We start from the raw sequence: 57,671 nt of genomic DNA, 5'->3' as shown, positions 1-57,671 counted from the left end.
CAGATAAAGTATGTTTTACGGCAAAATTTCGTTTTCAGGGATGACAACGCAAAACGCATAGATTCGGGTTATTCAGTCTGATCAATTCAGCCCGGTTAATTCGGGCTGAATTAACAGCACAACAGTTAGCGGATTTTAAATTGGCTGATGTTGGTCGCAAGTCGTTGACCTAACTCACTAAGCAGTTCAGCAGAGTGAGCCGTTTCTTCTGCCTGACTATGAGTACGGCCTGATATTTCAGATACCGAATTCACATTTTGGCTAATTTCATCAGACACCGTCGCTTGCTGACCCGCCGCATCTGAAATGTGTTCAATCGCACTGTTGATATCTGACATAAAATCAACAATGGATAATAGTGACTGCTCTGCTGATTGTACTAAATTAACGGTATCTTCAGCACTTTCACAACTCTCTTGCATTGCTTTAAACGCTTTTTCAGAGCCTTGTTGCAAGGTTTGGATAATGCTTTGTATTTCTTTAGTTGATTCCTGAGTTCGGGATGCTAACGAGCGCACTTCATCAGCTACGACAGCAAATCCGCGCCCCTGCTCACCTGCTCGCGCCGCTTCAATCGCAGCATTTAAAGCAAGCAAGTTGGTTTGTTCAGCAATACTGCGAATCACTTCCAACACGGTGCCAATTTGGTCGCTATTTTTTTGCAATTCAGACACGATATTAGATGAGTCTATAATCTGTTTTGATAATCCTGACATGCTAGACACCGAATTAACCACCACATTGCGACCTTCACTGGCACTTTGCATCGCACTGCCAGATAACTCTGCAGCTTTACTCGCACTCACACTCACCTCGCTAGCACTGGCTGACATTTCTGTCATCGCTGACGCTGCTAAATGCGCTTGAGATTGTTGCTCACGAATATCGTCTTGGGTGCCTTTGGCTTTTATCGTTAACTCATCAGCCGCACTCAGTAATTGTTCAGTCGACTCACTGACTTGCATCACCGCATGCTGAATTTTTTCGGCAAACTGGTTAAAACTCATCGCCAATTGTGACAGTTCATCTTTACCGGTAACCGGAATTCGCTTGGTTAAGTCTCCTTCTCCTTGGGCAATATCCGCAAAAACAGCATTCATGGTATTTAAGCTACCCGTTACAGCTCTAGAGATAATAAAAGCCAATAACAAACCAATCACAATAGCACTTCCCGCCACGGTCAAAAGTAGCGAAACGGATGCTGCTTGCGTTTGATCGGCTTTTTGCGATGCCTGCCCCATGGCACTACTGACAGAGCTTCGTAGCTCGCCTAGCATATCCGTCACTTTAGAACCTGTAGAATCTAAAATTTCAATCCCCTTATTACGAGCAAATATATGTTTAGCAACCTCATCCGCAGCCTTTACATATAATTCGATATCAGCTTTGGCTTGCTGACTTAAAGTACGGCGGGTGGGATTTTCAAGTTTGGTTAACAAGGCATCAATACTCGTTTGTGCGCTGTTAAACTCTTGATCAAATCGACTAACTTGCTCCGGCTTATTCTCAACTAAAAACTTCGTGACATACAAGCGACCCAATAACAAGTTTCTCACCGCGGCTCCTGCTGCCGCGGCCGCTTCTATATCCCCATCAGCTTGAGCAGACAGCATCACCTTAGTTAGCGCTTGCTCTATTAATGGACCTTTTACATTTAAAGTTTCATCTACTACCTTGTTACGCTTTTGTTGGTTTACCACCACTTGCTCATTAAACGTACGAAGATAAATATCTTTATCTTTTTTTATGTTGTCCAGCAGTGCAACACGAGCCGGATTTTGAATATGCTTATAAGCCTCTTTAAGGGATGACTGCCATTTCGCTGCGTCTTCATTAAATTTGCCAATCAAAGCATCATCACCGCTTGTCACGTAGTTTTTAACCGTGATCCGTAAGCGAAATAAATTTCCGCTAATATCAGACGCTAGCTCAGTATCAGGCGCTAAATCAAAGGTGATTTTATGCATCTCATCACGCAATGTATTCAGCGCAGAGATCCCGGTATATGCCACCAGCACGAGTATCAGCCCTAATATAATGGGCGCAATGGCCAGTTTTTGTGACACTGAAAAGTGATTCAATACTTTCATTAATCTAAGTCCACTAACTAATTTTTTACCTTAGTTAGTTATAGCAAGCAAAGCTACTAACTAACTAAATAAAATGTAAAAAACAAAATATGGATCCATAAAAAGGCTATTTTTTTCAGCTAAATCGATAAATTCGATAAGTTAAAAAGGTAAAATATTATTACGCTCTTTAACATTGACAGAAAAGAGCGCTATTTAAGAGGTGATATTAATGCAGTGTTACATTACTGGGGTGATGTTGGCAGCCTTCACATTGTTCACAGTTTGGCGATAAGTTTTTATTTTGATGTTTGGCCATATAAGCCACATGCTCATCAACTAAAGCGTCCGACAACACCTGCCAATGTTGATCTTGGTGTTGCTGGTGAAACTCAAGCAATCCCACTAAGGTCACATCTAACATTTTTAGGCTCGTCACCCGCGTCAGCTCAGTGAGCGCTTTATTATCAGCAAATTGCTGTAGCTGGGCATGAGCCAGCTGCAAATAATAATGTTCGGTATCGACATCACCTTTGCCTTTACAGGTGTTAACTAAGTTATGGCAGGCCGTCATGTATAAACGGGCACTGTGCTCATATTCCGCACTCAGGGATAAATCATCAATTAGCTTTTGCGCTTCTGCTAGCGCCAGCTTATAGAAAATTTCAGCTTGGCGCGTATCGCCTTCACGTAAATAATGTTGCCCCTGTGCCGACAAGGTTTGCCATAAGTCTAATGAAAATGCTGCCATACCTACCTCACCCAGCCAATAACCTAACGTAGTGGTTCTGATTCACTCGTTTTATTTGGTTTACTTTGGCGCTGCTCAAATTACGAATATGCTGCGCGTGAGAGGAGTAATCTTCATCACCTTTCACCACATCAGCAAAACGCACATCGGGGTCTGGTACGGCGGAGATCAACAGCTGCGTATAAGGATGCTGCGGATTATTAATCACTTCCGTGGTATCGCCCCACTCTACAATTTGACCTTGGTACATCACCGCCGTCTCTTCGGCGATGTAATGGGCGGTCGCCAAGTCATGAGTGATGTATAAAAAGCCCAAATTAAACTCTTTTTTCATTCGCTGCATTAAGTCTAGTACGCCAATACGGATTGACACGTCTAACATCGACGTTGGCTCATCGGCCAATACCAAGTCAGCCCCAACCGCTAAAGTCTTAGCCATATTTACGCGCTGACGTTGGCCGCCACTGAGCTCATGAGGAAACTTCTCGGCTGTCAGTGCTGGCAGCTCTACCATCTCAAGTAACTCGTGCACACGGTCGCGTAGTTTAGTCTTATCGTTTTCACACATACGGTGTAGTAGCAAGGGGCGCGCTAAATGATGATAAATAGTGTGAGTAGGATTGAGTGAGCCAAATGGGTCTTGGAAAATCATTTGCACGCTTTTACGGTAATTTAATACTTCTTGGCGGCCTTTAATGTCAGCGATGTCTTTACCACGAAATAAAATTTGTCCTTGAGTGGGCTCATATATTTTAGTGATCAAACGCGCGCAAGTACTTTTACCACAGCCTGACTCGCCCACCAGCGCTAACGCCTTGCCCTTGTGAATAGAAAATGACACGTCATTGAGGGCGCGAAATAGGTCTGATTTAGCAAAACCACCACCCGTGGTGAAATCTTTCACCACATTACGCAATTCTAAAATAGGGGTATTATCCATGATTATCTTCCTTATAATTGGATCAGTTCGGGCGTGAAGTCAGCAGCTGGCTGATAATGCTTGCGACCTTCATGAATAGAAGGAAAAGCAGACCATAGCTTTTGGGTATAAGGGTGCTGCGGATGATGGCGGATTTGTTGTGACTCGTTTACTTCCACCAACTCACCTTGATACATCACACCTATGCGGTCACAAAACTGCGTCATCAAGCTCAAATCATGGGTAATAAATAATATAGAAAATCCGAATTCTTCTTTTAAATGATAAATTTGCTGCAAAATTTCGCGCTGTACCACCACATCTAACGCCGTAGTTGGCTCATCCATCACAATGAGCTTGGCATTTAGGGCCAAACAAATAGCAATCACTAAGCGCTGACGCATTCCACCACTAAATTGATGCGGGTAATCTCGCAAACGCTCACGCGGAATTTTCACAATATCAAGCAGCTGTTCAGCACGCTTGATGGCCTCAACACGTGTCATATTGCTATGGGTCATGATCACATCACAAAACTGCTCTTCAAGGCGCAATACAGGGTTTAATGAGTTCATGGCACTTTGAAACACCATGGCTATTTGCGTCCAGCGAAAGTCACGCAGTTGATGCTCAGTTAATTTGACCACATCGGTGCCGTCAAAAATAATCTCGCCGCCACTGATTAACGCTGGTGGCTTATGCAAACGAGTCACCGCAAAGGCAATGGTGCTTTTACCGCAACCCGACTCACCCGCTAAGCCAAACACTTCTCCTGCTGCAATATCAAAACTGACTTTTTTTACTGCTTGAAACGCCCCGTCTGAGGTCAAGTAATCGACTTCCAAGTCTCTTACTTGCAACAAAGGCCGCGTTGAAGATAACTCACTCATTCTCCACTCCTGTATACACTCGATAAATACAAAATAAGCCGTGCCAACTGACACCCAAAAAACCAATGCTATTGCGAATCAATATCATTAGCAATTTCTTTTTCGTTTTATCTGCGTCACAGAAGCACTTTTGTGATCTGTTACCTGCTTGTTTTTCTTTGTATTCGTACCCACTATATAAGCAATTATCTTTGGGGAGTTGCACATGCAATCAAATATTATCGATGTCTCACTCGACAATTTTCAGGCTGTTATTTTAGAGGGCTCGCAAAGCCAACCGGTAATGGTGACGTTTTGGGCGCCTAGCCATCAAGAATCGATGGATTTATTAGCCACCTTGGAAAAACTCGCTAATGAGTTTTCAGAGCAATTTGTGCTGGCCAAAATAAACTGCGAGCAAGACCAAGCCATCGCAATGCAATTTGGCGTGCAGGCACTGCCAACCACTGCGATGTTTGTTAATGGTCAACCCGCAGATGGCTTTGCCGGTAATCAAGACGAAGCCGCGATCAGAGATATTTTGAGTAAACATTTGCCAGACGAGGCCGATTTATTGCTGCAACAAGGCCAAGCATTAATTGAACAGCAGGATTTCAGCGGCGCGTTAACGGCGTTAAAACAAGTACTCACTCTCAAACCTGAGCTGGCTGTTGCGCAAATTACCTTAGCCAAAGCCCATATTGAATTAGGCCATATCACCGAGGCGCAAGCGCTAATTGAAAAAATCAAACTGGTTGATCAAGATCCGCTGTATCACGCCGTGGTGGCGCAGATAGAATTAGCCAAACAAGCTGCTGACACACCAGAAATTCGCGCGTTAGAAGCGCAAATAGCCGAGCAGCCTTCGCCTGAACTACATTACAACTTGGCGGTGCAATACAGCCAAGTAAATCGGATTGAAGAAGCGCTGGCACTGCTGTTCCCGCTTTTATCAACCGACATGAATGCACAAGACGGCAAAGTAAAACAAACCTTTATGGATATTTTAGCCACGCATTCAAGCGACCCCGCAGTCAGTAGCTATCGCCGCAAGCTGTATAGTTTGTTGTATTAGTTTGGGATGCCAGAAATGGGCTAGCCGTTTTGCGGCTAACCCGCTTTAGAACTAAAAAGCGATTATGTTTTTTGGCTCAGTGATGCAATTAACCTATGGTAAAATGAAAATCTTTCGCAGAAGTGGGTTTTATTTCATCTCATTGGCCATACCGACTTAACGGCCAAAGCTAACTTACACTTTGTCGTTACCTTTTATATTTAATAAACCATTAAAAAATACACCGCTATAGTCTTTAATTTGGCTGACCGTGTGTTCATCTTTAATCAGCGGGGAGCCAACCCGAATAACTTGGCAACCGGCTTGCACTGCGCTGGTAATACCTGCAGCAGCATCTTCAAACACGATACATTGCGCCGCCCTTGTGTTTAACTTATCAATGGCGATCAAGTAAGGCTCTGGATCCGGTTTACCCTTGTGGCATTGTTCAGCAGTCACCAATAATTCAGGAATAGGCAGACCACAAACCTGAAGCTTTTTGAGAGCAAGCTGTTTACTTGAGGATGTCACTATGGCCCAGTTTTGCCTCGGTAATGCTAGCAATAATGCTTTAGCACCCGTAATTTCTGTGCAGAGGGTTGATAATTCAAGCTCTCTGGCATCTAACCAACTTAGCTCAGCCTCTAAATCAGCGTTTGGCAGAAACCTTGGGATAATGTCTTGTCCCCTCACCCCATGGCAGCAAGCGATCACCTCTGCAGGATTTAGGTTTACCCGATTGCACCATTCGCTCCATGCGGTTTCAACAACGTTGGTGGTATTGACTAACGTACCATCAAGATCAAACAGAAAAAATTCTTCTTTAAACATCATAATCGCATTATCCCTTTAGAAACTGTCTATTGGCCATCGCCTCGCCCAACTCTCGCCATTGAAAACGATTAATAAAAACTAGGCGTGCATTTTCAGCATTGTTGGCTTCAATCAAAATGGGGGCTAATACAAACCCCTGTTTAAACAAAGCCAGTATAATTTCTGCCGTTTCAGTTTTAGCGATGTCTTCAACAACTAGCACATCCCCTTTAGCTAAGATGCAAAACTCCATAACGATTATCACTCTGGTTGATTAAGTATACTTAGCATTTTAACTAACCCAGTGATAACGTATATTGAAATAAAATTAGCAGTGATAACTTATTGTTATGAAGGTTAGTCTTAAACATTTGCAAGCGATCGAAGCACTAGCTAAAGCGAAAAGCTTTAGAGCTGCTGCCCAACAGTTATGTATTTCACAACCAGCTCTGTCAAAACAGATTAAAAACTTCGAGGATCTGTACGGCGTTGAAATGTTTATTCGAACACCTAATGGCGCGATGCTGTCGTATCAAGGGGAGCTCATCATCAGTGAAATCACTAATCTGAATAAGCATATTGATAAGGTGGAACGCTATATCCAGCAAGTAGTTGTCAGTAACGTGGGGGCACTGCAAATCGGCTTTGGCAAATCCAGTAATGATTTTTTACCCAGCATTATTAGAGAATTCAAGGCACAGCACACTAGCATTCATTTATCTTTGCTCGATTTAGCCTCCCATATACAAGAAGAACAGCTGGTGATGGGCTTACTTGATCTCGCTTTTATGCGCGCGCCAAAAAACCTAAATCTTAAGCGTGTTAAAGTCTCTTCCGATGAGTTTGTATTAGTGGTTTCTAAGCACCTTTACCAAGGCGAAAAAATCCAAGATTATCTTGATAAATACGATTTATTAATGCTTAAGCAAACTGATAAATCAGAAATGATTAATCAGACCAAGGCGATATTGGCAGGGCGTGATTTTCGTACCAACCATATCGCAACCGATATAGAGACCATCCTGACATTGGTCATTTCAGATGTTGGCGTGTCTATCTTGCCGAAAAAATCGATTTTGCAATATTCTGACGAAATAGCGGTTATTCCCTTTGAACAAGACACCAGTTGGGGGATTTATTTGGTGTGGGATCCTGCTCGAGTCACTCAATCAATCGAGCAATTTGTTAACTATGCCAAACAGAAGTTAGTTTTGTAAGCTTATACCCAATCAACTTGAAAGTTATCAAGATGTTGAGTGAAGTCCCTTTCGATCATTCGGCCAAAGCTAACTCAAATCAGAAAAGAGATTACGCCATTACTGCCGCCCCGACAAAGGCCGCAAGCACAACGCCTCGAAACTAAAAGGGCTGCACGTTTAAGTACAGCCCTTACATTCAATCAACTATCAATTGTCCACACTCAAGGTGCAATCGCTTTTTAGCTATTGATAAACGGTCCTTTGCCTTGCTGCCATAGTTTCATTAGACAGCGTTCAAATGCTAATGACGCAGCATGAGCAATTTTGTCCGCTAATTTTTTCTTCACTGCATAACGCACTGCGATGACTGTTTTTGTCTCATTCTGTTGCAGTAAATAATCATCACTGGTTTGCACTTTATCAATCAAGTTTAGCGAAAAGGCTTGGCTACCATACCAATGCTCGCCGGTGGCAACCTTGTTGATATCCAGTTGCGGGCGGTTTTCACTGACAAATTCTTTAAACAACACATGGGTTTCTTCTAACTCTTGTTGGAATTTTTCTTTACCCTTTTCGGTGTTTTCGCCAAACATGGTCACGGTACGCTTAAATTCACCCGCGGTCATTTGCTCAAAGTCGACATCGTGTTTTTTTAGCAGGCGGTTAAAGTTAGGAATTTGTGCGATAACACCAATGGAGCCAATAATCGCAAAGGGCGCGGCAATAATTTTGGGAGCCACACAAGCCATCATATAACCGCCACTGGCTGCTACTTTGTCCACTGATACGGTTAAGTTAACCCCTTGTGCACGTAAACGTTGTAATTGCGATGATGCTAAACCATAACCGTGTACCATGCCGCCGCCACTTTCAAGTCGAACCAGCACTTCATCATTAGGCTGAACCACGCCCAAAATCGCCGTCACCTCTTCACGCAGCGACGACACCTCTTTGGCATCAATACTGCCTTTGAAGTCCACAACATATAATTTGTTCTTAACATCTGCTTCTGGTTCGGTCGGCGATTTTTTGGCCGCTTTTTTCGCGGCTTTGGCTGCTTTTTTCTCAGCCTTTTGTTTTGCCTTTAGCTCATCTTCTGATAACAGTTGCTCTTCAAAATGCTGTTGATTGTTGTTTAACTGCTCGGATAAATCGGTGATCAACAACTCACCTTTTTGCGCTTTTTGTTTCGCCGCCAACACCACAGCGGTGACGATAATGGCCAAAATGGCTGCCACAAAGGTCAGGGTTTTCGCGAAGAAAAGTCCGTATTCGTATAAAAATTCCAATCTATCACTCCTATTTACAAGCACAGGTTAAACGCAGCGCGCATTATGCGAACATATAACGCGCCAGCATAGCAAAAACCAAGGGAAGACGTTAGAATTTGCACAAAATTTTGCAGGAGAACGCACCTTGGAATATCAAGCCCCACAAGACTTATTAGCAAACAAAACCATACTTGTCACCGGAGCAGGCTCTGGCATTGGTAAAGAAATTGCGCTGACTTATGCCAAACATGGGGCACGGGTAATTTTGTTAGGCCGTACCGTAGCAAAATTAGAAGCCGTATATGACGAAATTGAAGCCCTTGGCGCACCTCAGCCAGCAATCATTCCAATGGATTTAAAAGGCGCCACCGAACAGCACTATCAAGACATGGCTGAAACCATTGCGGGACAATTTGGCCACCTCGACGGTTTAGTTCATAATGCAGGCGCACTTGGCGTACTTGGCCCATTTCATCAAATCGGCCAAGATATGTGGGATGAAGTAATGCAAGTAAATGTAAAGTGTCAGTTTTTAATGACTAAACATTTATTACCTGTGCTAAAAGAAGCAACAGCCGCTTCCATTATTTTCACTAGCTCAAGTGTGGGCAGACAGGGGCGAGCGTACTGGGGCGTGTACGCTATTTCAAAATTTGCCACCGAAGGCATGATGCAAACCTTAGCCAGTGAGCTTGATGGCAGCCATGTGCGTGCCAACTGCATTAACCCAGGCGCCACTCACACCCCCATGCGTTCAAAAGCCTACCCAGCAGAAGATGCAGATTTACTTAAGCGCCCGGCGGATATCATGCCAACTTACCTATACTTAATGGGGTCGGATAGTTCAGCGGTCAATGGCCAAAGCTTGAACGCACAGTAATTTATTCCGGAGTCTGAATGCAAGATCCAACCAATAAGCGCTTAAAAGCCACCCTCGAACAATGGCGTATTTTACAAGCCGTGGTGGATCATGGCGGCTATAGCAGGGCTGCAGAGGCATTAAATAAGAGCCAGTCTTCTCTCAACCATGCGGTGACCAAATTGCAGCATCAAATGGGCGTGGCGCTACTTGAAGTAAGGGGCCGCAAAGCCTACTTAACGAATGCTGGCGAAGTCATGCTGCGCCGCTCTCGGCTGTTAACCCAAAGTGCATTTGAATTAGAGCAACTGGCGGATAATTTGTGCCAAGGTTGGGAGCCTGAAATCACCTTATATGCTGAGATAATTTACCCCAGAGAACGTTTATATCGTGCGCTGCAGGCTTTTTTACCACAAAGCCGTGGCAGCCGTATTAAATTGCTCGATTCAGTTATCACTGGCACCCGCGATGCGATCATCAACAAACAGGCTGATATTGTGATTACAGGCCAGTTACCTAAGGGCTACCTTGGCCAGCCTCTTTTTAACGTTCACTTGGTTCCCTGCATCAGTCCAGATCATCCTTTAAGCCAACAATCCAGCGTTGATGTAAAAGAGCTGATGCAAGCATTACAAGTCGTGATCAAAGACACCTCGACCACTCCTGATGAGAGTTTAGGCTGGCTGAGATCAGAGCAGCGCTTAACCGTCAGTAATTTTCACGAAGCGGTCAGTTTGGTCAGTCAAGGCATCGGCTTTGCTTGGTTTCCAAAACACTTTGTTACCTCGCAGCTCAAACAAAAGCAATTACAAATGTTGCCACTAAAACAAGGCAGATCGAGGACCAGTATGACGCACTTAGTGGTGCCCGATGAAAACCGCATCGGCCCAGGCGCATCAACCCTTATTAATTGCCTGTTGGCAGAGCATAAAATCGAGTTTAACGTATTTCATAACGGTGATGAGGAGCCAATAAAGTGAAACTAAATTGTGATATGGGTGAAAACTACGGCAATTGGAACTTGGGCAGTGATGAAGCTGTTATGCCTTACGTTGACATGGCCAACATAGCTTGCGGCTTTCATGCCAGTGATCCTCTCACAATGGACCGCACTGTCAAATTGGCAAAACAATACCAAGTGACTATTGGTGCCCATCCTGGCTACCCCGACTTAGTTGGCTTTGGCCGACGCGCAATGGCAATCGAAAACAACGAACTGCGCAGTATTATCCAATATCAAGTGGGCGCGCTTGCCGCTATATGCCGTGCCAATCAAGTCGAATTATCCTACGTAAAACCCCATGGCGCACTCTATCACGCCATGATGCAACAACCTGACACCATGCTCATGATAATGGATGCGGTCAAGGCAGTGGGATTAAATCTAGCCCTGATGATCCAAGCCGATAATCAATCTCTAGTCCATCAAGCCCAAGCCGATAAACGCCAACTGCCACTGATATTTGAAGCCTTTGCCGATCGCCGTTACCAAGACAATGGCGCGTTACTTGGCCGAGATCAATCAGGTGCGCAACTCGACGAAGCGCAAATGCTTAATCAAGCTCAGCGCCTCATGGATCAACAGCAGGTGATCACCCATTCACAGCAGATCTTGAGTGTTAAGGCCGATACCTTATGTGTGCATGGCGATAATCCAGCGGCAATTAATGGCATTGCGAAACTGGCAGCGCTGTTAAGGCCACCGTTGTAATAATGAAGATCGAGCCGCTTAATGAGAGCAGTCTATTAGTCAGTTTCTCAGACGAGATCAGCGAGCCGGTATTAGACTTGATCCGTTTATTTTGTCAGCAACTAATGCGCAGCTCGGTACGAACGGCCATTATCGAGTTAGTTCCCTCCTATAACACCGTGATGCTGGTTTACCGCTTAACGCAAACGGACTATGACAGCTTGCATCGCGAACTCCAGCAGTGCTACCAACAAGCGCAAAGACAAAGCAAGCAACTCATCCGTCCACGTGTTGTCGAATTACCCGTGTTTTACAGTGAAACCACGGGCCCTGATTTGGCGCGTATTAGTCAGCAAACAGGCTTGTCTGTACAAGACATCATTAACCGGCATACTCAGACTCAATATCGAGTTTACGCCATCGGTTTTAGTCCGGGGTTTCCCTATTTAGCGAGTGTCGATTCACTCATCGCTCAGCCACGTTTAACTGCGCCGCGAAAAAATGTGCCCGCAGGCAGTGTCGGCATTGCCGATACGCAAACAGGCATTTACCCGAAAGCCTCACCCGGCGGCTGGAACATTATTGGTAATTGCCCTGAGCCTTTACTTGATAGCCAGCTCAGTTGTCGATTAAATGTGGGGGATACGGTGCAATTTGTAACCATTAATGAAAGAGAGTTTGTGGCCTTAGGCGGTAAGATTACGGTAGGTTTTAATGAGCTTTAAAGTGATTAATGGAGGCTTGCTGAGCACGCTTCAAGACTTAGGTCGCTTGGGCCATAGCCACACAGGGTTTAGCCAAGGTGGTAGCTTAGATTTAAAAGCCGCTTGCTGGGCGAATTATCTCCTTGGTAATTCGATGGACTGTGCAGTGATCGAAATCACCTTAGGTCAATTAAGCCTACAAGCGCAGCAAAGCACGGTTTTTGCTGTATGCGGCGCCAATATGCAAATGCACATAAATGAACGCCCACTTCAGCCTTGGCGTAGCGCTGTTATCAAGGCCGGAGAAACCCTAAGTTTTGGCCACTGTCGGCAAGGCATGCGTTGCTACTTAAGCGTATCGGGAGGCTTTAAACTACCGTTACAACTGGGCAGTGTAGCTACTGTCAGCCGCGACCAGCTCGGCGGCCTTAACGCGGGAGCCAAGCTGCAAACTGGCGATGTGCTGCCCTTTTCTCCCGTTAACATCAATAAACAACATGAATTAAATCAACAGTGTGTGCCAGCGACATATTATCAACATGGTTATCAAAGCACGCATCATAGCTGGGTTAACTTAAATGTGTTTAAAGGCCCACAATGGCATTTATTTAGCGCCAAGGATCAACAAGCCTTTTTACAGCAACATTTTGTGTTAGATCAGCAAAGTAATCGCATGGCGGCTAAATTTAGCGGTGAACCATTGCGTAGTAATATTAAGGGAATTGTCTCGCAAGGGATCAACTTAGGCGCAATACAAGTACCACCCAATGGCTTACCCGTTGCGCTGTTAAACGACCGGCAAACCTTAGGTGGCTATGCCAAAATAGCCAATCTGACCAGCCAAGCTTGTTGGAAGCTCGCCCAGCTGCCGCCAGGTTGTCATGTGCAATTTACTTTAGCTGATTTAGCCAATGAGCAAGCTAGCCTGCGCCAGTTCTATCGGTTTTTTGGCATCAACTTATAGTAAAAACATGCTGTAGTAAAAACATAGTGTTGCTCATTAATTCCGACGGCGCCTTTTCTTTTTCGGCTTATCTTTTTGTTTTTCTTCACGCTCTAAGGTCAGCTGTGCGACCACCACTTTTTCTTTTTCAACCATTTCTGGTGTTTCTAAACTGACTCGACCAATGGCCGCAGAGCGAATTTCATGGAGTAGAATTTCTGATACTTTATGTAGATCAGCTCGACCACCGGCTCTTTTAGCGCCGCGTTTGGCCGCAATGGCTTCAAGTAGCTCTAAATCAGACAGCGGCAGTTCATCGAGTTGGTAGCGCGCTTTTAATAACTCAGGATAAGCTTTGAGCAAATAATCAGCAGCAAAAAACGCCACTTCTTCATATTCCATCGCAGTATCTTTAATGGCGCCAGTAGTGGCTAAACGATAACTGGAGTTTTCGTTCATTACTTTCGGCCACAAAATACCAGGGGTATCCGATAAAACGATGCCATTTTTCAGGTTGATGCGTTGCTGGGCCTTGGTTACCGCTGGCTCATTACCTGTTTTAGCGATAATGCGGCCCGCTAATATATTGATAGTAGTGGATTTACCAACATTGGGGATCCCCATGATCATGGCACGAATATTTGCTAAGCCCTGATCTCTTTCAGGAAACATGGCGCGACATAAGTCTAAAATAGCGCGAACTTGCTCTGGCTCTTGGGTAGTGAGTGCCACCGCTTTCATATTCGTCTGCTGATTATAATAATCTAACCACAATTGAGTGATAGCAGGATCGGCTAAGTCTGATTTATTAAGAATCTTAATACACGGCTTATCACCTCTGACTTCGGTGATAACAGGGTTTTCACTGCTGTACGGAATACGCGCGTCCAATACTTCAATAATCAAATCGACATTCGGCATGGCTTCGCGAATTTCACGTTGCGCTTTATGCATATGACCTGGATACCAATGAACAGCCACTTTTTTTCTCCTTCAGTCTAAACCCGCCGCAATACTAACGACTAACGACAAGAAGTACAGGTTTTCTCACCAATAAGTCCTTTATAAAAATAGCCAGAGATAAAATAAGCCATATAACTAGTTTTAAGCTCAATTTTAGTACAAAACTCCATTTAAAATACCAACAACAAAATTCGAAACATAAAAACCGCATTTTTTCAATTTTATAACCTACATCACGAATTCGCCTGACTTAATTGCAATCAAGGCGTTAGAACTCTAGATTAAGCATATATCGTTGATTCCTATTAAATATTTAACGGTAATAATAAAAAACAGAAAACAAACTACACTAGAGTTTAAAGCTAGTTGGCTTTTACCCTGCATTCACAACAAAAAAGGATCTGTACATGTCGCTGAAAAAGAAACTAACCCTAGCCCTTGCTGCAACAGGCTTAAGCCTAGGTATGGCCATTCCTTCGGCCAGCGCACAAGAGTTTATTAGTATAGGTACAGGCGGTGTAACGGGCGTTTACTACCCTACTGGCGGTGCGATTTGTCGCTTAGTTAACAAAGGCAAAGCTGATCATAACATTCGCTGTTCGGTTGAAAGTACCGGCGGTTCAATTTATAACTTAAACACCATTCGTGCGGGTGAATTAGACATGGGCGTAGCTCAGTCAGACTCACAGCACTACGCTTACCATGGTGAAGGACCATTTAAAGAAACAGGCGCATTTAAAGAGTTACGCTCAGTATTTTCTGTCCACGCCGAACCTTTTACAATTGTGGCGCGCAAAGACGCTAACATCAAAAACTTTGCTGATTTAAAAGGTAAACGCGTTAACGTAGGTAACCCAGGATCTGGCCAGCGCAGCACCATGGAATTAGTGATGGGTGCATATGGCTGGACCAATGCAGATTTTACTTTGGCTTCAGAGCTTAAACCTGCCGAACAATCCCAAGCTTTATGTGACAACAAAGTTGATGCCATTGTTTACGTAGTCGGCCACCCAAATGGCTCTATCAAAGAAGCAACCACATCATGTGAAACCGTACTAGTTAACGTAGCGGGACCTGAAATTGACAAGCTGGTAGAAGGAAAACCTTACTACCGCCAAGTGGCAATCCCAGGTGGCATGTATCAGGGCAGCGAGCAAGACACGCAAACTTTTGGTGTGGGCGCAACGTTTGTAAGCTCAACCAAAACATCTGATAAAGTAGTTTATGAAGTAGTGAAAGCGGTTTTTGAAAACTTCAATCAGTTCAAACGCTTACACCCTGCTTTCTCACACCTTGAAAAATCTCAAATGGTGAAAGATTCATTATCTGCACCCCTTCATGAAGGTGCCAAAAAGTACTACATGGAAGCGGGTCTTATTAAGTAAACCCAAACATATAACCAACCTAGGGTCTGTTGATCTTTGCTGGTTAATTTTTGTTCGAGATAAAAGCGTTTTGAGCAAGGCGAGCAGTGTGTAGCTTAGCATTCTAAGTAAATACTTACTGCTCAACGATGGGCAAAACGCTTTTAGCCGAATCCGTAGGACAGCGTTTGTTGGGTATTTCTACTGCGTTATCGCCTTTTCGTGTAGCTAGCTACACCACAAAAGCGCTGCCTTGTATAAATACCCAACAATTCGCTGCAAAAACAATCACGAAAGATCAACAGACCCTAAGGGAGCGCAATGCTCCTCTCTTTGTTTTTATCACGCCATATTAATTTCATCGCCATAGGGGGCTCAATGGCCACGTCGTTAAAAACCGATACCGAGCTCGAGCTGCAGGAAATGCTAGCTCAATCTGACACAGGGGCGCGTCAACCCATAGGTAACGCAGGCAAAATTTTGCTTGCTGTACCTTTTTTATGGGCGCTATTTCAACTTTGGTATGCGTCACCGCTGCCATTTATGCTTAATTTTTTGGTGCTCAATGATACCCAAGCGCGCTCAATTCACTTAGCGTTTGCTGTGTTTCTTGCCTTCACCGCTTACCCAGCGTTAAAAAGCTCACCCCGTAATCATATTCCGTGGCAAGATTGGCTGTTTGCTCTTGTTGGCGCTTTTTGTGCTTCTTACTTGTTACTATTTTATGAAGAAATAGCTAACCGCTCTGGTGCGCCGACAACCATTGACGTGGCTGCGGGTGTAATGGGTATGTTACTGTTGCTGGAAGCGACACGCAGAGCCCTTGGCCCACCATTAATGATAGTTGCAGCGGTATTTTTAACCTATGCTCTCGCCGGCCCTTATATGCCAGATATCATTGCCCATAAAGGCGCCAGCTTAAACAAACTCATTTCACATCAGTGGCTTACCACGGAAGGCGTATTTGGCGTAGCATTGGGTGTGTCCACCTCCTTTGTATTTATGTTTGTATTATTTGGTGCCCTACTGGATAAAGCGGGTGCGGGTAATTATTTTATTAAAGTCGCATTTTCATTATTAGGCCACATGCGCGGCGGCCCAGCCAAAGCGGCGGTGGTTGCTTCTGGCTTAAGCGGCCTAGTATCAGGCTCATCCATTGCCAACGTGGTCACCACGGGTACCTTTACCATTCCCTTAATGAAACGAGTCGGCTTTCCGGCAGAAAAGGCGGGAGCGGTAGAAGTAGCGGCATCGACCAACGGTCAGTTAACACCACCGATTATGGGCGCGGCTGCTTTCTTAATGGTGGAATATGTTGGCATTCCTTATGTTGACGTGATCAAGCACGCCATTTTGCCAGCATTAATTTCATATATCGCGCTTATATATATCGTACATCTCGAGGCCCTTAAAGCTAATATGAAAGGCTTAGAGGGGCCAAATAAGCTTACAACCGCGCAATTTCTGTTTGTATTACTAACTGGCTTGTTAATGGCTGCTGGCTTTGGCGCACTAGTGTTTTACTTTATTTCATGGAGTAAGGCATTACTCGGAGACTTCGCAGCATTAGTGATTGCGAGTGTCACCATCATTGCCTACGCTGGTTTAGTTTATGTCTCTGCCAAGAATGATGATCTGGCCATTGATGATCCCAATGAGAAGGAAGTACTGATCCCGCCATTAGGCAGTACCATTGTTTCAGGCCTCTATTACCTGTTACCTATTGTGGCATTAATTTGGTGTTTAGTGGTTGAGCGCTTCTCGCCCGGCTTATCTGCATTTTGGGCCACGGTATTTATGATGTTTATTGTGGTTACACATCGCCCGCTGAAAGCTTTTTTTAGACAGCAATCTACTTTACCTAAAACGGTTAAGCTCGGCTTGGTGGATCTATTTGAAAGCTTAGTTAGTGGCTCTCGTAACATGATAGGTATTGGCGTTGCCACAGCTGCGGCCGGTATTGTTGTCGGTACAGTGACGCTCACAGGTATTGGCTTGGTGATGACAGAGTTCGTTGAATTCATCTCAGGCGGCAATCTATTTTTGATATTGTTGTTTACCGCCATTATCAGCTTAATTTTAGGCATGGGTTTACCAACCACAGCGAACTACATCGTAGTATCTACGCTCATGGCGCCGGTAATTGTGACATTAGGCGCTAACGCTGGCCTAATCGTTCCTTTAATTGCGGTACACCTATTCGTGTTCTATTTTGGTATTTTGGCAGATGATACACCGCCAGTGGGTTTAGCAGCGTTTGCTGCAGCGGCCATTGCCAAATCCGATCCCATCAAGACAGGTATCCAAGGTTTCACCTACGATATTCGCACCGCGATTTTACCATTTATGTTTATTTTTAATACTCAGCTATTATTAATCGGCATAGATAGCTGGTGGCATTTGGCTGGCACTATTTTTAGTGCAACGGTGGCTATGCTCGCCTTTGCTGCTGCAACGCAGGGTTTTTGGCTGGTTAAAACTAAATGGTGGGAAGTGCTAGGCTTATTATTAGTCGCCTTTACCTTATTTCGTCCAGGCTTTTGGTGGGATGAAATTTATCCGCCGAGTGAACAAGTTACAGCAACACAACTCAATCAAGTGGTTGGCGAACTACCAACTAATCAGCCTCTACAACTTCGTGTTTCGGGAGAGTCTCTCGACGGCGATCAAATCAGTAAAATCGTGCGCTTACCGTTTGCCGAAACAGCTGAAACTCCAGAGCAGCGCATACTCAGTACGGGGTTAAACTTACGACAGGAAAATGGTCAGACCATTGTCGATTTTGTTGAGTTTGATAGCCCAGCACAACAAGAGGGGATTGATTTCGATTGGGTCATAGAGAGTATTGAAAAGCCCCTTGAACGTCCAGCAAAGGAATGGATGTATATTCCAGCCTTGCTGTTATTAGGGTTAATGGCGATGGGACAACTTAAGCGCCGCCGTGAAACGGCACAAACAGCATAAGGAATGATGATGTATAAAAATATACTGGTACCCGTCGACTTAAACGCCACAGGTTTTTCAGACAAGGCCTTAAAAACCGCAATCTGGCAGGCAAAACAAAGCCAAGCTAAATTGTTTTTACTAACGATATTGCCAGGAATGAATATGCCAATGGTGGCATCCTACTTTCCGGAGTCAGCGATTAAAGCCATGGCAAATGATACTAGAGCTCAATTAAAAGCATTTGCCGAGGAAAAAATTCCTGATGAGCTGGATGTTGTTGTTCACGTAGGTCAAGGCAAGCCCTACAAGCAAATATTAACTTACGCCCACGAGCAACAAATTGACTTGATCATTATGCCTAGCCATAAACGCTCTAAGCTCAATAAAGCGGTATTGGGCTCAGTGGCGGCTAAAGTTGTTGAGCGTGCACCAATAGATGTAATGGTCATTAAGCCATAATTTGCTTTATAACAATGTAAAAAACCTAAAACTGGCAGCATAATGGTTGCCAGTTTAAATAGCACAACGCAGACACGCGATATCTCTGTTGTAAACAGATAGGAAATAGCATGGAATTATCGAACAAAACACGTGAAACCATTAGTCAAATTGCCAGTGGCGATATTGGCTACGTCAGTAAAGCAGTCAACTGCGCAATTAAAACATTAGATGAAATAGTAAGAGATGAATCATTACCCGAAGCGGTAAGAAATAAAGCTGCATTTGCCGCGGCAAATTTACATTTAAGTGATCATCAGGATTAGGGTAAACTGGTGTGCCTAACCGCGGCAACGTTTGCTAAAGTCCCCAATTGGGCATACAAACGTTTGCTGCTTAAGATATAACTCTGTTTGTCTCGCTGCACTTTCAAATTCGCGCAGCGACTGTCGATCGGTGAAAATGTCTTGTTTCAGTCGTTCAATAGAAATGGCTGTCACATCAAAGGGGGCTACACGCCACTCACGCGTGATTAAGTAAATCGCTTCTTTACCTCTGATGGCTTTAAAATAAGCAATAACACCTTGTTCAGTACCACGGCGACGTCCACAATAATACTTACCGTACGCGACACCAATATTATACTCAGTATCCGCATAGATGGGCTCATTAACAGATCCATCGCACACACTGTTGACTATATCTTTCAGTGACGTTGCAAAACGTTCTGCCGGCATGCTTTTGGGTAAGGCCGTTAGCCATTGCTCATTAAGTAGATCACTGTAATTAAACTGACTTTGGCCCTCAGGGATATGTTCTATTTCGCGAAAGCTCCCCAAACGCTCATCTTTAATTTTTTGCCAACTTCCCCAACCGGGAAAAACCCCCACCGTTAAATACTCTCGGCTAGCATCTTTGCGCTTTTGAGTCTTCTTTCGCTCTTGCTCGTAAGAGGGCTCAGCCACGTCTAAATCACAAGGTTGGCTTGAAAAAACGACTTTATCACCAAAATCACACTGATAAAACGACGCCATAGCTGGCGTGGTTAACAGCAGTGATAATATGAAAAAATAAAGACGTAAGAATTTCATTATGTAATTGTCGCTTCCATATCGACGCGGGCTCAAGCTAATATTGCCAGACCTCGCCTGTTACCTATAATTTTTTTACTCACTTTGTGATTCAAAACACAAAGGCAAGCCACTGTTTGCACTATTTTTTTAGCTTAACCATCTGATATTGAGGAAAACAATACTTTCGTTCAGTTTTAGCTGTCACTCATTCAGGATAGTTGATAACATAAACATTATATTTAATAGATATCAGGGTGTGTGAATACTAACCATATTCGGACTTCTGTAACTAAGCTCATTTCGACTTCTCTCGTTTTTTTAACTGGTTTTTTAAATATGTCATTTAGACTCGACAATGAGACAGGTAAATTACGCGTTAAAGGTGTGATAACCGATTGTGTTATCTCTAGCTTAGTCGCATTTACTATTGCTCTGATCTTAAAACTCACGGAAATCAGCGCCAGTTTTACCCTAAGTGCGCTTATCGCACATAGCTTTAGTATGTCATGTATTTTCGTTGCTGTATTAGTTGATGCTTACTACCCTTTTGCAGCTCGCATGTTCAAAACAAGTATCATTGTCTGTGTCGGTATGGCGATCGGCGCCATCTTAACCTATATTCTATTGATTAATTTCTATGGCCATTCAACAAGCTTCCTCAGCGACCGTATTTTTAAGGCGGCTGTTATTTCCCTTTCTATTGGCGCTGTTGTTACTTTCTTTTTTCACAGCCGAGATAAAACAGTTTTAATTCAACATAAGTTGAGTGAAGCCCAATTACAAAAGGCGAATCAAGAAAAAGCACTAATTGAAAGCCAACTAAAGATGCTGCAAAGCCAAATTGAGCCGCATTTTTTATTCAATACCTTAGCCAATATACAAGCCATGATATTTCATCAACCAGAAGTAGCAAGCCAACTATTGACTAATTTGACTGATTTGCTGAGACAAAGTTTAACCAAAACTCGTCAAGACAAAATACAAATAAATGATGAAGTCACCTTCATTAAGTCTTACTTATCGATCCAAAAAATACGTTTAGGTGAACGTCTAGACTTTCAAATAGAAATCAGTGAGCACTTACCTGAAGATACTCATATCCCACCACTGTTGGTGCAACCTTTGGTTGAAAATGCCGTCAAACATGGTATCGGTCCAAGACCACAAGGTGGCGAAATAAAAGTCAGTTTTGCAAAAATTAATGAGCAACTCTGTATTGCTATAAAAGATAATGGTGTTGGGTTTTCCATCAGTCATACCAAGGGCAATGGCATAGCACTAAATAATATTCGCAACCGCATTAATAGTTTATTCGGCGATAAAGGTAAACTTGTGATTCGTGAAAATATGTCTGGCGGTGTTACCTCTGAACTATATATGCCATTATTAACTGCGCCAACAGAGCATACTGAAACAACTTAAATTGACGAAGAAATTTAGGCTGAATGCGAAGAATTGAATACTATTTGTTAGGGAGATAAGCATCAGTGTACTTTTCACTTTAGTGCTTTAACCCAAGTTAGAGACCGAATCTTATTATCTGCTTAAATACCAACTTCCAACCGAACTGATCAGTATTTTTGTTTAATCGTTTAAGTACGGTCATCATGACAGTCATCACCACACATCTTGGCTCGTTATCCCAGCCCGATTCAGATTTAGCGTATTTTTGCACCAATAGCGTATATTTTACACCACTCGCATTTTCCAACATCAATCAATTAGTCCAGTCCACTCAGCTTAATGATTTATTCTAAACGCGCTTGATGCCTTTTAAGTTATCAAAGCTTGATGTTACCGCCGTTTTTAGGAAATCGCTCATAAAGGGCAAATCGGCTTGCTCTTCACGAATGGCAGCATACAAGGTATTCCATAATCCCTCTTTGCCTAATGGCTTAGCTAACACATAATCACGCTCGAGATATTCGGTCAACGCCCAATTAGGCAAGGCCGCCACGCCTCTACCACTCGCCACTAATTGCAGCATCATAATCGTCATATCAGCTTGCCTTATTCCCGTTGGCTCAACTCCTGCGGGATCAAGGAATAGACTAAATATATCTAAACGGTCTGTCTCAACGGGGTAAGTAATCAATATCTCATTAGCGATGTCTTCTGGTTCAACAAACGCTTTACTCGCGAGCGTATGATGACGGCTAATCGCTAACATGGGCTGGTAACTGAACAAAGGTATATAGCGTAATCCAGTAATTTCTTTCGGGTCAGAGGTAACAACCAAATCTAAATCGCCTCGCGCTAACGCAGGCAATGGTGCAAAACTAAAGCCACTACTCAAATCTAACTCCACCTCAGGCCAGCTATCTCTGAATTTATCGATGGCAGGCATCAACCATTGAAAGCAAGAGTGGCACTCAATCGCCATATGAAGTCGGCCTGCTTCTCCGGCATTTAAGCGACTAATGTCTCGCTCCGCACTGGCCAAATTAGGTAAAATATCATCCGCTAAAGTGAGCAAACGCTGTCCCGCGACAGTAAACCGAATAGGCCGTGTTTTGCGTATAAATAACCTAGTATTAAGCTTATCTTCCAAATCCTTAATCTGATGAGATAAAGCGGATTGCGTTAAAAATAGCCGTTCGGCTGCCTCAACCAAAGAGCCACAACGGCGCAGGGCGACCAGAGTATTAAGGTGCTTGATTTCTATCACTTGAAGAAAACCTCAATTAAAGTAGAAAAGCATGAATTTGTTTCATTTTATTGTATTTACTAGTGAATAACTAGACGAAACAAATTGAACCGTCCGCGTGGAGATCGCTCCACAGAACATGTTACGACACTTTTGGTCCACCTAGTCCAATAAAAACCCAATAAACAGATTTAACTAACCATTTTTCACACCCTAAACAGTTTATTCTGGCGCCATAATCAGGTAATTTGAATAAACATCGGATTCATCATTAAGTAGAGCTTCCATTAAATGTTTTCTATTAACAAATCACAGAAACTTGATAACGTTTGTTACGACATTCGCGGGCCTGTTTTAAAACACGCAAAAAGGCTAGAAGACGAAGGCCACAAAGTTTTAAAACTCAATATTGGTAACCCCGCCCCATTTGGCTTTGAAGCGCCTGATGAAATTGTTATGGACGTGCTGCAAAACTTGCCCCAAAGCCAAGGTTATTGTGATTCAAAAGGCCTATTTTCAGCCCGTAAAGCCGTGGTCCAATTTTATCAACAACAAGGCATGAAGAATGTTGATGTCGATGATATATATATGGGCAATGGCGTCAGTGAATTGATCGTGATGGCTATGCAAGCGCTGCTCAATAACGGTGATGAATTACTGGTACCGTCGCCTGATTATCCACTGTGGACGGCGGCCGTTACCTTGGCCGGTGGGCACCCAGTGCATTACATTTGTGATGAAGAAGCAAATTGGTTTCCAGATTTAGATGACATTAAAAGTAAAATATCACCGCGCACGAAAGCGATTGTACTGATCAATCCCAACAACCCAACAGGCGCAGTTTATAGCCGAGCATTACTTGAACAAGTGTTGCAAATAGCACGTGAGCACAACTTAGTTGTCTTCGCTGATGAAATTTATTCCAAGATCATTTACGACGACGCTGAGCATATTCCACTTTGTACACTGGCTGATGATTTACTGATTGTGACTTTTAACGGTTTATCCAAAGCGTACCGAGTGTGCGGTTTCCGCGTTGGTTGGATGATGATCAGTGGCGCCAAAGCCCAAGCAAAAGATTACATTAGCGGACTAGACATGCTCGCCTCGATGCGACTGTGCTCAAATGTACCAATGCAACATGCGGTGCAAACTGCATTAGGAGGCTATCAAAGCATTAACGAGCTTATCGTACCTGGTGGTCGCTTGTATGAGCAACGAGAAGTAGCATGGCGCTTAATTAACGATATTCCGGGCCTTTCTTGTACCAAGCCTGATGGTGCCATGTATTTGTTTCCAAAACTGGACCAGAAAAAATTTAACATCAAAGACGATCAACAGTTTGTCCTGGATTTACTATTGAAAGAAAAGATATTGTTAGTACAAGGAACGGGATTTAACTGGCATAAACCGGATCATTTTCGCTTAGTTTTCCTGCCTAATGTTGTCGACCTAGAGACCTCTATTTCACGTATGGCTCGCTTTTTGGATAGCTACAAACAATAGCCTAAATATCATTGCTAGATAATATGTTGTAGCAGAAATGTGATGCGCATTTCTGCCCTTTAAGGAGAGGTAATGAGTCATTTTTTTGCTCATATGGCGCGCATGAAGTTAATTCACCGCTGGCCACTGATGCGCAATATCGAATCAGAAAATGTAGCAGAGCACAGTCAGCAAGTAGCGATGGTGGTGCATTTACTTGCTTTAATCAAAAACACCCTTTTTGGCGGCCAATTAGATCCGGCACAGGCTGCCGTTCTCGCCCTGTACCACGATGCAACAGAAGTGATCACCGGCGATTTACCCACCCCAGTTAAATATTTTAATCCCGACATAGCCAAAGAATATAAGAAAATTGAGTCATTTGCCGAGCAAAAGCTACTCAATATGTTACCAGAAGAACTAAAACCTGCTTTTGAGCCCTTACTCGATAGTCACGCTATTGATGCCGAATATAAAACCTTAGTTAAAGACGCGGATACCTTATGTGCATACATAAAGTGCCTTGAAGAGCTATCAGCAGGCAACCATGAATTTGAACTGGCGAAACGCCGCTTAGAAGCCATTATTGCACAACGTCAGACACCTGAAATGGCCTACTTTGTTGAGCGTTTTTTGCCTAGCTTTGAGCTGACATTAGATGAAATTAGCGAAGATACTCAACTCTAGCTGTTATTCATGACTCATTTAAATTGGGAAAACCAATATGACAAATTTTGAGATTTCACCTCAATGGGATGAGCGCCTAGGCAATGAGGAGAATAAAAAAAGACGTTTGGATCATCGCAGTCCCTATCAACGAGACCGCGCGCGTATTCTACATAGCGCAGCTTTTAGGCGGCTGCAGTCCAAAACCCAAGTACTAGGCACCGGAACCAATGATTTTTATCGCACGCGCCTGACTCACTCCTTAGAAGTATCGCAAATTGGCACCGGCATTGTTGCCCAACTAAAGCAAAAGCAACCAGCGTTTTCCTCACTGTTACCCTCTACCAGCTTAATTGAAGCGATTTGCTTGAGTCACGATATAGGCCACCCACCCTATGGGCATGGCGGTGAAGTTGCGCTCAATTATATGATGCGTGAGCATGGTGGTTTTGAAGGTAACGGGCAAACGTTACGGATTGTCACTAAACTGGAGCCTTATACCCCAGAAAATGGCATGAACTTGGCGCGCCGAAGTTTACTAGGACTATTAAAATACCCTGCCTTGATTAGCCAAATCCGCGGAAAAACACTACCTGAACAACCCACTAACTTTCGTCAACTAAAAGCCAGTGAATGGTCTCCGGCTAAAGGAATTTATGATGATGATAAGCAAATTCTCGACTGGGTTCTAGCACCTTTGAGCGACGCTGACCGTGTACTGTTTGCCACTACTAGAGAGCAAAAACCGGGCGAGCGACACTTGAAAACCCGATATAAGTCGATTGATTGCTCCATTATGGAACTGGCCGATGATTTTGCTTATGGCATCCATGACCTAGAAGACGCTATTGCAATGGGTATCGTGAACAAACGTTTATGGCAAGAACAAGTCGCTTGTAAACTAGCAGATATAGAAGGTTTTTGGTTGGCAAAAGATATCAACCTGTTAACTGAACAGCTATTTTCATCTCATCAATATCTGCGTAAAGATGCCATAGGCGCATTAGTTAACGCCTTGATTACTTCAGTTGAAATAAAGCCCATCGCGACACATTTCAGTGAGCCCTTACTTGCTTACAATGCTTGGCTTAACCCCGATATGGAGCAAGTGCTAGAAGTTTTAAAACAATTTGTGTTGCACTTTGTAATCCAAAAAACGGAGTTACAGATCATGGAATACAAGGGGCAACAGATTGTCATGGAGTTATTTGAAGCGTTTGCTGGTGACCCTGAGCGTTTGCTACCTAATGACACCAAAGCGCGTTGGCAATTAGCGCGCGCCCTTGGCCATTCAGGCTATCGCGTGATAGCGGATTACATTTCTGGGATGACAGATGGGCATGCAGTACGCTTACACAGCAGCCTTTTTAGTGCGCATTCATTAGGGATGCCTTATCAACCGGGTTAATCAATTTAATTGAGCCACAATTCGGGTTAACTAACCTCAGTTCTGTTTAGGCCCAACGTTGCCAGATAAAGTATGTTTTACGGCAAAATTTCGTTTTCAGGGATGAAAACGCAAAGCGTATAGGGACATATTCACAGCGTTTTTGCAGGAAAGCATGCTATTTCGTTTATCTAAGATTCAGGTTAACTAATAAGGTATCACTATGGATTTTCATACTGACTACGCGGCGGTGACGCTCTTAAAATCACCGTCTCAAGTTCTCCTAAAAATTTTGGCTGCTTGTTTAAAATATTAATATCCAGCACCGCCTTTGCTCTCGCTAATACTTCTCGCAAACGGATCTTTATTGCTCCTAGCCCTTGGGCATCATCGGCACTTAAACATAAGGCATCGATGTCGATAGCGCGGGCAATATAGATTGCGCGCTCACAATGAAATCGCTGACTAACGATGGTTAAGGCCTCTTGGCCAAAGATAAGCTTGGCTCTTACCACTGAATCTAAGGTACGAAACCCAGCATAATCTTTCACTACGTAGCGCCTTGGTACGCCGGCTCTCACTAAATCATTAGCCATCGTCTGTGGCTCATTATAATATCGTGTCGCGTTATCGCCGCTAACGATCACAGCTTGAACTTTATTATGCTTAAAGAGTGACTGGGCGGCATCAAGGCGAGGAGGATAAAAGTGATTGATTCGCTTACCTATGTACTTACTGGTTCCCAATACCAAAGCGACGGGTCGGTGGGGGATTTCAGCAACATCGGTGTAAACTCTATTATTTGCAACGAAAGAGACATAAAGATCTAGGCTGGCCAAGACCACTATTGTCGTAACAGTGAGGGCCAACATGATAATAAAAAACTGGCGAATTCGTTTAGCCAATGGCACCGCCCTAGAGTCAAAAAACAAATCATAACCGTTTGTTTAGCCATTATAAACTGATTTTAACCTGAGACCGACAGTTGAGAAGAGAATCCATCTAGGGCAGCAATTAATCAGAAAAACGAATATATTGTTTTATACCACCAAATAGATTTCGACCCGCGCTGTCCTGCACATACATTTCTATTTTATCATCTCCTTTTAGGTATTCGGTTGTTTTATCCTCTCCCTTGCTGGTCATCGCGCGTGACCATAAATTTGCGGGTCCTGTTAATTGTGATTGATTCATAATGGGGCCTGCACTCATCATCGCCCCCGCAGACAAAGGCGAAAACTCAACGACCTTAGCTAACAACTCACCAAAATGGTTGATAGTGTCTTGCTTTGGGTTTAATGCGGCAAAAGGCTTGCCATTAAACTTGGTTATGATAGGCAAACTCATTATGCCCTCATGCCAAAACTCGCCTAATTCATCAGGCGTCACTAAAATAGGCGCAGATACGGTTCTCATCATACCTTGGCGGATCCCCCACCCTAGCGTTAATTCCTTAGCTAATAGTACAGGGTTGTAATATTGATTTTGTAAACTAATCAGGCGGATAAAATCAAGGCACCCTGCTGCAGATTCACCGCTAGCAATGGGTCCAGTGATAACACTAATTTGCGCGGAAAAATCTAAAGCGGCGGTGGTTGCAATGTGTAGGTCTTCATGGGCCCCGATTAAAATTTGGCTCGGCATCGAGATAATCGGCGGCAGGTCGGTCAATGTTGTTTCGCTTAAGTGCTCTAACAGTTTAAGGTAGGGCCGATAATTAAAAGCGTGAAAGTGTTCAAACGGCTGAGTCATTGGGGCAATGCATTGGGAAAGCATTAACTCGAATGAACCTGAAATAGGCCCCTGATTGAGTTCATGATATATCATGTGTAATAAAGGTGCGACAGTATCCCAGTCGTCCATGGCTGCTGGTAGATTTGGTGCTAGAATGCCGACAAATTTAGCCCGCCGTAAATCTTGACTCACCACGACTAAACGGCCATAGCGAGATCCATCATTCAAGCTAGCTAGTTTCATACCAAAGCCCCTAGCACCATCAATACATTGTTTAATACTAGACGGAAAATGTGACTTGCGATGCTAATTAATACACTAAGATAATTTCAACTTAATCAAACTCAATTCACTTTAGCGTCAAACTTTAGCATGTTATGCACTGCATATAATGCAATCTTGTTCCACAAGCATTACCTGTCTAAGCGCCTGTCAACCCTTGCTGAAGTCAAGCATCGCCAAATTGATTGGAGTAATGATTCTCCGCTTAGAATAACTATGCCTCAAATCAGCGTCGTGCCTAACAACCAACAAATTCTCGCTGTAGAGGTAACTTGGGTATAGATACTTGGGGCTTACTGGGCTAACCGCTATTCACATTTAGCAGGTCGGTTTTCGCCGCCATAATAAAATCGTTGTAGTGTAGGTTTGCAATACTATGGGTCCACCAATATACATCCACCCGCCCCCACTCAATTAATAACGCGGGATGGTGCTGCATTTGCTCTGCCAGCTCCGCAACCTGATTTGCAAAAGCCATTGCTTGGCTGTAGTTACTGAATCGATAACTTTTTTTTAATTGCCAAATATTATCCTGTAACAGACATTGCCAGTCAGGCAGCTGTGACATTAAAGAGGTTCGCTGATCATCCATAACAGGGGAAGAGTCAGGCATACAGGCTTGGCAGATTTGCTGATGTAAAGGGGTCATAATTACCTCTTAAACTACCGATTTAAGTGACGATTTAAGTTTTTGAATTAGGCTCATTCTGACATCTTTCGCCTTTGGTCGCTCTTCTTTTAACCATGGTACAGGACGGCACAATTGAATGGCTTTAAAGCCTAATCGCGCGGTAATCAGTCCAGCGCCAACGCCTTGAGCAGCCCTGGCTGAAACTAAACCTGCTACTTCAGCACCTAAGATATCAGAGCCAAGGTCAGTAGCCACTTCCACTCCCGCTGCAAATACCATATTAGTCAGTACCATTTTAAATAATTTAAGGCGGCTTAAATAACCGAGCTCAATCCCATATATGTGCGCAACCGCTTCAATCATTTTGCTATTGCGCCATAAAATGATCAGCATATCCACCAGCGCTAAAGGACTTATTGCCACCAATAATGCCGCTTCACCCGACCACTTGGTGACCGCTTGCTTGGCTTGAGCATCTTGTACCGATAACACATGATGGCGATATAAATCCAACACTTCTTGGTTGTTGTGACTATCACTGAGTTGATTTTGCCAAGCGATATAGCTAGGCGAATCGAGTTGTTTGCTCAGTTTAGCCAACTGCTGGCAGTATACATAAGCACCGTCACTGGCTTGCAAATCAAGTGTATTGGCTTGGCCTTGTAGTTTTTGCGTTTGCCTTAGGCGATTTAATTTGCTGAGCTCACTGACGACAAGTTTCAATAGCGCAACGAATAAGCAAACCACAATAGCGCTGTAAACCATGCCCGTTAAGGGCGAATGCGCTAAAGTGGATGTTAGCCAAGAAACACTTTCCCATGTCGCCGCAGCCATCGCACCAAACAAACCAAAACGTAGCCACCAATTGGCTTTTTTTGGTTGTAAGGCAGCATCTAATAGAGTATCCCCTTCAACCGTAGGCGCTTCGGGTACAAATTGTTCTTTATCAAATACTTGTTGGGGCAAAATATCAGCGGCAACGGGATCTGCTTCGGGTGATGAGAAAATAATTTTGCCATTCACTTTACTCTTGTTTGTCATAGGAATTTATCTCCTAATAAATGCTCTATTGCTAAGTCCATCCGAATATGCGGCATGGGTTTATTTGGCTCGATTTTTTGCGGAGCAAAGTTTACAAAATCAAAACCTTGGCCTTGCCAAAAAGATTGTTGCGGGAGATCGGCCGGCACTTCACCAGGATACAGAGTAATTAACTCATCCTGCCCTAATACATTGCCAGTCAAAGCAGGATGTGGGGCACCTTGATAATCAACACTGCCCGCTTGAGTGGCTTTAACCGACGCAATAGCAATACTGTGACTTTCGATGCCAGAAAAAGCCACTTCGCGCTGGCCATTCACCACCAACTGAGACAATAAGCTTAATAAATTTTCATGCTGATCTGGCGTCACATGATCGGCTTTACTTGCAGCAAAAACCAACTTGTCAATTTTGGGCGAAAATAGCCGTCTTAATAATCCGGTTTGGCCATAGTTAAAGCTCTGTAGAATTTGCTCAATTGCTGTTTGCATATCTTGAAAGCTTTGTCGCCCCGCATTAAGAGGCGTCAAGCAATCCAATAACACAATTTGCCGATCAAAATGCACAAAGTGCTGATCATAAAATTGTTTCACCACGTGCTCTTGGTAATGCTCATAACGGGATTTCAGCATTTTATAAGCACAATTTTTCGGTCCTTGCTCTGGGTTAACTTCCAGCCCCTGACGCCAAACGAAAGGAAAGAAAGACAACAAAGGGGCCCCTTGCAGCTCGCCAGGAAGCACAAAACGCCCAGGCTGAATATGATGTAAGCCTAGCTCTGACTTACTGCGTAATAAAAAGTCCGTATAAGCCTGACTGATACGTGCAATTTGCTGCTCATCAGCTTCAGCAAGGGGGTCAAGCTGACCGCCAATGTTCAGCCAATCTTTCGCCAGTTCAGCTCTTGCTGGCTCTTCAAGCGTTTGCATCATATGCTCGCTCCACTGCTCAAATGTCATTTGTAGCAGCGGTAAATCAAGTAGCCACTCCCCTGGATAATCGACTATATCCAGCGTTAAATCGGCTGTTTGATTAATATTTCGCCACAACAATGACTCAGGGCGATACTTTATTTTAAGGCGAATTTCACTGACTCCTTCAGTAGGCGCTGGCCAATGCGGCACATCACTACGCAATGCTTTTATGCCTTGCTCATACTTAAAACTAGGAATATGAAAGTGCGCTTGTGGGACTTTTTGAGCACCTAAAAAACGTCCTTCTCGTGCCACTTGCCAAAGGGGTAACTGATGATGGACAGGCCCTTGCAATAGATGATCGACCAAGGCCGTGATAAAAGCTGTCTTACCGGCTCGACTTAAACCAGTGACTGCTAATTTAACATGGCGATCGAGGCTGCGATTAACTAAATCTTTCGCGCCACGTTTTAAACTCATCAGGGAAGCTTTGGATACCATGGACATGAAATGCTCTCTTACAAAATGAAAAAATCAGCCTAGACTAGACGCCTAGGCTGAAACAGCAGGAAGATTAAAGACGGTTAATTTCGCGATCGACCTTAAACGAATCTGAGGTCACCACTTTTTCCATTTGACCTATTTTACTTTCCAATTTATCAAACACTTGACTTATTTCAGCAAGGGCCTGTTTGGGTAACTCACCACTTTGCCAAACCTTAGACTTAACATGAATATGTGATTTTTGGTAACTCGACTCGTTGTACTCTGGTTGTGCCATTGAGCCATCTGGTTTCTTGTCTAGCATCAACCAAGCCGCACCATAACCCAGTGCAGCAAGTGGAAAGTTAAACAAAAAAATACTGATAACAATAATACGTACGAGCCACACTTCCATATTAAAGTAGTCAGCCAGACCAATACAAACGCCGGCAACCTTCCCTGCTTTGGGATCACGATAAAGGTGTTTTGATGACTGGTTCATTATTGGTTTCTCCAGCTCGGTGCCTCAACATCTAATATGGACTCTAATGTATGCACCCGTTGTTGTAGCTTTTCAGCACGTTCAATTAATTGATTCAGTTGTGCCGTTTCTTGAACCGATAGGCCTTCACCGAGTTGCTTGCGACTACGATAGTGCAATATGAGCCATAAAGGTGCCACTATGACTAAAAAGACAATGATAGGAACCACCATAAAACCAGACATATTATTCCCCTTTACGAATCATTAAGCGTTATTAATTTTCTTTTTAAGCTCAGCAAGCTGTTTACTGATTTCATCATCAGCTTGTAGCTCAGCAAACTCATCTTTTAGTTCAGGCTTACCGCCAATGTCATAAGCATCAGCCTTACTATTTAACTCATCGATACGGCGTTCAAATTGGTCAAAACGCTCCATCGTACGTGCGACTTTTTGGCCATCTAGTTGCTTTTTGACATCTAGGCGACCATTGGCAGCACGATGACGTAGCTCAATGCTTTTTTGCTTCGCACGCGTTTCTTGTAACTTTTGCTCAAGCTGCGTAATTTCAGAAGATAGACGCGTTAGCGCTTCATCATTTGCGATTAACTCTTGGTCTAGCGCCTCTTTCAATTCGTTAAGCTTTTGTTTTTCTAGTAAGGCCGCTTTGGCTAAATCTTCACGGTCTTTACGCAAAGCAAGCTCAGCCTTATCTTGCCAATCTTGTTGCGTCGCCTCAAGGCGTGCTATTTTACGGGTTAGGTCTTTCTTTTCAGCCAGTACGCGTGCAGAAGTAGAGCGTACTTCAACTAAGGTATCTTCCATTTCTTGAATGATCAAACGGATCATTTTCGCTGGATCTTCCGCCTTATCTAAGATTGACGTAACGTTTGCATTGATAATGTCAGCTATTCTTGAAAATACACCCATAAATCCTCCAAATAAATTATTGAGTATGTAACATCGCAACATGCGACTAGTCTAACTGTTACATGCTCTTTAATTAGCAATTGGTGTGCCAACTTAAACAAAAAATCTAATTGCCTGATTATTAAGAAATAAATACATTAAGGCTAGTAAGCAATAATAACAACATGATAAATTTAACCAACTATTAGCAATATTGACCACTAATTATGAAGTCAGATAATCTTATCGGTGAATCAGAAGCGTTTGTCAGTATCTTAGAACAAGTGTCTTATGTGGCGCCGCTAAATAAACCCGTATTAATTGTTGGCGAGCGCGGCACAGGTAAAGAACTGATAGCAGCCCGTATTCACTACCTATCGAAACGCTGGGACAAACCTTACCTTTCCCTAAATTGCGCGGCTTTAAATGAAAACTTATTGGATTCAGAGCTTTTTGGCCATGAGACAGGGGCCTTTACGGGGGCTGCAAAACGCCATCAAGGCCGCTTTGAACGCGCCGACAGTGGCACTTTATTTCTAGATGAGCTAGCCACGGCGCCAATGTTAGTGCAAGAAAAGTTACTACGAGTCATTGAATACGGTGCTTACGAACGTGTGGGTGGCACTCAGCCACTCAATGCGGATGTACGTTTAGTATGCGCCACTAACGAAGATCTTCCTACTTTGGCCCGCCAAGGTAAGTTTCGCTTTGATTTGCTCGATAGGTTAGCCTTTGACGTCATCACACTGCCACCACTACGTCATCGTCAAGAAGATATTATTTTGTTAGCTGAACATTTCGCGGTGAAAATTTGCCAAGAATTGAAACGTGATTTTTTTGCTGGGTTCACACCACAAGCTATTCGTTCAATGCAAGCTTATGCTTGGCCAGGTAATGTGCGCGAGCTTAAAAACGTGGTTGAACGCAGCATTTACCGACAAACAGCCTTAGATAAGCCAGTCAAACAACTTATTTTTGATCCTTTTGCTTCCCCTTGGCAACCAAAAGCGCACCAAGAACATAACTCAGCTACAGAAAACTTAGTTTTTCCTATTGATTTTAAAGCATTAAGCGAAAAATTTGAGGTAGATCTAATTTCACAGGCAATGAAACACGCACAATACAACCAACGTCAAGCTGCAATTGTGCTTGGTATCAGCTACCATCAGCTAAGAGGCTTACTAAAAAAATACTCGATGACTCAGTAACTAAGCTTGAGTAACTAAGCTTGCTAATAGTGAATACGTCAGGGGTGATAAGCCCGTTGAACTATTTTTAGCAAGTTATAAGGGGTTAATATGAAGCTAAGCCTTAATTATATTCAAACTACCTTATATGCTCTACAAAATTTACTATTCGCTTGTATCCGTTTGGTTGCCAACACCAGCCATGGTACATTAGCCATTGTTAAACCTTTTCTTTGACATGAAGTCTATGATTCGATTGATTGCCTTACTGTTAACGCTGCCAATAATAACCAGCTGTAAGCAGGAAACCCAAGTACAAAGCACTGGTTTGGTTTACTGCTCAAATGGTAGCCCTACGAGTTTTAACCCTCAGCTGGCACAAACAGGTGACAGTTTAGATATTTCTAGCCAACTCTATAATACCTTAGTGAGGTTAGACCCGAGCACCCAAACTATTGCCGCAGGATTAGCAAGTGAATGGCATGTTAGCCGCGATGGGCTAAGCTATCAGTTTGAGTTACGCCAAGATATTCAGTTTCATTCCACGCCTTATTTCACGCCAACGCGAACCATGAATGCAGATGATGTTGTGTTTAGTTTTCAGCGCGTGCTATTTCCAACTCACCCTTTTCACAGTGTGTCAGGTGGTTTATATCCTTTTTTTAATAACACGCAATTTTCTCGTTTAATCAAAAGTATTAAAAAGATAGGCCCTTATAAGGTTGAATTTGAGTTATATCGACCCGATACGTCTTTACTCGCTAATTTAGCAACAGAGTTTGCGGTGGTTTTGTCGGCGGAATACGCTCAGCAGTTGCAACATTCCGGCAAATTTAATCAAATTGACCATCTACCAGTCGGCACAGGTCCGTATAAATTTAAACAATTTCTACCGGATAACCTCATTCGGTTTGAGCGTCATTGGGGTTACTGGGAAGGCGGTGCCCCCATGCAACAGCTGGTGTTTGATATTACGCCTAGCCCGACCAAACGATTAGCAAAATTAATCACCGGTGAGTGTGATGTCATGGCTTATCCAGCGGCCAGCCAAGCCAATGTGATTAGTAACCATCCCGATTTGTTGATGAATGTTCAGACTGGCTATAAAGTGTCGTTTTGGTCATTTAATAGCGACAGACCCCCTTTTGACAACCCAAAAGTGAGAAAAGCACTGGCTACAGCAATTGACCGAGATACTATTCTTAAGGCTGTCTACTTTAATACTGGCGTTGCAGCACACGGACTACTGCCACCCACATCATGGGCGTACAACCCCTATTTAAGTGATTATGCTTACTCGCCTAAGCAAGCAAGGCAATTATTACAAGAAAGTGGGGTTAAATTACCGTTGTCTTTAACAATTTATACGCCATCAGGCTCAGAGCCCTATAACCCTAATTCGTTTAAGACAGCAGAATTTATCCAACGTGATTTACGTAAGATAGGCGTAAATGCAGAAATTATTGTGCAAGAGCCCCATCTTTTACAACACAGTATTATTATGGGTAAATACGATACCTTAGTGAGTGGCTGGAGTGCTGTGACCAGTGATCCTGATAACTTCTTTCGTCCACAATTTAGCTGCAATGCCATCGAAAACCATACCAACACCAGCCGTTGGTGTTCAACAGAGCTTGACGGATTGATTAACCGCGCTGTCAAACTCAACCGCATGGTGCCTAGAATTCGTATTTATCGAGAGATTCAATCACATTTACGTGACGAGTTGCCTTTATTGCCCATTGCTCATTCGTTGCAGCTACAAGCATATCGTCGCGATGTGCATAGCTTGAACTCATCTCCTTTTGGTGGAGTTAATTTTGCAGGCGCATACCGGAATTAAGTAATGTTTATTTATATTATTCGCCGTTTAAATGTTTTTGTCATTACCTTGTTTCTACTTAGCGTGGTAGCTTTTTTATTACAGCGACAAGTTATTACCGACTTTGTCAACACGGGTAACATCCTAAGTGACTACCAACGTTATATTCTAGCCATGCTCTCAGGTAATTTTGGAACATCATTAGCGTCCGGTAATCCCGTGCTGACGGACATTCTGGCCATCTTCCCTGCTACTTTAGAGCTCTGTTTAATGGCGTTTGTTGTGTCTATTTTAATTGGCATCCCTTGTGGCATATTTGCGGGGCTCAGCCGTGGCGGCGCAGTCGACTATGGCATAATGACGATCACCCTGATGGGGGTGTCTGTTCCCGCTTTTTGGTTTGCCATGCTGTTAATGATGTTCTTTTCATTACATTTAGGTTGGTTTCCCGTGTCAGGGCGGATTGGCTTGCTTTACGATATTCCTGTTATCACTGGATTTAACTTAATCGACACGTTACTCTCAACTAAGCCTTATAAATACGAAGCTTTTTTCGATAGTCTGTTACACCTTGCTTTGCCAACCCTAGTCCTAGCAACCATTCCCACCACTGAAGTGATCCGTCAAGTCCGAGCGTCCATCGGCGAAGAAATGGATAAAAACTATATAAAAGCCGCTCAAGCGAAAGGGCTAAACACCTTTCAAATCATAAAGCGCCATGGCTTGCGTAACGCCCTGCCACCGGTGATCCCCAGCTTAGGTTTGCAATTTGGTCGCGTATTAACAACGGCGATGATCACTGAAACCGTTTTTTCTTGGCCAGGCATTGGGCCTTGGATGGTCAATAGTATCTATTTAGAAGATCATAGCGCGATCCAAGGAGGAATGCTGTTCATTGCGGCATTTGTTTTGCTGGCCAATATGGCGACGGATTTGCTGCACCTACTGATTGATCCGCTAAAAAGGAATGAGCTTTATGGCAAATCATAATGTGTTTCGCGAGGATCATATTCGCTCTCCCCTCGCCCACAGTTGGTTTTTATATCAGCAAAATACCATAGGTATGGTGGCTCTATGGGCGCTGATCTTCATATTAATTTTAACTGTTATCGGCCCTTGGATTGCTCCTTATCCTATGGATCACAAGGATGTCAGTGCACTACTTAAAGCGCCTTCTTGGGTTGAACATGGTGAGGTACACTTTTTTTTAGGCACCGATGACTTAGGCCGAGATTTACTATCACAGATTATTTACGGTGCCCAGTTAACCTTTGGCGGCGCATTCTTAACCGTGTTTCTCGCTCTCGTGATCGGCTCGGTCATTGGTATTATTGGCGGCATGAGTAGTGGCATGCAAGCCAGTGTCTTGCACCATTTTCTTGATACCTTATTATCTATCCCCTCACTGTTGTTAGCGATCATAATTATTTCGGTATTAGGTCCTGGGTATTTTAATACCTTATTAGCGGTTTTTTTAGCTTTGTTACCCTTGTTTACTCGTGCAGTTTATCGTGCGGTACACGATGAGTTAAATAAGGAATATATCATTGCTTTACGATTAGACGGTGCAACACCATTGCGAATTTTACGTTATGGTATTTTGCCTAACATCGTCGAAACCTTTGTTAGTCAAACCACTCGCGCCCTAACCTCAGCTATTTTAGATATCACCGCGTTAGGCTTTTTAGGCTTAGGTGCACAGCGGCCTTTACCAGAATGGGGCACCATGCTTTCAGATACCATGGAGTTAGTCTTCCTTGCGCCATGGACTGTAACCTTACCGGGATTAGCTATTTTAATTACTATACTGATTATCAATATCGTAGGTGAAGGCTTACGCCAAGCAATCCTAAAGGGAATGGACTAATGGCCATTTTAGATATTAGAAATTTAACCATTGAGCTCAATACGTCTCAAGGGCGAGTTAAAGCCGTAGAACGAGTCAACCTCACTTTAACCGAAGGCGAAATTCAAGGGTTAGTAGGCGAGTCTGGCTCAGGAAAAAGCCTAGTGGCGAAAGCCATTTTAGGCATCAAAAAAGATGGTTGGGTGGTCCGCGCCGATCGCATGCGCTTAGGGGATATTGACTTACTGACGCTGACCCCAAGTGAACGCCGACGCTTAATGGCGAACGATATTGCAATGATTTTTCAAGAGCCTAGCAGCCACTTAGATCCAACCCAAGAGATCGCAGAGCAAATTGAAGAAGCCATTCCTTCAAATACCTTTGAAGGAGGGTTTTGGCAACGTTTTCAGTGGCGTAAAAAAAGAGCCGTCACCTTACTGCATAAAGTGGGCATCAAAGATCCTATCAGCGTGTTGCGCAGTTACCCTCATGAGTTATCTGAAGGCGTATGTCAAAAAATCATGATTGCGATGGCTATTGCAAAAAAACCGCGTCTATTGATTGCTGATGAGCCCACGACGGCGATGGAGTCAACAACCCAGATACAAATTCTAAAGTTGCTACATAAACTCAATAAAGTTAACAACACCAGTATTTTGTTTATCAGTCACGATATAGAAAGTGTTTCCAATCTATCAGACACCTTAACTGTAATGTACTGTGGCCAAACCGTTGAATCGGGTACTCGTGATCAGGTGATCAATCACCCTAGGCACCCTTACACCAATGCACTACTTAAAGCGGTGCCCGATTTTGAGAGCAACTTAGCCCATAAGAGTCATTTATACGCACTGCCAGGTAGTATCCCCCCCTTGCAGCATTTACCTATCGGCTGCCGACTGGGGCCTCGCTGCCCTAATGCGCAAAAGACCTGTGTGCAAAAACCCCACTCCACACGAGTGAAAGGACATATGTTTAACTGCCACTTTCCACTTTCTATCGAGGATGAAACTAGCTCATGATCCCCGTTCTTAGTGTTAATAAATTGAGTAAAAGCTACGTACAGCACCATGGCCTATTCTCGAAAAAGGCCATCACCGCTTTTGCGCCTGTTAGTTTTGAGCTTGAACAAGGCAAAACTCTCGCAATTGTCGGTGAAAGTGGCTCTGGTAAAAGCAGCCTAGCAAAAGCGCTGACAGGGGTTATAACCCCCAGCTCTGGCAGTATTTGCATTGATGGCGTTAACATGGCAGATAAAGATCATAAACAACGCTGCTGTCAGATCAGAATGATTTTCCAAGATCCAACCACTTCTCTCAATCCGCGCTCACAAATTGGCAGAATATTAAAATCACCATTGTTATTGAATACTGAATTATCTGAACAAGAAATGGATATTCGAGTCAGTGACGCCCTGCGTCAGGTTGGGCTGTTAACCGAGCACGCACAGTTCTATCCAAGAATGCTATCAAGTGGTCAAAAACAGCGGGTTGCACTAGCGAGAGCATTAATTCTTAAACCAAAAATTATCGTTGCTGATGAAGTTCTGGCAACGCTAGACGTTTCCGTGAGATCGCAAATCATCAATTTGATTTTAGATGTACAACGTGAACAAAATATTAGTTTTATTATGGTGGCCCATAATTTAGGCATCGTGCGGCACATTAGCGACGAAATAATTGTGATGCACGAAGGTCATATCGTTGAATTTGGTCCAACAGCCGACGTATTAGATAACCCGCAACATACCATTACCCAACGCTTATTAATGAACCAACAAGTGCAATTTAGAAAATAACCGATTTTAAGCTGAAAACTACTCTACCCTAAGGTATCGAATTTGTTTCAACCTAGGTACCTCTCGCTCAATCATACTGGAATTGATGACCTTAAAAGTAAGTGTTTCACCACGTTTTGAGATAGTCACTATTTTACCGTCTTGACTATAAGTCGCAGGATAAAAGCGACTTTCAAAGGTGTAACCTTCAGGGGTAAATTCAAAGTATTCATACTCACCATAAGGCTTGTCTTCACTTTTCCATTTACCATAAATTGGAGTATCCACTTCCTTGGGTTGTCCTGAAAAATCATAATAAGCAACAAATCCGGCAGAGCCCAATAGAATAATCGCTAACGACAAGATGACTATTAATAGGGTTTTAATCACAATATACCTCAAATAAAAAGGGTAGCTAAGCTACCCTTAATTTTAACCACAGAGTCTGTTATTTCAATCTTATCGAATTATTCAACAACTGGATAAACAATATCAGCACGAGCTTGTAACAGCTTGATAAGCGCTTGATAAGAGGTATCTGCTTGGGTGTTCTGAACAAATTGACTTAACTGCTGCGTTTCAGCTGCTGAAGGCAACACATCCGTCGCAACTTCTGTCACACTCAATAGTTCGACCAAGGCAATATTACCGTTCAGTAAGTCTACTTTAGTTCGCTCAACAGAGGAGCCTGTAGGTTTAGCCATAGTAAATACTTCACGCGCAATTTCGGGACTAGCACCAGGGTCCATCCGGCTTACTGTTACAGGCTCACTAAAGCTAAAATCGTAAGTGGATAGCTGCTCACTAATATCTGCACCACTCTCAAGCGCGGTAATCAAACCATCAATATATTCATTAGCCGCCGCCGTTGCTTTTTCGCGTGTGAGGCGTACAACAATATCATCTTTAACTTCTGCCAATGCTTTAGCACTTTGTGGCCGGTAATCATTAACGCGAATAACCATCACTTTTTCTGGGCTTAATTCAATCACCTCAGAGTTCATTTGGTCTTGACGTAGATCGACATTAAACGCCTGCACTAATACTTGAGCATTGCTGAAATCGCCAGTTGCGTTATTGCGACTAAACAAGCCCGTTTGTTGCACTGTTAGGCCCGATGCATCCGCTGCTTCATTTAAAGTATCTGGTACTTCAAATGCCATTTCACTTAGCTTTTGAAGTTTCTCGTAAAATACTTCCATTGCTTTATCACGCTTTAGCGTGTTGGCAATCTTGTCTTTTACTTCTTCATACGGAGCCGCAGCATCTTCTTGGACTTCGAGTAGTTTAATTATATGGTAACCAAACTCACTCTTAACCACTCCTGACGTATCGCCCACTTGCTCTAATGCGAAAGCAGCCGCTTCAAATTCAGGATCCATGACACCTTTTTCAAACCAGTCTAATTCACCACCATTTTCACCAGAAAAAGTATCACTTGAAAAAGTCTTAGCGAGCGCTGCGAAGTCTTCACCTTGCTGTACTTTAGCTAATAAATCTTGCGCTTCTTGCTCAGCATTATCTTTATTAATATCTACTAAAATATGCGCAACACGACGCTTCTCAGGAGCCTTGTAAGATGACTGATGATCCTGGTAGTAGGCTTTAACCGCCTCTTCAGAAAGATCAACATCGCCAGCCAAATTGGCCGCATCAAGTAACACATAGTCTAGGTTAACTTGCTCTGGATGCTGGAAGCTACTCTGATTAGCTTGATAATAAGCATCGACTTCTTCATCTGTCACGCTAACTTTATCGTTAAACTGGCTTACATTTACTTCCAATTGGCGAAGTTCACGTTGCTGAGCTTGTAAACGGTATAGCTGTAATGCTTCTCCTGGTAAGCTAATTTCACTACTAAGGTAAGATTGCAGTAGCTGACGACGAGTCATGTCTTGGCGTAAAATATCTCTAAACTGATCGGGTTGGTAACCTGATTGACGAAGAACCGCAAGGTAAGTGTCGTTATCGAATTGACCATCACGCTGAAACTCAGGCATTGAACGAATTGATTCTTTGATTTGCTCGTCGCTGATACGTAAACCCAATTCAGTAACAGCTTGGTCGGTTAACCGCTCGCTTACTAAGCGCTCTAACACATTACTACGTAATTGCTGAGCAAAGCTAGGATCAGCCGCTATGGCAGCAAATGACTCGCCATATTGTTGTTCAACTTTATTACGCTCTTGTTGATAAGCGGATTCTAATTCTTGTCGTGTAATGTCTTCACCGTTCACCACGGCTGCTGGATCAGCGGTAGTTGAACCGAGATAACCACCTACACCAGCCAAAGCAAATGATAAAATGACCACGCCTAAAATGATTTTTGCTGCGGGGCCTTGCGCGCCTTCGCGAAATTTATCCAACATGCTGTACTTCTCTCTTAATTCCCTGGACAGAGCCTAAATAAAAAAAGCGCATCAGTGTGAGATGCGCTCGTATATCTGCTGCTTGAGCACTGATGCCCAAGTGTACCAAGTTTCCGTCTGCAGGTCTGCAAACACCTTGATTAGTTGTTACATGAATCTTTTAATGCTTTACCAGCTTTAAAGCCAGGAACATTAGCAGCAGCAATTTCAATCGCTGCGCCTGTTTGAGGGTTACGACCGGTACGCGCACTGCGCTCTTTTACTGAAAATGTACCGAAACCAACCAGTGCCACTGAGTCACCTTCTTTTAGGCTTTCTGTTACTGCGTCAACAAACGCATCTAATGCACGGCCAGCAGCTGCTTTAGAAAGATCTGCACCATCAGCTACTTTGTCGATTAGTTGAGCTTTATTCACTGTTTTGTCCCCTATAGTTCTTATAGTTAGTTTGGGTAGATGGTTAAACTGAAAAACTAGCGCATCTTCACCCAAATAATACTGTTATTTGACACTTGGCCCATTATCGAATTCTGTAAAGCAAAATATCAATCCCGTTAAATCTACTGCCAGCCCACGGGACTGGCAAGCAAATTTGCCCTTGAGACCCTTTAAGTTTGCGGATCATCAAGTTTTTATTTAGATTCGGTATTTAAATTTCACTCTGTGAGTACTTGAAACTTCTCCGGAGACTCTTGCAGAGCAACCGCGAGTACTTCGTCGATCCAGCGTACGGGAATAATTTCCAGTTCACGAGTGACGTTTTCAGGTATTTCTTCTAAGTCACGCACATTTTCATGAGGGATTAAAACCGTCTTTATCCCACCGCGCAATGCGGCCAATAATTTTTCTTTTAAACCACCAATAGGCAATACTTCACCGCGTAACGTTATCTCACCTGTCATCGCCACATTGGCACGCACAGGGTTGCCCGTTAAACTAGACACTAAAGCGGTACACATTGCAATACCGGCACTTGGACCATCTTTTGGCGTCGCCCCTTCAGGCACGTGAACATGAATGTCGCGCTTCTCATAAAAATCACTATTAATGCGTAATTTTTCCGCTCGTGAGCGCACTACCGTCATCGCCGCTTGAATCGACTCTTGCATCACGTCGCCCAGAGAACCGGTATAAGTCAATTTGCCTTTACCTGGCACCGCAGACGTCTCTATGGTCAATAAATCACCACCTACTTCAGTCCAAGCTAAACCGGTAACTTGGCCAATCTGGTTGTTCTCTTCCGCTTTACCAAAATCACAACGCTGCACACCTAAAAATTCTTTTAGGTTATCCATATTAATGGTGACGGTTTTGATTTCTTTGTTTAATAGAATTTTCTTTACTGCTTTGCGGCATAACTTAGAAATTTCTCGCTCTAAACTACGCACACCAGCTTCACGCGTGTAGTAACGGATAATGCCAACAATCGCAGAATCTTCAACCACTATTTCATGTGGTTTCAGGCCATTGCGTTTGATTTGCTTATCGAGCAAATGTTGCTTGGCAATGTTCAGTTTCTCGTCTTCGGTATAACCCGATAAGCGAATCACTTCCATCCGGTCAAGTAACGGCCCTGGAATATTCATCGAATTAGACGTTGCCACAAACATCACGTCTGATAAATCGTAATCAACCTCAAGGTAATGATCGTTAAAGCTGTTATTTTGCTCTGGGTCCAATACCTCTAACAATGCTGATGCCGGGTCGCCACGCATATCGGATGCCATTTTGTCGATTTCATCCAGTAGGAATAAAGGATTCTTAACCCCTACTTTAGACATCTTCTGAATCAGTTTACCTGGCATCGAGCCAATGTAAGTACGGCGATGACCGCGAATTTCTGCTTCATCACGTACCCCACCTAACGCCATGCGCACATATTTACGTCCTGTCGCTTTAGCAATAGATTGACCCAACGAGGTTTTACCTACCCCCGGGGGCCCGACTAAACAAAGAATAGGCCCTTTGAGCTTATTAATTCGAGTTTGTACGGCAAGATACTCAAGGATCCGTTCTTTAACCTTCTCAAGACCAAAGTGGTCAGCATCTAATATCTCTTGCGCCTTAGCTAAATCTTTTTTCACCTTAGAGCGCTTCGTCCAAGGCACACCTATCATCCACTCAATATAGCCACGAACCACGGTCGCTTCAGCAGACATAGGCGACATCATCTTCAGCTTCTGTAGCTCGGCTAAGGTTTTTTCTTTACCTTCAGCTGTCATGCCTGCAGCTTCAATTTTTTTCGCGAGAGCTTCAAACTCATCCGGCGCGTCATCCAGCTCTCCCAACTCTTTTTGTATCGCCTTCATTTGCTCATTGAGGTAATACTCGCGCTGACTCTTTTCCATCTGCTTTTTAACGCGACTACGGATCTTTTTCTCAACTTGTAATAAGTCTATTTCAGATTCCATCATCGCCATCAAGTACTCGAGACGCTCCGGCACTTGAGAGATTTCTAATACCGCTTGTTTATCATCAAGCTTTAATGGCATGTGTGCAGCCATGGTATCAGCTAAGCGATCGGCATCATCAATTGCACTTACCGAGGTCATGACCTCAGGTGGGATTTTTTTGTTGAGCTTAACGTAACCTTCAAACTGGCTAATAGCACTGCGGATCAGCACTTCTTCTTCGCGCTCTTCAATCGTGTCTGTGCTTAGCTCTGTTATTTCACCAACAAAAAAGTCTTCTTTATCAAGAAAACATTCAAGCTTCGCACGGCGACTGCCTTCAACAAGCACTTTTACGGTGCCGTCAGGTAATTTTAATAATTGTAAAATATTGGCAATCGTCCCCACTTCAAACATGTCCGAAGTGTCTGGATCATCTTTTGAGGCATCACGCTGCGCAACCAGCAATACTTGCTTGTCTTTATCCATTGCAGCTTCAAGGCAAGAGATGGACTTTTCACGGCCAACAAACAAGGGAATAACCATATGTGGGTAAACCACTACGTCCCTAAGGGGTAAGACAGGGATCTCTATGCGTGTATTACGCTCTAAACTCATTATGTCCTCTCTTTTTCGAATTCTGGGCCATCTTCTTCTGAGTATATTGGGGCAACCACAAGATATTCAATGGCATATAATGCAAAAATGGAAAAAAACAAAAAAGGGGCCAAAGGCCCCTTAATAATTGGTTATTTAACCATCAGTCTGCTGACGCAGCCTTATTATCATTACTCTGATAAATCAAAATAGGATCAGATTCTCCTTTGATTACCGTTTCATCAATCACCACTTTACTCACATCATCTACCGACGGTAAATCATACATAGTATTTAGAAGTACTTGCTCAACAATGGATCTTAAACCACGCGCACCAGTCTTACGCTCCATCGCTTTAGCAGCAATTGCACGCAGTGCATCATCACGAAACTCAAGCTCAACATCTTCAAGTTCAAATAACGCAGCATATTGCTTAGTTAATGCGTTTTTAGGCTCTTTTAAAATCTGAATAAGCGCATCGGTGTCCAACTCAGTTAAGGTCGCAACCACAGGTAAACGGCCAATAAATTCAGGGATCAAGCCATATTTAACTAAATCTTCTGGCTCGGTCTTAGTAAATATTTCCGACAAACTTGCCTTGTTATCTTTCGATTTAACCTTCGCACCAAAACCAATACCGGTACCAGTATGAACGCGTTGCTCGATAACTTTATCTAAGCCAGCAAATGCCCCACCACAGATGAACAGTATTTTACTGGTATCAACTTGCAAAAACTCTTGCTGTGGATGCTTACGACCACCTTGCGGGGGAACCGATGCAACCGTGCCTTCGATGAGTTTCAGTAACGCTTGCTGTACACCTTCACCCGACACGTCTCGCGTGATGGATGGGTTGTCAGACTTACGGGAAATCTTATCGATTTCATCAATATAAACGATACCGCGTTGTGCCTTCTCAACGTCGTAGTCACACTTTTGCAGCAGTTTCTGAATAATGTTTTCAACATCTTCACCGACATAACCCGCTTCCGTTAACGTGGTTGCGTCAGCCATGGTAAATGGCACATCAAGCAAACGTGCTAACGTTTCAGCTAACAGCGTTTTACCACTACCCGTTGGGCCTATTAGAAGAATGTTACTTTTACCTAATTCAACACCGTCAGCAATTTTATCGGCATTGCGTAGCCGTTTGTAATGGTTATAAACCGCAACCGCTAATACTTTTTTAGCATGCTCTTGGCCAATAACATAATCATCTAAATGAGCGCGGATCTCATGAGGAGTAGGTAAACTATCCCCCTCCTGTTTTGGCGCGATTTCTTTGATTTCTTCACGAATAATATCGTTACAAAGCTCTACACACTCATCACAGATATAAACGGAAGGGCCGGCAATGAGCTTTCTTACTTCGTGCTGGCTTTTGCCACAGAAAGAACAGTACAGCAGCTTACCGCTATCTCCCTCACCTTTACGCTTATCTGTCATTCGTTAACCTCATCTTTGGCGTTTGCCATATTTCTGTTCAAAGCCTGCTTTGAACGCTATTACTGTATTTGTTTCTAAACTTTAGTTTAATGCATTTACGTGTAAATGCTTAGTCTCTGCGCTTGAGAATTGAATCGACTAGGCCGTATTCAACTGCTTGCTCAGCTGTCATAAAGTTATCACGGTCGGTATCACGAGCAATAACGTCATATTCTTGCCCCGTATGCTCAGCTAATAATTCATTCATTTTTCGTTTAATACGAATGATTTCTTGGGCATGAATTTCAATATCAGAAGCCTGACCTTGGAAACCACCAAGTGGTTGATGAATCATTACTTTAGCATTAGGTAACACATGACGTTTACCCGGTGCACCACCTGCTAACAAGAACGCGCCCATACTGGCCGCCATGCCCATACAAACGGTGCTGACGTCAGGCTTGATAAACTGCATCGTATCGTAAATTGACATGCCTGCACTGATTGAGCCACCAGGAGAGTTAATATAAAGAAAAATATCTTTGTCTGGGTTTTCTGACTCTAAAAACAATAGCTGCGCGGCGACTAAATTAGCCATGTGATCTTCAACAGGACCTGTTAAAAAGATAACGCGCTCTTTTAATAAGCGAGAGTAAATATCATAAGAGCGCTCACCTTTGGCAGTTTGCTCTATTACCATCGGGACAAGTGCATTACTTGGCGCATCAAACGTATTATCGTAGTTTCTCGACATAGATGATTATCCTTAAACAAAAATGGCTCGGTGAATATCACTCGAGCCATTATAATCGTTAGATTCGACTAGATGTCAAACCTATTATGCATTAGCTGCCGCTTTATTCATTACTTCGTCGAAAGTTGTTTCTTTTTCCACCACTTTCGCTTTTTCTAGTATGAACTCAACAGCTTGCTCTTCTAATGCAACATTTTGAATGTTTTGTAGCGCTTCTTTGTTGCCTTTGTAGTAAGCCACAACTTCCGCAGGGTCTTCGTAAGCAGAAGCTGCATTTTCGATAATAGCGTCTACACGTGCTTCGTCAACTTTTAGCTCATTGCTACGAATCACTTCACCTAATAATAGGCCAACTTTCACGCGACGTACTGCTTGCTCTTCAAACAATTCAGCTGGAAGCTCAGGCATATTTTTCGGGTCCATTTGACCACCGAAGCGTTGCATAGCTTGCTGACGAAGAACATCAACTTCACTTGCAACAAGTGATTTAGGCACATCGATTTCATTGGCTTTAACAACAGCATCAAGCACTTGCTCTTTAACACTGTTTTTCAGTGTTTGCTCAAGTTCACGTGTCATGTTCTTTTTAACTTCAGCTTTAAGCGCTTCAATATCACCGCTTTCTACGCCGAACTTTTTAACAAATTCTTCGTTGATTTCTGGTAATTCAAGTGCTTCAACTTTAGACAGAGTAATAGCAAACTTAGCCGCTTTACCTTTTAGGTTTTCAGCGTGGTACTCTTCAGGGAAAGTAACGTCGATGTCAAAAGACTCGCCTGCTTTCTTGCCTTTAACGCCATCTTCAAAGCCAGGGATCATACGACCAGCGCCAATCGCTAGTTTAAAGCCTTCAGCTTTACCGCCGTCAAACTCTTCGCCATCGATAGTACCAACGAAATCAATTGTCGCTTGGTTTTCATCAGCTGCAGGAGCGTCAACTTCAACCCAAGTAGCGTGCTGCTTTTGCAGTGTAACTAGCATGTTGTCTAGGTCAGCATCGGTAACAGTTGCTGTTTTCTTCTCAACTTCTAGTGCAGCGAAATCACCTAATGCTACTTCAGGGTACACTTCGAAAGTTGCAACAAAAGTGAAATCTTCACCCGCTTTGCGCTCACTTGGCTCTAAAGCAGGCGCACCAGCTGGGTTAAGCTTTTCAGCCATGATAGCTTCAAAGAAGTTGCGTTGCATCAGTTCGCCAGCAACTTCGTTAGAAACAGCAGCACCAAAACGTTTTTGGATAACTTTCGCTGGCACTTTACCAGGACGGAAACCGTCAATGCGTTGCGTTTTAGCTAGTTGGCTTAAACGGCTGTTCAGTTCTTTATCGAAGTTCTCACCTGGTACAGTGATAGTCAGACGGCGTTCTAGTCCTTGAGTCGTCTCTACAGAAGCTTGCATTATATTACCTCAAATCTGTTCGGCATCGTTTGGCCGAAATATGTCTTTCAAAAGGTAGCAAACTACCTTTTATTGCTAAAAAGTCAAGACAGGCTATGCCTGTCCTTGAAAATGGTATGGTTTATAGGTGCGAACCTAGAATTTGACGCAGCATTATAGCGATGCTTTGCCATTGAGTCGAGAATACAAATGCAGCAATTAGTGAAGATGGTCGCAATAAATGGCTTATTTGGGGTAAAAAGCCATTTAATTGCGATATTAGGGAGTTGTTTAATCTTTACCGAGAATTTGCTTCAATCTCGTTTGCGCCACATCAACTAATAGATCCGGCTGAAACTTAGAAATAAACGCATCACAGCCCACTTTCTCTACCATGGCATTGTTAAAACTACCACTGAGAGAGGTATTTAAAGCAATAAATAGGTCGCTCATCCTTGGGTCATTACGCACTTCATAGGTAAGTTTGTAACCGTCCATCACTGGCATTTCTGCATCCGTGATCAACAGTAAAATCTCGTCTGTTACCGTCTTTCCTTCGTCACACCATTGTTTTAGTTTCTTCAACGCTTCCATGCCATTTTCAACCCCGATAACTTCTAATCCAAGCTGCTCAAGGGTATCGGATACTTGCCTTCTGGCGGTTGCAGAGTCATCAGCATGCAATACTTTTCTGCCGACAAATTCATTGACAATGTCTGCATCTAAAGTGCCATCTGAGATCTTAATATTATAAGTTACGATTTCAGCAAGTACTTTTTCAACATCAATAATTTCAACCAGACGCTGCTGCTCTTCGTGTTCAACCTTAGTGATAGCAGTAAGATAATGCGCCTTACCCACAGTGTTCGGCGGTGGCATAATATTCTGCCAAGTTAAGTTAACAATATTTTCAACTTTACCGACTAAAAAACCCTGCACCGTTCGATTGTATTCCGTAATAATTAAATTACAGGTTTCATCAACCGGCAGAGGTCGCATACCAATAGCCTCTCGAAGGTTAATCACCGGAATGCTTTGGCCACGCAATGTGGCAACACCGCATACTTTGGGGTGTGAGTTTGGCAAAGCGTTTAAAGAGGGCAACTTCACCACTTCTTTTACTTTAAATACGTTAATCGCAAACAACTGCGAGCTTTGTAAACGAAACATTAGCAGCTCTAAGCGGTTTTCACCCACTAACTGAGTTCGCTGATCAACAGCATCTAGAATGGTCGCCATGCCTACCTCTGATGTTCATTATTAGTTATGATACGCTCGACAAGCTTATCTGCATTTTAGTATAGGCAAATAAGTTTACCTTAATCTCAGGCATTTTTTATCTGTCATTACTTGGTATTAAAAAAACTATGCGCGATTTAACATTTACGGGATTAAAAGCCCACCCGTTAGCAGTATTGATTATGTTCGTTCTATCCACTGCCGTTTTCAGTTATGGCTGTATCGACATTAGTTCGCAATTAAATCAAGTGTCTCAACTCAATGATAGCAATTTTCTAACACTCTTAAAGGATAGAACAAACGGTAAAGGATATTTACTCAGTGGGTTATTTACTTTGCTGCTAACCCTTTATGCTGTTGGTGGTTACCGTAGCCATGCTATTTATCGCTGGCTCAGTTGGTCTGGGATAGGATTAGCGGTCGCGTTTATTGGCTTTATGTTGATTATTTAATGAAACAAAGCCAATACTGAAGCTTCAGTATTGGCCATTGCTTCAATTATTTAACTTGCCAAGTCATCATTTCACCCGCCTTAATCGGCACCACTTTATCGCCGCCAAAAGACAGGCTTTCCGGCACAAGCCAATCAGATTTTTCTAATGTGATGGTATCACTATTACGCGGCAAACCATAAAAATCAGGACCATTAAAGCTAGCAAAGGCTTCTAGGTTCTCTAATGCATTCATCATTTCAAACACTTCTGCATACAACTCAATAGCAGCATGGGCTGTGTAAGAGCCGGCACAACCACAAGCCGACTCTTTGGCACCTTTTGCATGTGGCGCTGAATCTGTGCCTAAAAAGAACTTCTTATTGCCACTGGTTGCAGCCTCTAACAAGGCTTGCTGATGCGTATTTCGTTTTAATATAGGTAAGCAATAAAAGTGCGGTTTGATACCACCAACAAGCATATGGTTACGGTTATACAGTAAATGATGGGCGGTGATGGTTGCACCAACATTACTCGGCGCTTGCGAAACAAACTCAACGGCATGTTTGGTGGTAATGTGCTCCATCACTATTTTCAGATTAGGAAATCTTGCCACTAATGGCTTCATCACTTGCTCAATAAACACCGCTTCACGGTCAAAAATATCAATGTCATGATGGGTCACCTCACCGTGTACTAACAGTAACATCCCCACTTCTTCCATTGCCGCAATCGCTGGCGCAATGTTGTCTACCGACGTCACACCCGAATCTGAATTAGTCGTCGCACCGGCTGGATAAAGTTTAGCGGCGTACACCACTCCACTGGCTTTAGCTTTACGAATTTCATCGGCGGTGGTGTTATCGGTTAAGTAAAGCACCATCAAAGGTTCAAAATGATCCGTTTTATTGTTCGCCATAATGCGCGCACGGTAATCTAGTGCGCCTTGGGTATCTGTCACCGGAGGCACTAGATTAGGCATAATAATGGCGCGCCCCATATAACGGCTAATATCGCGCGTGGTATCAGCTAACACATCGCCGTCACGTAAATGCACATGCCAATCGTCGGGGCGTGTAATGGTTAATGAGGTAGTCGACATTGATCTTCTCCAGCTGCTGAAATGGGTGCAGTTTAAAATAAAATAGATTTTGAGTCATTGACTTAACGTTTTTATCAAACGTTCGTGTTCAGTCCACTCAACCCTAAGTTTAAGATTAAAAAAAAGGAGCTTACGCTCCTTAATAAAAATACTGATTAGTGCTGATGGCCGCCTTCACCATGAGCATGCTTATGAGCAATTTCTTCTTCAGTAGCAGGACGAACACCAACCACTTTCATATCAAAGGTAAGTGTTTTACCTGCAAACGGATGGTTAGTGTCAACAGTGATCATAAATTTACCCACTTTCACCACCGTCACTTGGCGAGCGCCGTTGTCGGTATTAATTTGTGCAATCATGCCTGGTAGCCATTTTTTAGCACCTTGTAAATGCTTAGCTGGCACGCGTTGTACAGCACCTTCTTGACGCTCACCGTACGACTCTTCAGGCGTTAACGTAACCTTAACTTGATCGCCCTCAGCCTTGCCTTCAAGAGCGGCTTCAACACCGGCTAACATGTTGTTTTGACCATGAAGGTAAGCAATTGCTTCACCTTTGCTGGTTTCCAGTAGCGTGCCATCTTGGTCGGTTAATTCATAAGAGAACTGCACAACGGTATTCTTTTCGATCATCTTAAATGCTCTTAGCTGACTAAATTTGACGCCGACTTTATCAATCGCGCCGCCTTGACTCAAATATATTTTACGCTCATGGCCAACGCTATATTAATATAAGCCATCACCACTATCACTAAATAGGATTAACATGAGCCAGAAAAAAGTCAGTGAAGAAGAACTCGCCCTGTGGATAGAGCAAGTACATAATAGTAGCTGTTGCAGCGACATAGCCAATCAAGAGTGTAAACAAGAACAACCAAAAACTGAGCAACAAGATAACCATGAATGACTTGTGGCGCCAGTGTGAGGCTCTTTATAACGCCAACACTCAACCTACACTATTGCAGCTTCAAAATGAATTTGCACTCAATGTCAATTTGCTGTTATTGGCTTTATTCCTAGATAAAAAAGGGCTACAGCTCAGCGCAGAGCGCTGGCAACGGTTAAGCGAACAAGCAGAGCGTTATGAACGCTGTATTCTTCGCCCTTACCGCTGGGCTCGACAACAGCTAAAAACGCAGCGCTCGCCGCACAGCTATCAACAAATTTTAGCCATTGAACTGATATTAGAACGCGCATTACAGCAGCAGTTATGGCAAAGGAACCTAGCCAAACACAAATTTTCACCGCTATTAATTCAATGCTCCAATATCTCTAGTAACGGCCAGCGCTACCTTGCAACACGAACCATACCCCCGAAAAAAGCCGCTAACCTATTCAATAAATTAGCTAAACTCACAGCAACAACGACTTAAACCACGCCATCATTGCGATAAAAGGAACGGATATGCGCATACTCTATTTTTTTACCTTGCTATTATTTTCAACATTCAGCCTAGCGGCGCCAACATGGAACGAAATACAACAACAAGCCCAAGGACAAACCATTTATTTTTATGCTTGGGGTGGCTCACAAACCATCAATGACTATATTCAGTGGGCCGGCGAACAGGCTAAGCTGCAATACGATATTAAGGTTATCCATGTAAAAGTATCTGATACTGGCACCGTGGTGAACCAAGTGTTAGCGGAAAAAACAGCGGCCAACCATAACAAAGGAAAAGTAGACTTAATTTGGATTAACGGTGAAAACTTCGCTGCCATGAAAGAGCAACAACTGCTATTTGGCCCTTTCACTGCCAACTTACCCAACATGAAATACACAGATGCCACTGAAAAGCCTTCTATCGCGGCAGACTTTACCGTGCCCGTTGATGGTTTAGAAGCGCCTTGGGGCATGGCACAATTGGTATTCATGGCTGACACCGCACGAGTTAAAAACTTCCCTCGTTCCATGAATGAACTGCATCAATTTTTGCAGCAACACCCCGGTCAATTTAGTTACCCTAAATTACCTGACTTTCATGGCATGACATTCGTTAAGCAAGCTTTAATCGAAACCACCAATAGCAACCCTGCTCTTTATGATGACGTCAATAAAGCTGATTTTTCTAAAGTGACTGCGCCACTGTGGCAATTTCTTGATCAATTGCACCCACTGATGTGGCGTAAAGGTAATGCATTTGTTGCTAGTCAGGCCCAACTCAAAGCCAAGCTAAACGACGGCGAAATCAGTATTGCACTTAGTTTTAACCCCAATGATGCCGCGAATAGCATCAACAATAACGAACTACCTGAGAGTGTAAAATCTTACGTCCATCAAGGCGGTAGTTTAGGTAATACTCACTTTGTGGCCATTCCATACAATTCGTCAAACACCGCTGCGGCTCAGGTTTTTGCTAACTGGTTAATGTCACCTCAAGCCCAAGCACGTAAAGCAGATCCAGCAGTATGGGGTGACCCAACGGTGCTAAGCATGCACACCCTCACACCGCAACAGCAAGCCATGTTTAATCAAATCAAACGCCACCCTGCCAGCTTAAGTGAAGCGGATTTGGGCCCGATTTTACTTGAACCTCACCCAAGCTGGGTTGCAGCTATTGAGCAAGCTTGGCTACGCCGTTACGGACAGTAATCGCTAGGGTCTGTTGATCTTTCGTGATTGTTTTTGCAGCGAATTGTTGGGTATTTATACAAAACGTTCGTTGTGGCCAGCACCTTTGTGGCATAGTGAACTACGCGAAAAGGCGCTAACGCAGTAGAAATGACCAACAAACGCTGTCCTACGGATTCGGCTAAAAGCGTTTTGCCCATCGTTGAGCAGTATTTACTTAGAATGCTAAGCTACACACTGCTCGCCTTGCTCAAAACGCTTTTAGACAAGGTGTCCCCTCTCGAACAAAAATCAACCAGCAAAGATCAACAGACCCTAGACAAAAAAGACCCGCTCAAAGCGGGTCAACACGGTTAAAAATTGATTCGTTAGCCGTTTATATTTCTTCCTCACGCCCGATGGATATCACCACTCGGCGGTTTTTAGGACGCTGCACGTCTGAGCGGTTATCTGCAATGTGGCGTTTCTCTCCATGGCCCTCAACGGTGAACTTACTCGGATCCACGCCCAGCTCAGTTAAATAGCTTTTCACACTTTCGGCGCGCTTTTCTGATAATTGCTGATTACTCCAACGACCACCATAACTATCAGAATAACCATCAATAAGAATGATATTTACCGCTTCATCGTAGCGCAAATATTCACCAATCATTTTCAGCCGCTGTTTAGAATGACGTGTTAGATCACTGCCATTTTTCACATAATTCAAAATACTAAATGAAATATCTTCAAAGCTGTAAGGTAAGAGCCCCGAGACACAATCATTAAAGTCTAAATACTTCTGTCTGAAGTTCACCGCAGATAGTGCAACCTGAGTGACTTCATCTTGATTGTACCAATCACTAAAAATAAAAGTGGGAAACTGTCCCTCTTCTAACTCGCTCAGCATCGCCCAAGCATTTTTGCCACTTAAGTAACCATCAAAGCCTTCGTGAAACTTAACCAGCGTAATATCATTAGCCGCAACACCTGGTCGCCAAGAGGGAGGAACCGAGCGCAAAGTCACTTGTCGGGTAGCAGGCGTTTCACGCTTACCATCAAGATCAAAATCAATATTCACAGATTTACTGGCGCGAACAGTGAATCGAGCATTACCAAAACGAGGAATATTATGATCTAGGGTGCATTCAATGGGATTCGCTTTCGTTACCTGCCAGACTGAATTAGTTAGATCTGCGCTGTAAATTTTATTTGATGCTATTGCTGATGGTGATAACATCAACATAATCAACCATTTCCAATTCGCCATACCTAAATTCCATTGTCGCTATGATACTAATATCACCAAAGCTGAACCTGATGAAAATTTGAGAATAGATTTCCCATACTAGCTTTGTATCGGCGCTGAATAAATAACCTTTAATATATTTTCCAGTCTTATCACAAAAACTCTGGCATAATTGGCCGTTTTTAAACTAGCTAGCTTTAACTATGACTGATGAAATCAAAAACGGCGACTCCCCGTTAGCAAAAAGATTCCGTGGCTACTTTCCTGTCGTTATCGATGTGGAAACCGCTGGTTTTAATCCGCGTACTGATGCTTTATTAGAAATTGCCGCCGTACTAACCACCATGGACAAAGACGGCTGGTTGATCCCAAGTAAAACCCTGCATTTTCACGTAGAGCCTTTTGAAGGGGCTAATTTAGAGCAGGCAGCATTAGACTTTAACGGCATTGACCCGCACAACCCTCTGCGCGGCGCGGTCACCGAATACGATGCCCTACATGAAATATTCAAAGTGATTAGAAAAGAACAAAAAGCCCACGGCTGCAATCGCTCAATCATGGTGGCGCACAATGCCGCATTTGATATGGGCTTTGTTAACGCGGCGATTGAACGCGCCAATTTAAAACGCACGCCATTCCACCCTTTTGCTAGCTTTGATACCGCCACCCTAGCGGGATTAACCTTAGGCCAAACCGTACTTGCCAAGGCCTGTAAAACCGCCAACATCCCCTTTGACAACAAAGAAGCGCACAGTGCCCTGTATGACACGGAGCGCACTGCAGAACTATTTTGTTACATGGTTAACCGCTGGAAAGCACTCGGAGGCTGGCCGTTAATGGAACAAGAGTAATTGAAAAGCGGGCCTACTCAGCTAGGCCCAAATTGATAAATCGAACAGAGCTATTCAAATACCGCAAGCTCATTACCCTAATCAACAATGCCACGACTATGTACTGCATCAGTAATCTGGAATCAACAAGGATAGGCAAGTTACCTGCTTTCACGTAATGACTGTCATTCCTTTGCGAATATCTTGCTTGTGGTAGCTTTAATCCTAGCTCTAAAACCCTTGCTTTAATAATCCATAACATCTCGAAGGTCGATAACTATTCATACTTGAAGCGATAACGCCTGTTACCGCTCTAACTACTCATACAAAATCTTTTTGTACTCGATAATCAAAGATTTCAGATAGAACTGTCATTATTTTTATCACAACGCTATCTAGATAGGATCACTCACCAGTCTGCCATAGAGTGCAGAGTCAGAGACTACGCCATTAATTTGCCAACGCTGCCTTAACAACCCCTCTTGTTGTAATCCAAGTTTTACTAATGCTTTTGCTGAGGCGTGATTGTCGGGGTCTATTTCTGCTTCAATGCGACGAAGTCCCAATGACCTAAAGCCATATTGAATTAATGCTTCGCCCGCTTCATTTATATAGCCTTTTCCCCAGTAAGGGCGGCCCAAACCAAAACCAATTTCAGCACGCTTAGATTCTTTAGCGTAACTAAACAACATACACTTACCGACCAGCTTTCCCGTAGACTTAAGGTAAATCCCCAGCACAAGAGATTCTTGACGTAACATCAACTCTTTACTTTCATTAACAAAATCATAAGCCTCCTGCATAGCCACCCAGGGAGGCGTATTCCAGTATCTCATTACCTCTGGATCTGAGAATATCTCAAGTAAGCATGCAGAATCTTCTATAGCTAAAGGCTTCAATCGTAATCGAGTGGTTTCAATTACCGGGAAAAACAACTCTCCTAACATTCATACTCCCTATTTTAAGACAAGCAACATTCATAACGGTGAAAGTGTGGCCAGAAAATCAAATTCAACCAACAACAGTGCGAGTAACTAGCGATGTAAACTAATACTCGACTGAACTTAGCTTCAGCATCCTAGCGCAACGCTGAAAATTAGGCCGACTCAAAGCTCAACTGCAATTTTTTATTAACGTAATAAAAATTATAATTTAACAAGGGGCTAACCAAAACACCAATCAAAATAGCGATTTAACTCAATTAAGTATCATTTATATCAGCGATAAAATTACTGCCGTTTCTTTAGTTAGGGAAGTGGCTATTGAACACTGACAAATCCAGTAGATAGCGCCATCTGCCCTAACCTACTGCAAAAAAGAACATCCTTAATATTGAACAGCAAACACAGTAACAGCTCCAAGCACGGCGTTTTATTCGCGCTCTCGCCTAATAAAACGGACTAAATTACACTCTTCAAGCTCTCGCTCGACTCTAGCTGCCAGCTTCTTATCTTCAGCAATCAACTCGGAGCGAGGAGGTAAATCTTTGGGAAGTTTAATATTTTTTACTAGGCCTATATTATGTAGCGCATTGAGTACCCACCAACCAGGATCGGACTCGCCTTTGTATAGCCCAAGCATGGCTGAGCCTGGATATGCATGATGATTATTGTGCCAAGCCTCGCCCATTGACAAAAAACCTGCAATACGAATGTTGTGGCCCTGAACCGCAGCACCTTCAACAGTCCAAGTTCTTTGACCATGATTGTGGGCAAAGTATCCAATTAACCAATGACCACCAACCGAGATAACAATTCTGACAGAAACGCCCCAGACCAACCACGGTATGCCACCCAGTAGATAAAGCGGGATTGCGATAACGAGTTGTTGAAGCAACCAATATTTTTCAATAAACAGGTAGAACTTATTTTTTGATACTTCATCTTCGATCGTAAAATCGGGAGGATGCTGCAACACAAGATCACAATTAAGTTGCCACCAGCCGTCTTTCAGTATTTTAGATCCGTGTAATAGAAAATCGTGACACCTTTTCTGCCTTTGCGCCCAATCTCTTAGATCGTGCTGCATCAGCATGCCAATTGGCCCCGCCATACCAACTAAAACACCTAGGGTCTGTTGATCTTTGCTGTATAGATTTTGTTCAGCAGTACATAGGCAGCCACATTATAGCAAACGCCAGTG

Annotated in this window: 58 protein-coding genes; 27 read left to right on the top strand and 31 right to left on the bottom strand. The window is 43.3% G+C overall.

Going from position 1 to position 57,671, the window contains the following annotated elements:
• Positions 1-125 precede the first annotated feature (125 nt).
• The 4 genes from K1M91_RS11785 to K1M91_RS11770 form a co-directional block, all read right to left on the bottom strand.
• Positions 126-2,090 carry a methyl-accepting chemotaxis protein gene (locus K1M91_RS11785; protein ID WP_232801961.1) on the bottom strand — a complete coding sequence of 655 codons (1,965 nt, stop codon included), beginning with the start codon at positions 2,088-2,090 and terminating at the stop codon, positions 126-128.
• A gap of 208 nt (positions 2,091-2,298) precedes the next feature.
• Positions 2,299-2,820, bottom strand: a complete 522-nt coding sequence (locus K1M91_RS11780) for a DUF2753 family protein (RefSeq protein WP_232801960.1) — start codon at positions 2,818-2,820, stop codon at positions 2,299-2,301.
• A 7-nt stretch (positions 2,821-2,827) separates the two neighbouring features.
• A complete protein-coding gene (locus K1M91_RS11775; protein WP_232801959.1) occupies positions 2,828-3,760 on the bottom strand; it encodes an ABC transporter ATP-binding protein in 933 nt (310 codons plus the stop codon).
• An 11-nt stretch (positions 3,761-3,771) separates the two neighbouring features.
• The gene (locus K1M91_RS11770) at positions 3,772-4,629 is read right to left on the bottom strand and encodes an ABC transporter ATP-binding protein (protein WP_232801958.1); all 858 of its coding nucleotides are present in this window, start codon (positions 4,627-4,629) and stop codon (positions 3,772-3,774) included.
• Positions 4,630-4,834: 205 nt separating this feature from the next.
• Here K1M91_RS11770 and K1M91_RS11765 point away from each other — a divergent pair, with 205 nt between their 5' ends.
• Positions 4,835-5,683: a co-chaperone YbbN gene (locus K1M91_RS11765; RefSeq protein ID WP_232801957.1), complete on the top strand. Its 849-nt coding sequence runs from the start codon at positions 4,835-4,837 to the stop codon at positions 5,681-5,683.
• Positions 5,684-5,857: 174 nt separating this feature from the next.
• Here K1M91_RS11765 and K1M91_RS11760 read toward each other — a convergent pair whose 3' ends face one another.
• Complete coding sequence (locus tag K1M91_RS11760; protein WP_232801956.1) at positions 5,858-6,496, bottom strand: HAD-IA family hydrolase; 639 nt, start codon at positions 6,494-6,496, stop codon at positions 5,858-5,860.
• Positions 6,497-6,503: 7 nt separating this feature from the next.
• The gene (locus K1M91_RS11755; RefSeq protein WP_232801955.1) at positions 6,504-6,728 is read right to left on the bottom strand and encodes a hypothetical protein; all 225 of its coding nucleotides are present in this window, start codon (positions 6,726-6,728) and stop codon (positions 6,504-6,506) included.
• 97 nt (positions 6,729-6,825) lie between these two features.
• On the opposite strand from K1M91_RS11755, the gene K1M91_RS11750 reads away from it, so the two are divergent.
• Positions 6,826-7,692 (top strand): LysR family transcriptional regulator, encoded by an 867-nt coding sequence (locus K1M91_RS11750; RefSeq protein WP_282561136.1) that lies wholly within the window; start codon positions 6,826-6,828, stop codon positions 7,690-7,692.
• Between the two features lie 221 nt (positions 7,693-7,913).
• On the opposite strand, the gene sohB is transcribed toward K1M91_RS11750, so the two are convergent.
• Complete coding sequence (sohB, locus tag K1M91_RS11745) at positions 7,914-8,963, bottom strand: protease SohB (RefSeq protein ID WP_232801953.1); 1,050 nt, start codon at positions 8,961-8,963, stop codon at positions 7,914-7,916.
• A 127-nt stretch (positions 8,964-9,090) separates the two neighbouring features.
• Between sohB and K1M91_RS11740 the strand changes: the two genes are divergently transcribed.
• Genes K1M91_RS11740 through K1M91_RS11720 form a run of 5 tightly spaced genes read left to right on the top strand, consistent with a single transcriptional unit; the run spans position 9,091 to position 13,162 of the window.
• Positions 9,091-9,825, top strand: a complete 735-nt coding sequence (locus K1M91_RS11740; RefSeq protein ID WP_232801952.1) for a YciK family oxidoreductase — start codon at positions 9,091-9,093, stop codon at positions 9,823-9,825.
• Between the two features lie 17 nt (positions 9,826-9,842).
• Positions 9,843-10,784: a LysR family transcriptional regulator gene (locus tag K1M91_RS11735; protein ID WP_232801951.1), complete on the top strand. Its 942-nt coding sequence runs from the start codon at positions 9,843-9,845 to the stop codon at positions 10,782-10,784.
• Positions 10,781-11,515 (top strand): 5-oxoprolinase subunit PxpA, encoded by a 735-nt coding sequence (locus tag K1M91_RS11730; RefSeq protein ID WP_232801950.1) that lies wholly within the window; start codon positions 10,781-10,783, stop codon positions 11,513-11,515. Before K1M91_RS11735 ends, K1M91_RS11730 begins: the two co-directional genes overlap by 4 nt.
• Positions 11,516-11,517: 2 nt before the next feature.
• Complete coding sequence (gene pxpB / locus K1M91_RS11725) at positions 11,518-12,219, top strand: 5-oxoprolinase subunit PxpB (protein WP_232801949.1); 702 nt, start codon at positions 11,518-11,520, stop codon at positions 12,217-12,219.
• Entirely contained in the window at positions 12,209-13,162 is a 954-nt protein-coding gene (locus tag K1M91_RS11720; RefSeq protein WP_232801948.1) for a biotin-dependent carboxyltransferase family protein, read from the top strand. Before pxpB ends, K1M91_RS11720 begins: the two co-directional genes overlap by 11 nt.
• Positions 13,163-13,198: 36 nt before the next feature.
• Here K1M91_RS11720 and ylqF read toward each other — a convergent pair whose 3' ends face one another.
• On the bottom strand, positions 13,199-14,122 hold the full coding sequence (ylqF, locus tag K1M91_RS11715; protein WP_232801947.1) for a ribosome biogenesis GTPase YlqF: 924 nt from the start codon (positions 14,120-14,122) through the stop codon (positions 13,199-13,201).
• 389 nt (positions 14,123-14,511) lie between these two features.
• Between ylqF and K1M91_RS11710 the strand changes: the two genes are divergently transcribed.
• From K1M91_RS11710 to K1M91_RS11690, 4 genes are all read left to right on the top strand, one after another.
• Positions 14,512-15,489 (top strand): TAXI family TRAP transporter solute-binding subunit, encoded by a 978-nt coding sequence (locus K1M91_RS11710; RefSeq protein WP_232801946.1) that lies wholly within the window; start codon positions 14,512-14,514, stop codon positions 15,487-15,489.
• Between the two features lie 357 nt (positions 15,490-15,846).
• Positions 15,847-18,432 carry a TRAP transporter permease gene (locus K1M91_RS11700; protein WP_232801945.1) on the top strand — a complete coding sequence of 862 codons (2,586 nt, stop codon included), beginning with the start codon at positions 15,847-15,849 and terminating at the stop codon, positions 18,430-18,432.
• A 9-nt stretch (positions 18,433-18,441) separates the two neighbouring features.
• A complete protein-coding gene (locus K1M91_RS11695) occupies positions 18,442-18,873 on the top strand; it encodes a universal stress protein (protein ID WP_232801944.1) in 432 nt (143 codons plus the stop codon).
• A 110-nt stretch (positions 18,874-18,983) separates the two neighbouring features.
• Positions 18,984-19,178 carry a YaeP family protein gene (locus tag K1M91_RS11690; RefSeq protein ID WP_232801943.1) on the top strand — a complete coding sequence of 65 codons (195 nt, stop codon included), beginning with the start codon at positions 18,984-18,986 and terminating at the stop codon, positions 19,176-19,178.
• Positions 19,179-19,193: 15 nt separating this feature from the next.
• Here K1M91_RS11690 and K1M91_RS11685 read toward each other — a convergent pair whose 3' ends face one another.
• Complete coding sequence (locus tag K1M91_RS11685) at positions 19,194-19,943, bottom strand: hypothetical protein (RefSeq protein ID WP_232801942.1); 750 nt, start codon at positions 19,941-19,943, stop codon at positions 19,194-19,196.
• A gap of 318 nt (positions 19,944-20,261) precedes the next feature.
• Between K1M91_RS11685 and K1M91_RS11680 the strand changes: the two genes are divergently transcribed.
• On the top strand, positions 20,262-21,347 hold the full coding sequence (locus K1M91_RS11680) for a histidine kinase (protein ID WP_232801941.1): 1,086 nt from the start codon (positions 20,262-20,264) through the stop codon (positions 21,345-21,347).
• 331 nt (positions 21,348-21,678) lie between these two features.
• On the opposite strand, the gene K1M91_RS11675 is transcribed toward K1M91_RS11680, so the two are convergent.
• Positions 21,679-22,593: a LysR substrate-binding domain-containing protein gene (locus K1M91_RS11675; protein ID WP_232801940.1), complete on the bottom strand. Its 915-nt coding sequence runs from the start codon at positions 22,591-22,593 to the stop codon at positions 21,679-21,681.
• A 270-nt stretch (positions 22,594-22,863) separates the two neighbouring features.
• On the opposite strand from K1M91_RS11675, the gene K1M91_RS11670 reads away from it, so the two are divergent.
• The 3 genes from K1M91_RS11670 to K1M91_RS11660 all read left to right on the top strand — a co-directional run bounded on the left by K1M91_RS11670 (position 22,864) and on the right by K1M91_RS11660 (position 26,131).
• The gene (locus K1M91_RS11670) at positions 22,864-24,078 is read left to right on the top strand and encodes a pyridoxal phosphate-dependent aminotransferase (protein WP_232801939.1); all 1,215 of its coding nucleotides are present in this window, start codon (positions 22,864-22,866) and stop codon (positions 24,076-24,078) included.
• Positions 24,079-24,150: 72 nt separating this feature from the next.
• Positions 24,151-24,744 (top strand): 5'-deoxynucleotidase, encoded by a 594-nt coding sequence (yfbR, locus tag K1M91_RS11665; RefSeq protein WP_232801938.1) that lies wholly within the window; start codon positions 24,151-24,153, stop codon positions 24,742-24,744.
• Positions 24,745-24,781: 37 nt separating this feature from the next.
• Complete coding sequence (locus K1M91_RS11660; RefSeq protein ID WP_232801937.1) at positions 24,782-26,131, top strand: anti-phage deoxyguanosine triphosphatase; 1,350 nt, start codon at positions 24,782-24,784, stop codon at positions 26,129-26,131.
• Between the two features lie 200 nt (positions 26,132-26,331).
• Here the strand turns inward: K1M91_RS11660 and K1M91_RS11655 are convergent, their stop codons facing one another.
• The 8 genes from K1M91_RS11655 to pspA form a co-directional block, all read right to left on the bottom strand.
• Positions 26,332-27,015, bottom strand: a complete 684-nt coding sequence (locus K1M91_RS11655) for an ElyC/SanA/YdcF family protein (protein WP_232801936.1) — start codon at positions 27,013-27,015, stop codon at positions 26,332-26,334.
• A 109-nt stretch (positions 27,016-27,124) separates the two neighbouring features.
• Entirely contained in the window at positions 27,125-28,087 is a 963-nt protein-coding gene (locus K1M91_RS11650; protein WP_232801935.1) for a fumarylacetoacetate hydrolase family protein, read from the bottom strand.
• 340 nt (positions 28,088-28,427) lie between these two features.
• Positions 28,428-28,775 (bottom strand): 4a-hydroxytetrahydrobiopterin dehydratase, encoded by a 348-nt coding sequence (locus tag K1M91_RS11645; protein WP_232801934.1) that lies wholly within the window; start codon positions 28,773-28,775, stop codon positions 28,428-28,430.
• 9 nt (positions 28,776-28,784) lie between these two features.
• Entirely contained in the window at positions 28,785-29,798 is a 1,014-nt protein-coding gene (locus K1M91_RS11640; protein ID WP_232801933.1) for a TIGR01620 family protein, read from the bottom strand.
• Positions 29,795-31,192 (bottom strand): YcjX family protein, encoded by a 1,398-nt coding sequence (locus tag K1M91_RS11635; protein ID WP_232801932.1) that lies wholly within the window; start codon positions 31,190-31,192, stop codon positions 29,795-29,797. Before K1M91_RS11635 ends, K1M91_RS11640 begins: the two co-directional genes overlap by 4 nt.
• A gap of 94 nt (positions 31,193-31,286) precedes the next feature.
• On the bottom strand, positions 31,287-31,697 hold the full coding sequence (pspC, locus tag K1M91_RS11630; protein ID WP_232801931.1) for an envelope stress response membrane protein PspC: 411 nt from the start codon (positions 31,695-31,697) through the stop codon (positions 31,287-31,289).
• Positions 31,697-31,921: an envelope stress response membrane protein PspB gene (gene pspB / locus K1M91_RS11625; protein ID WP_232801930.1), complete on the bottom strand. Its 225-nt coding sequence runs from the start codon at positions 31,919-31,921 to the stop codon at positions 31,697-31,699. Before pspB ends, pspC begins: the two co-directional genes overlap by 1 nt.
• 21 nt (positions 31,922-31,942) lie before the next feature.
• Complete coding sequence (gene pspA / locus K1M91_RS11620; protein ID WP_232801929.1) at positions 31,943-32,605, bottom strand: phage shock protein PspA; 663 nt, start codon at positions 32,603-32,605, stop codon at positions 31,943-31,945.
• A 206-nt stretch (positions 32,606-32,811) separates the two neighbouring features.
• Here pspA and pspF point away from each other — a divergent pair, with 206 nt between their 5' ends.
• From pspF to K1M91_RS11590, 6 genes are all read left to right on the top strand, one after another.
• Complete coding sequence (gene pspF, locus K1M91_RS11615) at positions 32,812-33,792, top strand: phage shock protein operon transcriptional activator (RefSeq protein WP_232801928.1); 981 nt, start codon at positions 32,812-32,814, stop codon at positions 33,790-33,792.
• 226 nt (positions 33,793-34,018) lie between these two features.
• On the top strand, positions 34,019-35,614 hold the full coding sequence (locus tag K1M91_RS11610; RefSeq protein WP_232801927.1) for an ABC transporter substrate-binding protein: 1,596 nt from the start codon (positions 34,019-34,021) through the stop codon (positions 35,612-35,614).
• Between the two features lie 3 nt (positions 35,615-35,617).
• Positions 35,618-36,583, top strand: coding sequence for an ABC transporter permease subunit (locus K1M91_RS11605; protein ID WP_232801926.1), 966 nt, complete (start codon positions 35,618-35,620; stop codon positions 36,581-36,583).
• Positions 36,570-37,460 carry an ABC transporter permease subunit gene (locus tag K1M91_RS11600; RefSeq protein ID WP_232801925.1) on the top strand — a complete coding sequence of 297 codons (891 nt, stop codon included), beginning with the start codon at positions 36,570-36,572 and terminating at the stop codon, positions 37,458-37,460. Before K1M91_RS11605 ends, K1M91_RS11600 begins: the two co-directional genes overlap by 14 nt.
• Positions 37,460-38,461 (top strand): oligopeptide/dipeptide ABC transporter ATP-binding protein, encoded by a 1,002-nt coding sequence (locus tag K1M91_RS11595; RefSeq protein ID WP_232801924.1) that lies wholly within the window; start codon positions 37,460-37,462, stop codon positions 38,459-38,461. Before K1M91_RS11600 ends, K1M91_RS11595 begins: the two co-directional genes overlap by 1 nt.
• Positions 38,458-39,237, top strand: a complete 780-nt coding sequence (locus K1M91_RS11590) for an ATP-binding cassette domain-containing protein (RefSeq protein WP_232801923.1) — start codon at positions 38,458-38,460, stop codon at positions 39,235-39,237. The genes K1M91_RS11595 and K1M91_RS11590 overlap by 4 nt, the downstream gene beginning before the upstream one ends.
• An 18-nt stretch (positions 39,238-39,255) precedes the next feature.
• On the opposite strand, the gene K1M91_RS11585 is transcribed toward K1M91_RS11590, so the two are convergent.
• The 8 genes from K1M91_RS11585 to K1M91_RS11550 form a co-directional block, all read right to left on the bottom strand.
• Entirely contained in the window at positions 39,256-39,606 is a 351-nt protein-coding gene (locus K1M91_RS11585) for a DUF2850 domain-containing protein (RefSeq protein WP_232801922.1), read from the bottom strand.
• A gap of 77 nt (positions 39,607-39,683) precedes the next feature.
• On the bottom strand, positions 39,684-41,585 hold the full coding sequence (gene ppiD / locus K1M91_RS11580) for a peptidylprolyl isomerase (protein WP_232801921.1): 1,902 nt from the start codon (positions 41,583-41,585) through the stop codon (positions 39,684-39,686).
• A 140-nt stretch (positions 41,586-41,725) separates the two neighbouring features.
• Positions 41,726-42,025: an HU family DNA-binding protein gene (locus tag K1M91_RS11575; protein WP_303512386.1), complete on the bottom strand. Its 300-nt coding sequence runs from the start codon at positions 42,023-42,025 to the stop codon at positions 41,726-41,728.
• Between the two features lie 215 nt (positions 42,026-42,240).
• The gene (lon, locus tag K1M91_RS11570; protein ID WP_232801919.1) at positions 42,241-44,592 is read right to left on the bottom strand and encodes an endopeptidase La; all 2,352 of its coding nucleotides are present in this window, start codon (positions 44,590-44,592) and stop codon (positions 42,241-42,243) included.
• Between the two features lie 142 nt (positions 44,593-44,734).
• On the bottom strand, positions 44,735-46,018 hold the full coding sequence (gene clpX, locus K1M91_RS11565) for an ATP-dependent protease ATP-binding subunit ClpX (protein ID WP_232801918.1): 1,284 nt from the start codon (positions 46,016-46,018) through the stop codon (positions 44,735-44,737).
• Positions 46,019-46,127: 109 nt separating this feature from the next.
• Positions 46,128-46,751 carry an ATP-dependent Clp endopeptidase proteolytic subunit ClpP gene (gene clpP, locus K1M91_RS11560; protein WP_282561134.1) on the bottom strand — a complete coding sequence of 208 codons (624 nt, stop codon included), beginning with the start codon at positions 46,749-46,751 and terminating at the stop codon, positions 46,128-46,130.
• Positions 46,752-46,835: 84 nt separating this feature from the next.
• Positions 46,836-48,149 (bottom strand): trigger factor, encoded by a 1,314-nt coding sequence (tig, locus tag K1M91_RS11555; protein ID WP_232801917.1) that lies wholly within the window; start codon positions 48,147-48,149, stop codon positions 46,836-46,838.
• Positions 48,150-48,419: 270 nt separating this feature from the next.
• Positions 48,420-49,367, bottom strand: a complete 948-nt coding sequence (locus K1M91_RS11550; RefSeq protein ID WP_232801916.1) for a chemotaxis protein CheV — start codon at positions 49,365-49,367, stop codon at positions 48,420-48,422.
• Between the two features lie 128 nt (positions 49,368-49,495).
• On the opposite strand from K1M91_RS11550, the gene K1M91_RS11545 reads away from it, so the two are divergent.
• On the top strand, positions 49,496-49,819 hold the full coding sequence (locus K1M91_RS11545) for a hypothetical protein (protein WP_232801915.1): 324 nt from the start codon (positions 49,496-49,498) through the stop codon (positions 49,817-49,819).
• Between the two features lie 46 nt (positions 49,820-49,865).
• Here K1M91_RS11545 and pyrC read toward each other — a convergent pair whose 3' ends face one another.
• Positions 49,866-50,900: a dihydroorotase gene (gene pyrC, locus K1M91_RS11540; protein WP_232801914.1), complete on the bottom strand. Its 1,035-nt coding sequence runs from the start codon at positions 50,898-50,900 to the stop codon at positions 49,866-49,868.
• 155 nt (positions 50,901-51,055) lie between these two features.
• The gene (locus K1M91_RS11535; RefSeq protein WP_232801913.1) at positions 51,056-51,532 is read right to left on the bottom strand and encodes a peptidylprolyl isomerase; all 477 of its coding nucleotides are present in this window, start codon (positions 51,530-51,532) and stop codon (positions 51,056-51,058) included.
• Positions 51,533-51,665: 133 nt separating this feature from the next.
• Between K1M91_RS11535 and K1M91_RS11530 the strand changes: the two genes are divergently transcribed.
• The 4 genes from K1M91_RS11530 (at position 51,666) to K1M91_RS11510 (ending at position 53,828) form a co-directional block, all read left to right on the top strand.
• Positions 51,666-51,806: a hypothetical protein gene (locus K1M91_RS11530; protein ID WP_232801912.1), complete on the top strand. Its 141-nt coding sequence runs from the start codon at positions 51,666-51,668 to the stop codon at positions 51,804-51,806.
• Positions 51,799-52,272, top strand: coding sequence for a TIGR02444 family protein (locus K1M91_RS11525; RefSeq protein ID WP_232801911.1), 474 nt, complete (start codon positions 51,799-51,801; stop codon positions 52,270-52,272). Before K1M91_RS11530 ends, K1M91_RS11525 begins: the two co-directional genes overlap by 8 nt.
• 32 nt (positions 52,273-52,304) lie before the next feature.
• Positions 52,305-53,492: an ABC transporter substrate-binding protein gene (locus K1M91_RS11520; protein ID WP_232801910.1), complete on the top strand. Its 1,188-nt coding sequence runs from the start codon at positions 52,305-52,307 to the stop codon at positions 53,490-53,492.
• A 129-nt stretch (positions 53,493-53,621) separates the two neighbouring features.
• Positions 53,622-53,828, top strand: coding sequence for a hypothetical protein (locus K1M91_RS11510; RefSeq protein WP_232802021.1), 207 nt, complete (start codon positions 53,622-53,624; stop codon positions 53,826-53,828).
• A 19-nt stretch (positions 53,829-53,847) separates the two neighbouring features.
• Here the strand turns inward: K1M91_RS11510 and K1M91_RS11505 are convergent, their stop codons facing one another.
• Complete coding sequence (locus K1M91_RS11505; RefSeq protein ID WP_232801908.1) at positions 53,848-54,720, bottom strand: OmpA family protein; 873 nt, start codon at positions 54,718-54,720, stop codon at positions 53,848-53,850.
• A gap of 182 nt (positions 54,721-54,902) precedes the next feature.
• Between K1M91_RS11505 and rnt the strand changes: the two genes are divergently transcribed.
• A complete protein-coding gene (gene rnt, locus K1M91_RS11500; RefSeq protein ID WP_232801907.1) occupies positions 54,903-55,550 on the top strand; it encodes a ribonuclease T in 648 nt (215 codons plus the stop codon).
• Between the two features lie 374 nt (positions 55,551-55,924).
• On the opposite strand, the gene K1M91_RS11495 is transcribed toward rnt, so the two are convergent.
• Both K1M91_RS11495 and K1M91_RS11490 read right to left on the bottom strand, forming a co-directional pair.
• Complete coding sequence (locus K1M91_RS11495) at positions 55,925-56,476, bottom strand: GNAT family N-acetyltransferase (RefSeq protein WP_232801906.1); 552 nt, start codon at positions 56,474-56,476, stop codon at positions 55,925-55,927.
• A 424-nt stretch (positions 56,477-56,900) separates the two neighbouring features.
• Positions 56,901-57,581, bottom strand: a complete 681-nt coding sequence (locus K1M91_RS11490) for an acyl-CoA desaturase (protein WP_232801905.1) — start codon at positions 57,579-57,581, stop codon at positions 56,901-56,903.
• Positions 57,582-57,671: the final 90 nt, after the last annotated feature.

It is taken from the genome of Motilimonas sp. E26 (assembly GCF_021278025.1).
Classification (GTDB): domain Bacteria; phylum Pseudomonadota; class Gammaproteobacteria; order Enterobacterales; family CBDFNC01; genus Motilimonas.
The sequence above is the reverse complement of the archived record's forward strand: the minus strand, read 5'-3'. Positions and strand labels throughout refer to the sequence as shown.

Excerpts from the sequence above, each read along its gene's own strand:
- K1M91_RS11785 (WP_232801961.1), bottom strand. The coding sequence starts at position 2,090 with ATGAAAGTATTGAATCACTTTTCAGTGTCACAAAAACTGGCCATTGCG.
- K1M91_RS11780 (WP_232801960.1), bottom strand. The coding sequence starts at position 2,820 with ATGGCAGCATTTTCATTAGACTTATGGCAAACCTTGTCGGCACAGGGG.
- K1M91_RS11775 (WP_232801959.1), bottom strand. The coding sequence starts at position 3,760 with ATGGATAATACCCCTATTTTAGAATTGCGTAATGTGGTGAAAGATTTC.
- K1M91_RS11770 (WP_232801958.1), bottom strand. The coding sequence starts at position 4,629 with ATGAGTGAGTTATCTTCAACGCGGCCTTTGTTGCAAGTAAGAGACTTG.
- K1M91_RS11765 (WP_232801957.1), top strand. The coding sequence starts at position 4,835 with ATGCAATCAAATATTATCGATGTCTCACTCGACAATTTTCAGGCTGTT.
- K1M91_RS11760 (WP_232801956.1), bottom strand. The coding sequence starts at position 6,496 with ATGATGTTTAAAGAAGAATTTTTTCTGTTTGATCTTGATGGTACGTTA.
- K1M91_RS11755 (WP_232801955.1), bottom strand. The coding sequence starts at position 6,728 with ATGGAGTTTTGCATCTTAGCTAAAGGGGATGTGCTAGTTGTTGAAGAC.
- K1M91_RS11750 (WP_282561136.1), top strand. The coding sequence starts at position 6,826 with ATGAAGGTTAGTCTTAAACATTTGCAAGCGATCGAAGCACTAGCTAAA.
- K1M91_RS11735 (WP_232801951.1), top strand. The coding sequence starts at position 9,843 with ATGCAAGATCCAACCAATAAGCGCTTAAAAGCCACCCTCGAACAATGG.
- pxpB (WP_232801949.1), top strand. The coding sequence starts at position 11,518 with ATGAAGATCGAGCCGCTTAATGAGAGCAGTCTATTAGTCAGTTTCTCA.
- K1M91_RS11720 (WP_232801948.1), top strand. The coding sequence starts at position 12,209 with ATGAGCTTTAAAGTGATTAATGGAGGCTTGCTGAGCACGCTTCAAGAC.
- K1M91_RS11710 (WP_232801946.1), top strand. The coding sequence starts at position 14,512 with ATGTCGCTGAAAAAGAAACTAACCCTAGCCCTTGCTGCAACAGGCTTA.
- K1M91_RS11700 (WP_232801945.1), top strand. The coding sequence starts at position 15,847 with ATGGCCACGTCGTTAAAAACCGATACCGAGCTCGAGCTGCAGGAAATG.
- K1M91_RS11695 (WP_232801944.1), top strand. The coding sequence starts at position 18,442 with ATGTATAAAAATATACTGGTACCCGTCGACTTAAACGCCACAGGTTTT.
- K1M91_RS11690 (WP_232801943.1), top strand. The coding sequence starts at position 18,984 with ATGGAATTATCGAACAAAACACGTGAAACCATTAGTCAAATTGCCAGT.
- K1M91_RS11685 (WP_232801942.1), bottom strand. The coding sequence starts at position 19,943 with ATGAAATTCTTACGTCTTTATTTTTTCATATTATCACTGCTGTTAACC.
- K1M91_RS11680 (WP_232801941.1), top strand. The coding sequence starts at position 20,262 with ATGTCATTTAGACTCGACAATGAGACAGGTAAATTACGCGTTAAAGGT.
- K1M91_RS11670 (WP_232801939.1), top strand. The coding sequence starts at position 22,864 with ATGTTTTCTATTAACAAATCACAGAAACTTGATAACGTTTGTTACGAC.
- yfbR (WP_232801938.1), top strand. The coding sequence starts at position 24,151 with ATGAGTCATTTTTTTGCTCATATGGCGCGCATGAAGTTAATTCACCGC.
- K1M91_RS11660 (WP_232801937.1), top strand. The coding sequence starts at position 24,782 with ATGACAAATTTTGAGATTTCACCTCAATGGGATGAGCGCCTAGGCAAT.
- K1M91_RS11650 (WP_232801935.1), bottom strand. The coding sequence starts at position 28,087 with ATGAAACTAGCTAGCTTGAATGATGGATCTCGCTATGGCCGTTTAGTC.
- K1M91_RS11645 (WP_232801934.1), bottom strand. The coding sequence starts at position 28,775 with ATGACCCCTTTACATCAGCAAATCTGCCAAGCCTGTATGCCTGACTCT.
- K1M91_RS11640 (WP_232801933.1), bottom strand. The coding sequence starts at position 29,798 with ATGACAAACAAGAGTAAAGTGAATGGCAAAATTATTTTCTCATCACCC.
- K1M91_RS11635 (WP_232801932.1), bottom strand. The coding sequence starts at position 31,192 with ATGAGTTTAAAACGTGGCGCGAAAGATTTAGTTAATCGCAGCCTCGAT.
- pspC (WP_232801931.1), bottom strand. The coding sequence starts at position 31,697 with ATGAACCAGTCATCAAAACACCTTTATCGTGATCCCAAAGCAGGGAAG.
- pspB (WP_232801930.1), bottom strand. The coding sequence starts at position 31,921 with ATGTCTGGTTTTATGGTGGTTCCTATCATTGTCTTTTTAGTCATAGTG.
- pspA (WP_232801929.1), bottom strand. The coding sequence starts at position 32,605 with ATGGGTGTATTTTCAAGAATAGCTGACATTATCAATGCAAACGTTACG.
- pspF (WP_232801928.1), top strand. The coding sequence starts at position 32,812 with ATGAAGTCAGATAATCTTATCGGTGAATCAGAAGCGTTTGTCAGTATC.
- K1M91_RS11610 (WP_232801927.1), top strand. The coding sequence starts at position 34,019 with ATGATTCGATTGATTGCCTTACTGTTAACGCTGCCAATAATAACCAGC.
- K1M91_RS11605 (WP_232801926.1), top strand. The coding sequence starts at position 35,618 with ATGTTTATTTATATTATTCGCCGTTTAAATGTTTTTGTCATTACCTTG.
- K1M91_RS11600 (WP_232801925.1), top strand. The coding sequence starts at position 36,570 with ATGGCAAATCATAATGTGTTTCGCGAGGATCATATTCGCTCTCCCCTC.
- K1M91_RS11595 (WP_232801924.1), top strand. The coding sequence starts at position 37,460 with ATGGCCATTTTAGATATTAGAAATTTAACCATTGAGCTCAATACGTCT.
- K1M91_RS11590 (WP_232801923.1), top strand. The coding sequence starts at position 38,458 with ATGATCCCCGTTCTTAGTGTTAATAAATTGAGTAAAAGCTACGTACAG.
- ppiD (WP_232801921.1), bottom strand. The coding sequence starts at position 41,585 with ATGTTGGATAAATTTCGCGAAGGCGCGCAAGGCCCCGCAGCAAAAATC.
- lon (WP_232801919.1), bottom strand. The coding sequence starts at position 44,592 with ATGAGTTTAGAGCGTAATACACGCATAGAGATCCCTGTCTTACCCCTT.
- clpX (WP_232801918.1), bottom strand. The coding sequence starts at position 46,018 with ATGACAGATAAGCGTAAAGGTGAGGGAGATAGCGGTAAGCTGCTGTAC.
- clpP (WP_282561134.1), bottom strand. The coding sequence starts at position 46,751 with ATGTCGAGAAACTACGATAATACGTTTGATGCGCCAAGTAATGCACTT.
- tig (WP_232801917.1), bottom strand. The coding sequence starts at position 48,149 with ATGCAAGCTTCTGTAGAGACGACTCAAGGACTAGAACGCCGTCTGACT.
- K1M91_RS11550 (WP_232801916.1), bottom strand. The coding sequence starts at position 49,367 with ATGGCGACCATTCTAGATGCTGTTGATCAGCGAACTCAGTTAGTGGGT.
- K1M91_RS11545 (WP_232801915.1), top strand. The coding sequence starts at position 49,496 with ATGCGCGATTTAACATTTACGGGATTAAAAGCCCACCCGTTAGCAGTA.
- pyrC (WP_232801914.1), bottom strand. The coding sequence starts at position 50,900 with ATGTCGACTACCTCATTAACCATTACACGCCCCGACGATTGGCATGTG.
- K1M91_RS11535 (WP_232801913.1), bottom strand. The coding sequence starts at position 51,532 with ATGATCGAAAAGAATACCGTTGTGCAGTTCTCTTATGAATTAACCGAC.
- K1M91_RS11530 (WP_232801912.1), top strand. The coding sequence starts at position 51,666 with ATGAGCCAGAAAAAAGTCAGTGAAGAAGAACTCGCCCTGTGGATAGAG.
- K1M91_RS11525 (WP_232801911.1), top strand. The coding sequence starts at position 51,799 with ATGAATGACTTGTGGCGCCAGTGTGAGGCTCTTTATAACGCCAACACT.
- K1M91_RS11520 (WP_232801910.1), top strand. The coding sequence starts at position 52,305 with ATGCGCATACTCTATTTTTTTACCTTGCTATTATTTTCAACATTCAGC.
- K1M91_RS11510 (WP_232802021.1), top strand. The coding sequence starts at position 53,622 with ATGACCAACAAACGCTGTCCTACGGATTCGGCTAAAAGCGTTTTGCCC.
- K1M91_RS11505 (WP_232801908.1), bottom strand. The coding sequence starts at position 54,720 with ATGGCGAATTGGAAATGGTTGATTATGTTGATGTTATCACCATCAGCA.
- rnt (WP_232801907.1), top strand. The coding sequence starts at position 54,903 with ATGACTGATGAAATCAAAAACGGCGACTCCCCGTTAGCAAAAAGATTC.
- K1M91_RS11495 (WP_232801906.1), bottom strand. The coding sequence starts at position 56,476 with ATGTTAGGAGAGTTGTTTTTCCCGGTAATTGAAACCACTCGATTACGA.
- K1M91_RS11490 (WP_232801905.1), bottom strand. The coding sequence starts at position 57,581 with ATGGCGGGGCCAATTGGCATGCTGATGCAGCACGATCTAAGAGATTGG.